The 57,048-nt window shown below is 69.9% G+C and carries 49 protein-coding genes and 1 riboswitch; of the genes, 23 read left to right on the forward strand and 26 right to left on the reverse strand.

All coding sequences use genetic code 11. The features are described from left to right. Positions 1-47 precede the first annotated feature (47 nt). Together DEW08_RS32260 and DEW08_RS10720 are read left to right on the forward strand one after the other, a co-directional pair. Positions 48-701 (forward strand): transglycosylase domain-containing protein, encoded by a 654-nt coding sequence (locus DEW08_RS32260; protein WP_245986568.1) that lies wholly within the window; start codon positions 48-50, stop codon positions 699-701. Continuing rightward, positions 671-3,046 carry a transglycosylase domain-containing protein gene (locus tag DEW08_RS10720; protein ID WP_245986569.1) on the forward strand — a complete coding sequence of 792 codons (2,376 nt, stop codon included), beginning with the start codon at positions 671-673 and terminating at the stop codon, positions 3,044-3,046. Before DEW08_RS32260 ends, DEW08_RS10720 begins: the two co-directional genes overlap by 31 nt. 4 nt (positions 3,047-3,050) lie before the next feature. Here the strand turns inward: DEW08_RS10720 and DEW08_RS10725 are convergent, their stop codons facing one another. The 4 genes from DEW08_RS10725 to mepK all read right to left on the reverse strand — a co-directional run bounded on the left by DEW08_RS10725 (position 3,051) and on the right by mepK (position 5,737). After that, complete coding sequence (locus DEW08_RS10725) at positions 3,051-3,983, reverse strand: GGDEF domain-containing response regulator (RefSeq protein ID WP_109326993.1); 933 nt, start codon at positions 3,981-3,983, stop codon at positions 3,051-3,053. Positions 3,984-4,151: 168 nt separating this feature from the next. Then, positions 4,152-4,481: a hypothetical protein gene (locus tag DEW08_RS10730; protein ID WP_109327000.1), complete on the reverse strand. Its 330-nt coding sequence runs from the start codon at positions 4,479-4,481 to the stop codon at positions 4,152-4,154. 35 nt (positions 4,482-4,516) lie between these two features. Continuing rightward, complete coding sequence (locus tag DEW08_RS10735) at positions 4,517-4,780, reverse strand: hypothetical protein (RefSeq protein ID WP_109327001.1); 264 nt, start codon at positions 4,778-4,780, stop codon at positions 4,517-4,519. A gap of 366 nt (positions 4,781-5,146) precedes the next feature. Beyond that, entirely contained in the window at positions 5,147-5,737 is a 591-nt protein-coding gene (gene mepK / locus DEW08_RS10740) for a peptidoglycan L,D-endopeptidase MepK (RefSeq protein ID WP_109327002.1), read from the reverse strand. A gap of 561 nt (positions 5,738-6,298) precedes the next feature. Here mepK and DEW08_RS10745 point away from each other — a divergent pair. Further along, positions 6,299-7,546 (forward strand): pentapeptide repeat-containing protein, encoded by a 1,248-nt coding sequence (locus DEW08_RS10745; RefSeq protein WP_109327003.1) that lies wholly within the window; start codon positions 6,299-6,301, stop codon positions 7,544-7,546. Here the strand turns inward: DEW08_RS10745 and DEW08_RS10750 are convergent. Further along, entirely contained in the window at positions 7,543-7,974 is a 432-nt protein-coding gene (locus tag DEW08_RS10750) for a response regulator (protein WP_168220340.1), read from the reverse strand. The two genes, DEW08_RS10745 and DEW08_RS10750, sit on opposite strands and share 4 nt — an antisense overlap. A 165-nt stretch (positions 7,975-8,139) precedes the next feature. On the opposite strand from DEW08_RS10750, the gene DEW08_RS10755 reads away from it, so the two are divergent. Further along, on the forward strand, positions 8,140-9,186 hold the full coding sequence (locus tag DEW08_RS10755; protein ID WP_109327010.1) for a sensor histidine kinase: 1,047 nt from the start codon (positions 8,140-8,142) through the stop codon (positions 9,184-9,186). Between the two features lie 33 nt (positions 9,187-9,219). Here DEW08_RS10755 and DEW08_RS10760 read toward each other — a convergent pair whose 3' ends face one another. Then, positions 9,220-10,092: a LysR substrate-binding domain-containing protein gene (locus DEW08_RS10760; RefSeq protein WP_109327011.1), complete on the reverse strand. Its 873-nt coding sequence runs from the start codon at positions 10,090-10,092 to the stop codon at positions 9,220-9,222. Between the two features lie 124 nt (positions 10,093-10,216). Between DEW08_RS10760 and DEW08_RS10765 the strand changes: the two genes are divergently transcribed. Beyond that, complete coding sequence (locus DEW08_RS10765; RefSeq protein WP_181449444.1) at positions 10,217-11,128, forward strand: DMT family transporter; 912 nt, start codon at positions 10,217-10,219, stop codon at positions 11,126-11,128. Positions 11,129-11,142: 14 nt separating this feature from the next. On the opposite strand, the gene hisS is transcribed toward DEW08_RS10765, so the two are convergent. Next, complete coding sequence (gene hisS / locus DEW08_RS10770) at positions 11,143-12,492, reverse strand: histidine--tRNA ligase (RefSeq protein WP_109327012.1); 1,350 nt, start codon at positions 12,490-12,492, stop codon at positions 11,143-11,145. Positions 12,493-12,683: 191 nt separating this feature from the next. Between hisS and DEW08_RS31140 the strand changes: the two genes are divergently transcribed. After that, complete coding sequence (locus tag DEW08_RS31140) at positions 12,684-13,241, forward strand: hypothetical protein (protein WP_168220341.1); 558 nt, start codon at positions 12,684-12,686, stop codon at positions 13,239-13,241. A 157-nt stretch (positions 13,242-13,398) separates the two neighbouring features. After that, on the forward strand, positions 13,399-14,457 hold the full coding sequence (gene pyrC, locus DEW08_RS10780) for a dihydroorotase (protein WP_109327014.1): 1,059 nt from the start codon (positions 13,399-13,401) through the stop codon (positions 14,455-14,457). Positions 14,458-14,476: 19 nt separating this feature from the next. On the opposite strand, the gene DEW08_RS10785 is transcribed toward pyrC, so the two are convergent. After that, positions 14,477-15,475, reverse strand: coding sequence for an alpha/beta hydrolase (locus tag DEW08_RS10785; RefSeq protein ID WP_211107204.1), 999 nt, complete (start codon positions 15,473-15,475; stop codon positions 14,477-14,479). 353 nt (positions 15,476-15,828) lie between these two features. Here DEW08_RS10785 and DEW08_RS10790 point away from each other — a divergent pair, with 353 nt between their 5' ends. Further along, positions 15,829-16,635, forward strand: a complete 807-nt coding sequence (locus DEW08_RS10790; RefSeq protein ID WP_109329733.1) for a class I SAM-dependent methyltransferase — start codon at positions 15,829-15,831, stop codon at positions 16,633-16,635. 36 nt (positions 16,636-16,671) lie between these two features. On the opposite strand, the gene xseA is transcribed toward DEW08_RS10790, so the two are convergent. After that, positions 16,672-18,321, reverse strand: a complete 1,650-nt coding sequence (gene xseA / locus DEW08_RS10795; protein WP_109329735.1) for an exodeoxyribonuclease VII large subunit — start codon at positions 18,319-18,321, stop codon at positions 16,672-16,674. 57 nt (positions 18,322-18,378) lie between these two features. Here xseA and purD point away from each other — a divergent pair, with 57 nt between their 5' ends. Beyond that, complete coding sequence (purD, locus tag DEW08_RS10800) at positions 18,379-19,668, forward strand: phosphoribosylamine--glycine ligase (RefSeq protein ID WP_109327015.1); 1,290 nt, start codon at positions 18,379-18,381, stop codon at positions 19,666-19,668. Between the two features lie 58 nt (positions 19,669-19,726). Here the strand turns inward: purD and DEW08_RS10805 are convergent, their stop codons facing one another. Beyond that, positions 19,727-22,039 (reverse strand): pentapeptide repeat-containing protein, encoded by a 2,313-nt coding sequence (locus DEW08_RS10805; protein ID WP_109327016.1) that lies wholly within the window; start codon positions 22,037-22,039, stop codon positions 19,727-19,729. Between the two features lie 306 nt (positions 22,040-22,345). Then, positions 22,346-22,804 carry a nucleoside deaminase gene (locus tag DEW08_RS10810; protein ID WP_109329737.1) on the reverse strand — a complete coding sequence of 153 codons (459 nt, stop codon included), beginning with the start codon at positions 22,802-22,804 and terminating at the stop codon, positions 22,346-22,348. Positions 22,805-23,188: 384 nt separating this feature from the next. Here DEW08_RS10810 and DEW08_RS10815 point away from each other — a divergent pair, with 384 nt between their 5' ends. From DEW08_RS10815 to ribB, 4 genes are all read left to right on the forward strand, one after another. Beyond that, positions 23,189-24,490 (forward strand): pseudouridine synthase, encoded by a 1,302-nt coding sequence (locus tag DEW08_RS10815; RefSeq protein ID WP_109327017.1) that lies wholly within the window; start codon positions 23,189-23,191, stop codon positions 24,488-24,490. After that, on the forward strand, positions 24,471-25,028 hold the full coding sequence (rsmD, locus tag DEW08_RS10820; RefSeq protein WP_245986570.1) for a 16S rRNA (guanine(966)-N(2))-methyltransferase RsmD: 558 nt from the start codon (positions 24,471-24,473) through the stop codon (positions 25,026-25,028). Before DEW08_RS10815 ends, rsmD begins: the two co-directional genes overlap by 20 nt. 44 nt (positions 25,029-25,072) lie before the next feature. Continuing rightward, complete coding sequence (locus DEW08_RS10825; RefSeq protein WP_109327018.1) at positions 25,073-26,734, forward strand: alpha-amylase family protein; 1,662 nt, start codon at positions 25,073-25,075, stop codon at positions 26,732-26,734. A 71-nt stretch (positions 26,735-26,805) separates the two neighbouring features. Next, a riboswitch (FMN riboswitch) is annotated at positions 26,806-26,967 on the forward strand. A 145-nt stretch (positions 26,968-27,112) separates the two neighbouring features. Further along, the gene (gene ribB, locus DEW08_RS10830; RefSeq protein ID WP_146214682.1) at positions 27,113-27,781 is read left to right on the forward strand and encodes a 3,4-dihydroxy-2-butanone-4-phosphate synthase; all 669 of its coding nucleotides are present in this window, start codon (positions 27,113-27,115) and stop codon (positions 27,779-27,781) included. Positions 27,782-27,805: 24 nt separating this feature from the next. Here ribB and mutL read toward each other — a convergent pair whose 3' ends face one another. Next, the gene (gene mutL / locus DEW08_RS10835; protein WP_109327020.1) at positions 27,806-29,707 is read right to left on the reverse strand and encodes a DNA mismatch repair endonuclease MutL; all 1,902 of its coding nucleotides are present in this window, start codon (positions 29,705-29,707) and stop codon (positions 27,806-27,808) included. A 316-nt stretch (positions 29,708-30,023) separates the two neighbouring features. Here mutL and DEW08_RS10840 point away from each other — a divergent pair, with 316 nt between their 5' ends. Beyond that, on the forward strand, positions 30,024-30,371 hold the full coding sequence (locus tag DEW08_RS10840) for a hypothetical protein (RefSeq protein WP_146214683.1): 348 nt from the start codon (positions 30,024-30,026) through the stop codon (positions 30,369-30,371). Next, positions 30,368-31,213 (forward strand): hypothetical protein, encoded by an 846-nt coding sequence (locus DEW08_RS10845; protein WP_109327023.1) that lies wholly within the window; start codon positions 30,368-30,370, stop codon positions 31,211-31,213. The genes DEW08_RS10840 and DEW08_RS10845 overlap by 4 nt, the downstream gene beginning before the upstream one ends. A gap of 67 nt (positions 31,214-31,280) precedes the next feature. Here the strand turns inward: DEW08_RS10845 and pgi are convergent, their stop codons facing one another. The 6 genes from pgi to ileS all read right to left on the reverse strand — a co-directional run bounded on the left by pgi (position 31,281) and on the right by ileS (position 40,033). Then, positions 31,281-32,921, reverse strand: coding sequence for a glucose-6-phosphate isomerase (pgi, locus tag DEW08_RS10850; protein WP_109327025.1), 1,641 nt, complete (start codon positions 32,919-32,921; stop codon positions 31,281-31,283). A gap of 182 nt (positions 32,922-33,103) precedes the next feature. Further along, on the reverse strand, positions 33,104-34,450 hold the full coding sequence (locus DEW08_RS10855; protein ID WP_109329741.1) for a M16 family metallopeptidase: 1,347 nt from the start codon (positions 34,448-34,450) through the stop codon (positions 33,104-33,106). Between the two features lie 17 nt (positions 34,451-34,467). Beyond that, entirely contained in the window at positions 34,468-35,847 is a 1,380-nt protein-coding gene (locus tag DEW08_RS10860; protein WP_109327034.1) for a M16 family metallopeptidase, read from the reverse strand. Positions 35,848-35,965: 118 nt separating this feature from the next. Then, complete coding sequence (locus DEW08_RS10865) at positions 35,966-36,571, reverse strand: DUF3035 domain-containing protein (RefSeq protein ID WP_245986571.1); 606 nt, start codon at positions 36,569-36,571, stop codon at positions 35,966-35,968. A 38-nt stretch (positions 36,572-36,609) separates the two neighbouring features. Further along, on the reverse strand, positions 36,610-37,113 hold the full coding sequence (gene lspA, locus DEW08_RS10870; RefSeq protein ID WP_109327036.1) for a signal peptidase II: 504 nt from the start codon (positions 37,111-37,113) through the stop codon (positions 36,610-36,612). A 79-nt stretch (positions 37,114-37,192) separates the two neighbouring features. Next, positions 37,193-40,033, reverse strand: coding sequence for an isoleucine--tRNA ligase (ileS, locus tag DEW08_RS10875; protein ID WP_109327040.1), 2,841 nt, complete (start codon positions 40,031-40,033; stop codon positions 37,193-37,195). A gap of 346 nt (positions 40,034-40,379) precedes the next feature. Here ileS and DEW08_RS10885 point away from each other — a divergent pair, with 346 nt between their 5' ends. Then, complete coding sequence (locus tag DEW08_RS10885; RefSeq protein ID WP_109327042.1) at positions 40,380-41,564, forward strand: cytochrome-c peroxidase; 1,185 nt, start codon at positions 40,380-40,382, stop codon at positions 41,562-41,564. A 52-nt stretch (positions 41,565-41,616) separates the two neighbouring features. Here DEW08_RS10885 and DEW08_RS10890 read toward each other — a convergent pair whose 3' ends face one another. Next, entirely contained in the window at positions 41,617-42,306 is a 690-nt protein-coding gene (locus tag DEW08_RS10890; RefSeq protein WP_109327050.1) for an orotate phosphoribosyltransferase, read from the reverse strand. 84 nt (positions 42,307-42,390) lie between these two features. Then, on the reverse strand, positions 42,391-43,443 hold the full coding sequence (locus DEW08_RS10895) for an ABC transporter ATP-binding protein (protein ID WP_109327054.1): 1,053 nt from the start codon (positions 43,441-43,443) through the stop codon (positions 42,391-42,393). A 243-nt stretch (positions 43,444-43,686) separates the two neighbouring features. Here DEW08_RS10895 and DEW08_RS10900 point away from each other — a divergent pair, with 243 nt between their 5' ends. The 3 genes from DEW08_RS10900 to DEW08_RS10910 all read left to right on the forward strand — a co-directional run bounded on the left by DEW08_RS10900 (position 43,687) and on the right by DEW08_RS10910 (position 47,458). After that, positions 43,687-45,225 (forward strand): S10 family peptidase, encoded by a 1,539-nt coding sequence (locus DEW08_RS10900; protein ID WP_109327055.1) that lies wholly within the window; start codon positions 43,687-43,689, stop codon positions 45,223-45,225. A gap of 451 nt (positions 45,226-45,676) precedes the next feature. Then, entirely contained in the window at positions 45,677-46,039 is a 363-nt protein-coding gene (locus tag DEW08_RS10905; RefSeq protein ID WP_245986572.1) for a hypothetical protein, read from the forward strand. 252 nt (positions 46,040-46,291) lie between these two features. Next, positions 46,292-47,458, forward strand: a complete 1,167-nt coding sequence (locus tag DEW08_RS10910; RefSeq protein WP_109327058.1) for a glutathionylspermidine synthase family protein — start codon at positions 46,292-46,294, stop codon at positions 47,456-47,458. Between the two features lie 31 nt (positions 47,459-47,489). Here DEW08_RS10910 and DEW08_RS10915 read toward each other — a convergent pair whose 3' ends face one another. Both DEW08_RS10915 and phaR read right to left on the reverse strand, forming a co-directional pair. Further along, complete coding sequence (locus DEW08_RS10915; RefSeq protein ID WP_109327059.1) at positions 47,490-47,711, reverse strand: hypothetical protein; 222 nt, start codon at positions 47,709-47,711, stop codon at positions 47,490-47,492. 119 nt (positions 47,712-47,830) lie between these two features. Beyond that, positions 47,831-48,454 carry a polyhydroxyalkanoate synthesis repressor PhaR gene (gene phaR, locus DEW08_RS10920; RefSeq protein ID WP_109327060.1) on the reverse strand — a complete coding sequence of 208 codons (624 nt, stop codon included), beginning with the start codon at positions 48,452-48,454 and terminating at the stop codon, positions 47,831-47,833. A gap of 592 nt (positions 48,455-49,046) precedes the next feature. Between phaR and DEW08_RS10925 the strand changes: the two genes are divergently transcribed. The 3 genes from DEW08_RS10925 to phbB all read left to right on the forward strand — a co-directional run bounded on the left by DEW08_RS10925 (position 49,047) and on the right by phbB (position 52,540). Then, positions 49,047-50,330, forward strand: a complete 1,284-nt coding sequence (locus DEW08_RS10925) for an alpha/beta fold hydrolase (protein ID WP_109327061.1) — start codon at positions 49,047-49,049, stop codon at positions 50,328-50,330. 113 nt (positions 50,331-50,443) lie between these two features. Further along, positions 50,444-51,619: an acetyl-CoA C-acetyltransferase gene (locus DEW08_RS10930; protein WP_109327062.1), complete on the forward strand. Its 1,176-nt coding sequence runs from the start codon at positions 50,444-50,446 to the stop codon at positions 51,617-51,619. 198 nt (positions 51,620-51,817) lie between these two features. Beyond that, positions 51,818-52,540 (forward strand): acetoacetyl-CoA reductase, encoded by a 723-nt coding sequence (gene phbB, locus DEW08_RS10935; RefSeq protein WP_109327063.1) that lies wholly within the window; start codon positions 51,818-51,820, stop codon positions 52,538-52,540. Between the two features lie 142 nt (positions 52,541-52,682). Here the strand turns inward: phbB and DEW08_RS10940 are convergent, their stop codons facing one another. The 3 genes from DEW08_RS10940 to DEW08_RS10950 all read right to left on the reverse strand — a co-directional run bounded on the left by DEW08_RS10940 (position 52,683) and on the right by DEW08_RS10950 (position 55,430). Then, on the reverse strand, positions 52,683-53,126 hold the full coding sequence (locus DEW08_RS10940) for a hypothetical protein (RefSeq protein WP_245986573.1): 444 nt from the start codon (positions 53,124-53,126) through the stop codon (positions 52,683-52,685). A gap of 8 nt (positions 53,127-53,134) precedes the next feature. Continuing rightward, entirely contained in the window at positions 53,135-54,385 is a 1,251-nt protein-coding gene (locus tag DEW08_RS10945; RefSeq protein ID WP_109327072.1) for an MFS transporter, read from the reverse strand. A 100-nt stretch (positions 54,386-54,485) separates the two neighbouring features. Further along, on the reverse strand, positions 54,486-55,430 hold the full coding sequence (locus DEW08_RS10950; RefSeq protein WP_109327073.1) for a LysR family transcriptional regulator: 945 nt from the start codon (positions 55,428-55,430) through the stop codon (positions 54,486-54,488). A gap of 115 nt (positions 55,431-55,545) precedes the next feature. Here DEW08_RS10950 and DEW08_RS10955 point away from each other — a divergent pair, with 115 nt between their 5' ends. Beyond that, positions 55,546-56,070 carry an NUDIX hydrolase gene (locus DEW08_RS10955; protein WP_109327074.1) on the forward strand — a complete coding sequence of 175 codons (525 nt, stop codon included), beginning with the start codon at positions 55,546-55,548 and terminating at the stop codon, positions 56,068-56,070. Here DEW08_RS10955 and DEW08_RS10960 read toward each other — a convergent pair. Next, positions 55,991-56,866 carry a putative bifunctional diguanylate cyclase/phosphodiesterase gene (locus tag DEW08_RS10960; RefSeq protein ID WP_109327076.1) on the reverse strand — a complete coding sequence of 292 codons (876 nt, stop codon included), beginning with the start codon at positions 56,864-56,866 and terminating at the stop codon, positions 55,991-55,993. The genes DEW08_RS10955 and DEW08_RS10960 overlap by 80 nt on opposite strands. Positions 56,867-57,048: the final 182 nt, after the last annotated feature.

Raw genomic sequence — 57,048 nt, forward strand, 5'->3', positions numbered from 1 at the left:
GCGGGTCTGGAGCCGATATGGCGCGGGTGTGGTTGCGACGTGCGGTCGTGGGTGTTGCGCTGGCGGCGGCGATGGCCGGGCTGGGCGTCGCCGCACAGGAGGAGATGCGGAGCTCCCGTCTGCAGGCGCGTCTGCTCTCCACCTACGCCCAGGGGATGAGCTTCACGCTGGGCGAGGGGCCGAACCCGGCCGCGCGCTATCCGACCCAGGGTCCCTATAACGAAAGGTTCGGCTACGTCGGCTTGCCGGGCTATCTGCGGTCGCTGACCGACGACATCTACGCGATCGAACAGCAGGCCCAGCTTTCCCCGCGGCTCGACGGCTTCATGGCGGCGGGCGGCTTCCCGATCTACCACGAGAAGACCCGCGCCGGGCTCACCATGCTCGACCGCAGCGGGACCACCATGTTTTCCGCCCGCTATCCGGAGCGGGTCTTCACCAGGTTCGAGGACGTGCCGCCGCTGGTCGCGGACACGCTGCTGTTCATCGAGAACCGCGAGCTTCTGCGCGAGGACGAGCCGCGCCGCAACCCGGCGGTGGAGTGGGACCGCTTCGCCGGCGCGGTGCTGATGCTGCCGGTACAGTGGGTGAAGCCGGGCACCCGCTCGCCCGGCGGCTCGACGCTGGCGACGCAGATCGAGAAGTACCGCCATTCCCGGACGGCCAGACGGTGGGCGCGACGGAGAAGCTGCGCCAGATGATCTCGGCCAGCGTGCGCGCCTATCTCGACGGCGAGGACACCGGCGGCCAGCGCCGGCGCATCCTGGTCGACTACCTGAACTCCACCCCGCTGACCGCGCGGGCCGGCTTCGGCGAGGTCAACGGGCTGGGCGACGGGCTGTGGGCCTGGTTCGGCACCGACCTCGGCATTGCCCAGCAGCTCCTGCGCGACCCGGCGCCGGACGAGCGGACGCTGCAGGTCAAGGCGCTGGCCTACAAGCAGGTGCTGAGCCTGCTGCTGGCGCAGCGCCGCCCCTCCCACTACCTGATCCAGGACCGTGCGGCGCTGGAGCGGCTGGCCAACAGCCACCTGCGGGTGCTGGCGCAGGCCGGCGTGATCGACGAGCGGCTGCGCGACGCCGCCCTGTCGCTGACCCTGAAGTTCCGCGAGGAGGCGCCGCAGCCGCAGGCCGCCTCCTTCGTCGAGCAGAAGGCGACCAACGCCATCCGCGCCCGCCTGCTGTCGATGCTCGGCGTTCCCAGCCTCTACCAGCTCGACCGCACCGACCTGACGGTGCAGACCACGCTCGACGCCGCCACCCAGCAGCGCGTGGTGGAGGTGCTGGGCAAGCTGAACGACCCGGACTTCGCCCGCCAGATGGGGCTGACCGGCGAGCGGCTGCTCGACTCCAAGAACAACGACCTGTCGAAGATCGTCTACTCCTTCACCCTCTACGAGCGGGGCAGCGACGCCAACTACCTGCGCGTCCAGGCCGACAACCTCGACCAGCCGCTCGACATCAACGAGGGGGCGAAGCTCGACCTCGGCTCGACGGCCAAGCTGCGCACGCTGACGACCTACCTGGAGATCATCGCCGAGCTGCACGCCCGCTATGCCCACCTGCCTCGGGAGTTCCTGACGGACGTGGGGGAGGAGGCGTCGGACAACCTGACGCGCTGGGCGGTGGAGTGGCTGTCGGGCACGCAGAACCGCAGCCTGCAGGCGATGCTCGACGCGGCGATGGAGCGGCGCTACTCGGCCAGCCCGGGCGAGGCCTTCTTCACCGGCGGCGGCGTCCACACCTTCGTCAACTTCAACAAGGACGACAACGGCCGCATCCTGACGCTGCAGGAATCGCTGCGCAACTCGGTGAACCTGCCCTTCATCCGGCTGATGCGCGACATCGTGCAGTTCTACATGGCCGAGGGCGGCGACGACAGCGCCGACATCCTGCAGAACCCGGATCACCCGGCCCGGCAGGCCTATCTCGCCCGCTTCGCCGACCGCGAGGGCAGCGACTTCATCAACCGCTTCTACACCAGCTACCGCAAGCGCACCCCCGACCAGGCGCTCGACCTGCTGGCCAGCCGCACCCGCCCGGTGCCGCACCGGCTGGCGGTGATCTTCCGCACCGTCCGTCCCAAGGCCGGCATGGCGGAGTTCGGCCGCTTCATGCGCGCCCGGCTGCCCGACGCCAAGCTGAGCGACGCCGACCTCGCCTCGCTCTACAGCAAGTACGGGCCGGACCGCTTCTCGCTGAACGACCTCGGCTATCTCGCCCGTGTCCATCCGCTGGAGCTGTGGCTGGTCGGCTATCTGCAGACCAATCCCGACGCCAAGCGGCAGGAGGTGCTGGACGCCAGCATCCGCGAGCGGCAGGAGAGCTACACCTGGCTGTTCAAGAAGGGGCAGGCGGCGCAGAACACCCGCATCCGCATCGGGCTGGAGGAGGAGGCCTTCCGCCGCATCACCGAGCAGTGGCGCAAGGTCGGCTACCCGTTCGAGACGCTGATCCCGTCCTTCGCCACGGCCATCGGCAGCTCGGCCGACCGGCCGGCGGCACTGGCCGAGCTGGTCGGCATCATCCTGAACGACGGCGTCCGCCAGCCGATGGTGCGCGTCAAGTCGCTCCACTTCGCCGAGGGCACGCCCTACGAGGCGAAGGTCGGGCTCGGCCCGCTGGAGGGCCGCCGGGTCCTGCGCCCGGAGGTCTGCGCCACCCTGCGCCGCGCCCTGATGGACGTGGCGCAGAACGGCACGGCCAAGCGCGTCTGGGGCAGCTTCAAGGACGGTTCCGGCCAGATCCTGCCGGTCGGCGGCAAGACCGGCACCGGCGACCACCGGCTCGACCGTTACGGTCCCGGCGGCGTGCTGATCGAATCGCGGGCGGTCAACCGCACGGCGACCTTCGTCTTCTACGTCGGCGACCGCTTCTTCGGCACCATGACCGCCTTCGTCCATGGGCCGGAGGCCGACCACTACCGCTTCACCAGCGCGCTTCCCGCCCAGCTCCTGAAGAGCCTCGCCCCCGCGCTGCAGCCCCTGATCGACCCGCCCGGCAACACCCGCACCGCCGAAACCGGCAAGGTGCCGACCGGGCTGTAGGGCGTCAGGGCAGGGTGGGGCAGGTTGATCCCCGCAGCGACGACAGCGGGAGCTGCGGTTCGATCTCCACCCGGTTGCGGCCGGCCTTCTTGGCACGGTAGAGCGCGGCATCGGCGCGGGCCATCAGCGCCTCCAGGCTCGTGTCGGCGCGGGTCAGCCAGGCCAGCCCGATGCTGATGGTCAGGGCGAGCGCGCCGCCGCCCTCCAGCGGCAGGGAGGCGGCGGCCAGCCGCTCGCGCAGGCGCTGGCCCGCCGCATAGGCGTTGACCGGGCTGGTCTCCGGCAGCAGGACGGCGAACTCCTCGCCGCCCAGCCGCCCGATCAGGTCCGGGCCGCGCAGCACCGACTTGCAGACCCGCACCGTCATGCGGATCGCCTCGTCGCCGGTGGCGTGCCCGTGGGTATCGTTGACCCGCTTGAAATGGTCGATGTCCAGCATCAGCAGCGACAGCGGCCGCTCGTAGCGGCTGGAGCGGGTCATCTCCTCCGCGCCGCGCTCCAGGAAGCGGCGGCGGTTCAGCGCGCCGGTCAGCGGGTCGGTGGTGGCGAGCCGTTCCAGCTCGCGCTGCATGGCGACGACGCGCGACGCCGCAAGCAGCCGGGCGGAGGCCCATTTCCAGTCCAGCGGCTTGCGCAGGAACTCGTCGGCTCCGGCCTCGACCAGCTCGTGGTACTGGTCGGTCATGCTGCCGGGGATCATGATGATCAGGTAGAGATGGCGCAGCCCCTGGCGGGTGCGCAGGTGCCAGCACAGCTCCAGCCCGGTCATGTCCGCCAGCCTGATGTCGGCCATGACCACGTCGAAGCGCTCGTGCGCCGTCGCCTCGATCGCCTCGGCCCCGTTGCCGGCGGTGACCGTGCTGCAGCCGAGCTTGTTCAGCTCGTACACCATCATGTTCCGATGGTGGGGGGAATCATCCACGATCAGGATGCGCAAGACGACGGCTCCGCCAGTCGATGTCCCTGCGTTTATGGATCAAGCGCAGGCTCAACGTAAATGGGCGGCTTGTCGGATCGGCTCCCGGATCGGGGGAATATGTCCTCCGGCCGATGACGCGACGTCATCCCCGCCGGACGTCCTGCCCAGCGCGGTTGTACGACCCGGTCAGCTTGCGCGGTGATTGCGGCGCTTGCGCCGGCGGTCCAGCCGGTGGATCCGGTCGATCAGGTCGCCGATGGTCGAGGCCTCCTCCACCTCGCCCAGATGCAGCAGCACCCGCACGTAGGTGTCGAGCAGGCCAAGCACCGCCTCCTCGTCCGTCGCCCCCTGGGCCGGCCGGCCGAAGGCGTCCAGCACCAGGGCGCCGCTGTCGGCGAGCGCCTCCGCCACCTCGTTGATCGCCGACTCGAGCGCGGCGTCATCATCGTCCGGCGCCGTCAGCACCGGGTCGAGCATGGTGGGGAAGGCAAGTCGTTCGTCGAGATGTCCAGCCATCGGTCGTCCTCGGGGTGTCTTCCTTGAAAATGGCGTCAGCAGACGGTGTCGGCCAGGGATGTGGGGGCCAGGGATGTGGGGAGCAGGGATGCGGGGGTCAGGGAGTTGGCGGCCAGCACCAGCGCGCTGTCCTGCGCGCTGGTCAGGTCGGGGCAGCGCGCGGCGGTCTGGCCGTCGATCAGCACGAGCCAGCCGCTGTCGAAGCCGGCGGCCTCGTAGCGCAGTTCGATGGAGCGGCCGGCGCCGTCCAGCGCGAGCCGATGGGGGGATTTGAAGGACCAGGTGAGATGCAGGGCCATGATCCTCCTCCTTCGAGGATCCGGGCCTCTGCCGTCCTGGCTGGTCCGGTTGCGTCGGGGCCGGCGGCAGAGGCGTGCTGGACAGGGAAACGGGACGGCCACCGGAAAACGCCCGGGCCGGCCCCGGCCGCCGTCACGCGATGACGGCAGCCACGGCAGGACGGGGCGTAGTCGGTGGTGGAGAGGGCGGGGCCGGGTTTTCCGCCGCGCCATCCGGCTCCGGTCTTCCGACCGGGCAGCATTCGCTTCTGCTAAATGGGATCTTCCGCCCGGGGAGCAAGGGGGAAGCTGCGGGCGGGAGCGGGCAGCCGGCCCGTTCCGCGGCAGGACAGGGGCGGGCAGGGCGGACCCGCCCGCCGGACGGGACTACCAGTGGCGCAGCGGGCCGACGTCGACGTGGACGAAATTGCTGTCGGGGTAATAGCCGACTCCGCCGCCGCGCAGGCTCAGCGCGGCCTTGCGCAGGTGGCCCAGCGGCAGGCCGGGGATGCGCAGGTCGATCGCCTTGCCCTGCATGTGGAAGCTGTTCTGGGCGACGCCGCTGCCGTCCGCCTCGCGCAGCATCGCGTTCGTCTCGGGCGAGCGGTAGGCGGAGATGACGTGGACCGGATTCCGGCTGCCGATCTTGCGGGTCAGTGCATAGACCAGATCCAGCAGCCTCGGGTCCATCGGATGGACGGAGCCGGTCCGGTGGTCGCGCAGCAGCCGGTTGATCTCGCGCATGCCGTCGCGCAGGTAGCGGCCCTTGGCCCAGTATTCGGCCTGGATGCGCTCGCCGGTGTGCAGGTTCATCAAGGAAAGATGCCGTGGCGGGGCGCGCAGGCCGGCTTCGGATTCGCCCGGAACCAGGACCGATGCGGCGGCTGCCATGCCCAGCCCGGCCCGCAGAAGGTCGCGGCGGCCAAGACGGCTGCCGGCCCCGCCGGCGGCCGCCGGCGGCAGTTTGGTCTCTTCCATGTATCCCCCATTCCCCTGGGCGTTCCGGGCCGGGCAGCAGGGCCTTCACCGGAACGTCCGGTTCTTTAGCGGATTGGGACCAGTTTCTGTCAAGAAACCAATGATTAAAGAATCGCCGGTCGGGGCTTTCCGGGACTTCCGGCCCGGCCCCGGTCAAGCTGGCCCGCTTCGGTGCGCCCGTCTGTTCATGTTACATTCTTGAAACCGGCTGTAACCGCTCCGCTCGAGTCGCGGGGGCGGCATCCGGAGGTCTCGCGATGAAGCAGCGGATGTGTCCAGTGAACTCGTACCGGCCTATGATAAGAATCGGCGCATAGTTAAGGGAAAATTGCTGAAAATTATCGACAACACTGGATGTTTCGACACTCGACATCTGCGAAATAGCAGAGGACTATACCGAAAGATCGAGCGCAAAAGGGGCAACCGTTCAGGCTTCGGTAAGGAATTGCAGGGCATGATCCAGGTAGCGAAAACATCGCACCGTGTTGTTTTTCCGTGTCCACAGCAAACGCCCTCTCTCCGCAGACCACCCCTTCGTTTCGGTCCGATCAACTGACGGACATGCTCGACAGGCATGCCCGCTGGATCAAGGGCCAGCCGGGTGGTGCGCGCGCAAACCTGGCGATGGCCGACCTGGAAGGTGTCGACCTGTCGCACCGGGACCTGCGCGGCGCGCATCTCGTCGGCGCAAGGATGGCTCGCGGCCGGCTGAACGGCACCAACCTCGCCGGGGCCGACCTGTTCGGCGCCGACCTGCGCGATGCCGACGTCAGCCGCGCCAACCTGATGCAGACCGATCTGCGCGGGGCCCGGCTGCGCGACGCCGATTTCTCCAACTCCAACCTGCGCGGCGCCGACATGCGTTCCGGCTCGCTGGAGCCCGGCGGCAGCGCCCGGCGCGGCAATCCCTCCGATGCCGAGCTGCTGGAGGCCGACGCCGCCCGCCAGATGCACAAGCTCGCCCTGCTGCGCCTGCAGAACGGCATGACCGCCGGCGGCGGCATCCCGACCGACCTGACCGGGGCGGTGCTGCGCGGCGCCAACCTGTCGGACGCCGACCTCACCGGCTCGATCCTGCAGAATGCCGACCTGAGCGGGGCGGTGCTGGCGCGCACCAACCTCAGCGACAGCCGGCTGAACGGCGCCAACCTGTCCGGCGCCGTGCTGGATGGGGCTGTGTTCGACAATGCCGATCTGGTGGGCACGCGGCTGACCGACTGCGACCTGTCCCGCACGATGCTGACCACCGCCCAGTTCACCCGGCCGATCGACAGCATCGGATCGGAGATCCAGCGCATCATCCATGACCATGAACGCTGGATCGACAGCTTCGGCCAGCGCGGCGAGCGGGCGGAGCTGGACGGCGCCGACCTCAGCCGCGCCGACCTGCGCAGCGTCAACCTGTCCGCCGCCTGCCTGCGCGGGGCCAACCTTTCGGCGGCGGCGCTGACCGGCGCGCGCCTGATCATGGCCGACCTGTCCGGGGCGAACCTGGAGGGGGCGAACCTGATGGGCGCCGACCTCAGCGGCGCCAACCTCAGCTATGCCCAGCTCACCGGGGCCGACCTGACGCGGGTCCGGCTCGGCCCGGCGGAGATCAAGGATCCGTCGGGACGGCCGACCGGCCGCTCCTGGGCGGCGAACCTGATGGGGGCCGACCTGCGCGGCGCCTTCCTCGTCGGCACGACGCTGGCGCAGGCCAACCTGACCGACGCCAACCTCGCGCGGGCCGACCTGGACGGCGCCGACCTCAGCGGGGCCAAGCTGCAGCGGGCGAATCTTCCGGGCCGGCTGCCCCGCCGCCGCTAACCCTTCCTGCCGAGCGCCTCGCACACGCCGTCGAGCAGAACCGCGAGCTGGCTCGTCGAGAAAGGCTTGACGGCGAATCCGAGCGGCAGCGCTGCTGCGGCGCGCTCGCGGGTCAGCGTATCCGAATGGGCGCTGAGAAAGACGGAGCGGATGCCGAGCGCCCGGTAGACCTCCGTCGCCGCCGCGATGCCGTCGCTGTCGCGGGCCAGCCGGATGTCCATCAGCATCAGGTCGGGGCGCAGCCGTCCGGCGGCCGCCACCGCGTCCGGGCCGTTGTCCACCGTGCCCACCACCTCGTGCCCGAGCTCGAGAAGGATGTCCTCGATGTGCATCGCGGTGATCGCCTCATCCTCGGCGACCAGGACGCGCAGGACCGGGCGGCCCCCCGCCCCGCCGCCGGCGCCGTCCCGCCCGGCTGGAGCCAGCACGGCGCCCCGGATCGATAGGGGCGGGCGACCCGATGCGAACTTTTCTCCTACTGGACCGAACATGCCGTCCGTGCCACCGATTGCATGTGACGAAGTGTCGCATTCCTGCCATAGAATGATGACGCCGTCACGGGACAAGCGGGTGGCGGAGTGGAGCGAACGGGGATGACGGAGCACGATCCGGGGGAGGGCGGCCTCGACGGGGCCGTGGGGAACCAGACGGGCGAGCAGCAGTTCCGCCTGCTGGCCGACAATGCGCCGGTGATGATCTGGCGGGCCGACACGACCAAGGCCTGCGATTTCTTCAACAAGCCCTGGCTGGACTTTACCGGGCGCGGCATGGACCAGGAACTGGGCTTCGGCTGGGCCGAGGGCGTGCATCCCGAGGATTTCGATCGCTGCCTCGCCATCTTCACCGGCGCCTTCGACCGGCGCGAGTCCTTCTCCATGACCTACCGGCTGCGGCGCCATGACGGGGTCTATCGCTGGCTGCTCGACAATGGCCGGCCCTACCAGGATGCCGCCGGGCGGTTCGCCGGCTATTTCGGTTCCTGCGTCGACGTCACGGAGATGAAGCGGGCGCTCGATGACAAGGACGTGCTGCTGCGCGAGGTGCATCACCGCGTGCGCAACAACATGCAGCTCATCACCGCGCTGCTGGACATGCAGGCCCAGGGCGCGGCCGAGCAGGAGACCCGCGACCGGTTGAGCGAGGCGGCCGGCCGCATCCGCTCCATCGCGCTGGTCCAGGAGCAGCTTCACGGCGCCGACACCGTGTCCGGCGTCGACCTCGGCGACTATCTGCGCTCGCTCGTCACCGCCGTCGCCGGGCTGCGGGGGCGTCTTGCGGTGGAGGTCGACGCCGATCCGCTCCCCCTCCCGCTCGACCGCGCCGTGCCCATCGGGCTGATCGTCAACGAACTGCTGACCAACGCCCTGAAGCACGCCTTTCCCGATGGCCGCCCCGGAACCATCCGGGTCGAGGCGCGCCGGGACGCCCAGGGGGCCGTCGCCATCCTCGTCGCCGACGACGGCATCGGCCTCGCCGATGCAATGCTGGAGGAGCGCCCGCGCTCGCTCGGTTACCGGCTGATCCGCCGTCTGGCCGTGCAGGCCGCCGCCACCGTCGACCTGGATCCCGGCAGCGGTCGCGGCACCCGGCATCGCATCCGCCTGTCGCCGGTGAACGCTCCGGATGCCTGCGGGGTTTAACCGGCGGCGCAGACCATCCCTTCGACGATGGCGTTACGCCATCTCTTCCGCCAGCGGCGGGGTCAGCGACTGGCACAGCATGTCGGCGACCAGCCGGACGCCGTCGCCCGCCCGATCGCCGGCCAGCAGGGCGAGCTCGGTGTCCGGCAGGCGCGGCAGCCCGTCCTGCGGTCCCAGCACCCGCGCCCCTGGCGGCACGGCGGAGCGGGCAAGCACGCTCACCCCCAGCCCGGCGGTCACCGCCGCCTGGATGCCGGACAGGTTCGGGCTGCAATAGGCCATCCGCCAGCGCCGCCCCGCCGCGTCCAGCTCGTGGACCGCCCGGTTGCGGTAGACGCAGCCCAGCGGGAACAGCACCAGCGGCAGCGGGTCCTCGCGGTGGACCGGCTCGTCCGCCGGCCCGGCCCAGCACAGCGGTTCTCGCCACACCGAGACCGCACCGGGCCGCCCCGGCTCCTGCTTCAGCAGGGCGAGGTCCAACTCCCCCGTCTCGAAGCCGGCGCGCAGCCGGACGCTGATGTCGCAGCGCACGTCCAGCCGGATCCGCCGGTTGCGCCGGGCGAATTCGGACAGCAGCCGGGGCAGCCGGTCGACCGCGTAATCCTCCGGCACGCCCAGCCGCACGGTCTCCACCGCATCCCGCTCGCCGGACAGCATGGACCGGGCCTCGTCGTTCAGCGTCAGCATCCGCCGGGCATAGGCCAGCAGCCGCTCCCCCTCGTCGGTCAGCGCCACCGAGCGGGTATCGCGCGACAGCAGCGCCACGCCGACCGACTCCTCCAGCCGGCGGATCTGCTGGCTGATGGTGGACTGGGTGCGGTGGATGCGCTCCCCCGCGCGGGTGAAGCCTCCGGCCTCCACCACCGACACGAAGGTGCGCAGCAACGTCAGGTCCAGCTCCGCCATGATCCGCTCCGGCCGTTATTCATCCATTCTCTGAATGAAATTCATCACACCATTTCGTTTCTCAATGACCACCCCCGTCGATAGCCTTTTCCCGGGAACGGGCGCTTCTGGATGGAGGACGGTCATGAGCACGATGTCGGAGTGTGTGCCGGCCCGGCGGGCGGAGGGCGCCCCCCTCGGCCTGCTGGTTCCTTTCTGCCTCGGCTGGAGTTCGGCCTTCGCCGTGGGGAAGATCGGGCTGGCGGATGCGCCGCCGCTGCTGTTCCTGGCGGTGCGCTTCCTTCTGGCCGGCGTGATCCTGACGGTTGCGGCCGGCGGGCTGGGCCATCTCCGGCGGCTCGACCGCCGCGGCTGGCTTCTGCTGGCCGGGCTGGGGGTGGTCAACACCGCGCTCTATCTCGGCCTCAGCTTCTCCGCGATGAAGTCCGCCTCGTCGGGCATGGTCGCCATCATCGTCAGCGCCGCCCCCGTCCTGACCGCCGTGGCCTCCGCCTTCTTCCTGGGGGAGACGCTGACCTTGCGCAAGGCCGCCGGGCTGGGGCTGGGGGTGCTGGGGGTCGGGCTGATCGTGCGCGGCCGGCTGGGCGGCGGCGTGGACGATCCGCTGGGGATCCTGCTGGCCCTGGGGTCCGTGGCGGCGCTCAGCGCCGGGGCGCTGCTCTACAAGCGCTTCGCGCCGGCGGCGGGGCTGGTGGTGAACGGCGGGGTGCAGACGCTGGCCGGCGGGCTGGCCCTGCTGCCGGTCGCCCTGCTGCTGGAGGACCCGGTCTCGGTCACCCCCACCGTCTCGCTGGCGCTGTCCATGGCCTACATGGTGCTGGCGGTGTCGATCGGCTCGCACCTGCTGTGGTTCGCGCTCCTCGCCCGCACCTCGGCGACGGTGGCCAGCGCCTATCACTTCCTGATGCCGCCGCTCGGGCTCGCCTTCGGCTGGCTCCTGCTGGGGGAGACGGTGCAGCCCTGGGACCTGATCGGCATCCTGCCGGTGGCGGCCGGCATCTGGCTGGTCACCCGCCCCGCCGGCGGGGCGGGGTGACCGCTTGCCGGCCGTCAGCCGAGCAGGGCGCGGGCGCGGGCCGGCAGGTCGGCCAGCGGCACCTCGACCTGCTCGCCGGTGGTCAGGTTCTTCAGCGTCGCCGTGCCGCGGGCCTTCTCGTCGCTGCCCATCAGCAGCACGACCGGGATGCCGGCACGGTCGGCATACTTCATCTGCTTGGCGATCTTGCCGCCGTCGAGCTGGATTTCGGTGTTGATCCCCGCCGCCCGCAGCTCGCTCGCCAGGCGGAAGTAATCGGCCGACAGCGCCGGGTCCATCTGCGTCACCAGCACCTGCGCGGTGGCGCCGCCGTCCTTGATCAGCCCGGCTTCCATGAGTTGGTAGAACAGCCGGGTGGCGCCGATCGAGATGCCGACGCCCGGCAGCTTCGACTTGGTGTAGTGGCTCGCCAGATTCTCGTAACGGCCGCCGGAGCAGACCGAGCCGATGCCGGGATGGTCGTTCAGGAAGGTCTCGTAGACTGTCCCGGTGTAATAGTCGAGGCCGCGGGCGATGGCGAGGTTGATGCGCACCGCCTCCTCCGGCACCTGGAAGGCGCGCAGTCCCTCGATCACCGTGGTCAGCTCGGCCAGGCCCTGGCGGAAGGTCCCGTTGTCGATGCCGAGGCCGTTCAGCGCCTCCAGCGTTTCGGCGTTGGAGCCGCGGCGTTCGATCAGCGACAGGATGGTGTCGGCGGCCCGTTCGGTGACGCCGAGCGTGCCGGTCAGGCTCTCGCGCACCTTGTCGACGCCGATCTTGTCCAGCTTGTCGATCTCGCGCAGCACCAGCACGCGCTTGTCGGCGTCGTCCACCCCCAGCCCGTCGAGCAGGCCGAGCAGGACCTTGCGGTTGTTCACGTTGATCGTGAAGCCGCCGACCTTCAGCTCGGTGAAGACATGGTGGATGACCGCCGGGATCTCCGCGTCGTACTGCGGCGACAGCGCGTCCTTGCCGATCACGTCGATATCGCACTGGTAGAACTCGCGGAACCGGCCGCGCTGCGCCCGCTCGCCGCGGTAGACCCGCTGGATCTGGTAGCGGCGGAAGGGGAAGGCGAGGTCGCGCTCATGCTCCGCCACATAGCGGGCGAGCGGCACCGTCAGGTCGAAGCGCAGCGCCAGCTCCGGCTTGTGGCCCTGCTGGATGGCGCCGGTCGACTGTACGAAATAGACCTGCTTCTCCGTCTCGCCGCCCGACTTGGTCAGCAGCGTCTCGACCGTCTCGAACACCGGCGTCTCGACCGGCACGAAGCCGAACCGCTCGTACCCGTGTCGGATGGTGTCCAGCATGCGCTGGAAGGCCACCTGCTGGCGCGGCAGCAGTTCCATCGTTCCGGGCGGGGTGCGGGGGGTGATCAGGCTCATCGGATCGGTCCGGGCTTGCGGTGGTCCCCGGCCGGCTGCCGGGGGAAAAGCGCGCTTTTTCTAGCGGCTTTCGCGCCGGGCGTCACGCCGGGAAAATTTTTCGGGACGGCCATGGAATGCTCCGTCGGGGCGCTGCGTTCATTCAGATGCGATCCGATGATGCGGGTCGCTCATCCAACAGGAGACAGTCCATGTCCGGTTTCGTGTGCGGGTCGCGTTTCCGTACCTCCATTTCGACCTTTGCGGTCGCGGCGATGCTCGCCGCCGCCCCCGCCCTGGCGGCCGGAAACGCCTCCACCGCATCCGGTGACAGCTCCACCCCGGTGACCAAGGCCGCCCCCGCCGCGCCGGCGGCCCAGGCGCCCGCCACCCAGGCGCCCGCTCCGCAGGCTTCCGGCTCCAGCGCTGCCGCGGCGGTGAGCACGGCGCCGAAGGCCCTGCCGACCCAGGTCGCCACCACGCCCAAGGCCGACCACCACAAGACCGAGGTGACCAAGACCCAGGCCGACGCCGTCGCCAAGGAGCTGGGGGCCAAGCCCTCGGACACGCTGGCGGTGCAGCTCGGCAAATATGCCGAACAGATGCATGCCGCCGCGGCGCTGAAGGACACCGCCCAGCGCGGCAAGGCGGTGACCGAGGCGCGCCGGCAGCTCTCCTCCATCGCCGGCAAGCCGGTCACGCCGGAGCAGGCCGCCAAGGTGGACGGCCTGCTGGGCCTGCCCGCCGCCCAGCCCGCGACCGTGCAGTAACGCCTTGCCTTGCGCCGCTCCCCCGCCGCCCGTGCCGGCCGGGCGGGGAGGGGGCGGCGCCTCTCCGGACGGGGCCGGTCAGTCCCGGCGTTGAAGCGGGGGCGGCATTGGGGATAGAACCAGCGCATCCGCCACAGCCGCCGCATCCGGAGCCGCCATGACCGCCCCCGACCGCCTCGTCCTCCGTCGCCCCGACGACTGGCACGTCCATCTGCGGGACGGCGCCATGCTGAAGGCGGTCCTGCCCTTCACCGCCCGCCAGTTCGGCCGCGCCATCGTCATGCCGAACCTGAAGCCTCCGGTCGCCGCCACGGCCGACGCGGTGGCCTACCGCGACCGCATCCTCGCAGCACTGCCGGACGGCACGTCCTTCACGCCGCTGATGACCGCCTACCTGACCGACGGCACCGATCCCGCGGATCTGGCGCGCGGTTTCGCCGAGGGGGTCTTCACCGCGGCCAAGCTCTATCCCGCCAACGCCACGACCAACAGCGCCCATGGCGTGACCGACATCGCCCGCATCGCCCCGGTGCTGGAGCGCATGGCGGAGATCGGCATGCCGCTGCTGATCCACGGCGAGGTGACGGACGGCGCGGTGGACATCTTCGACCGCGAGGCGGTCTTCATCGACACCATCCTCGGCCCGCTGCTGGAGCGCCACCCGACGCTCCGCGTGGTGTTCGAGCACGCGACGACCGCCGAGGCGGTGGCGTTCGTGAAGACGCACGCCGCCTCCGGCCGGATCGGCGCCACCATCACGGCGCATCACCTGCTGATCAACCGCAGCCACATCTTCCAGGGCGGCATCCGGCCGCACCTCTACTGCCTGCCGATCGCCAAGCGCGAGAAGCACCGCGTGGCGCTGGTGGAGGCCGCGACCTCGGGCGAGGGACCCTTCTTCCTCGGCACCGACACCGCCCCCCACACGGTCGCCGCCAAGGAGACCGCCTGCGGCTGCGCCGGCTGCTTCACCGCCGCCAACGCGCTGGAGCTCTATGCCGAGGCGTTCGAGGAGGCCGGCGCGCTCGACCGGCTGGAGGCCTTCGCCAGCCTGAACGGCCCCCGCTTCTACCGCCTGCCGGTCGCGGAGGAGCGCGTGGTGCTGGAGCGCCGCCCCTCCGTCACGCCCGACCTCGTCCTGGTCAGCGAGGGCGACGCCGTGCTGCCCTTCCGCAGCGGCGAGACCCTGCGCTGGAGCTTCGCCGGCCCGGCCTGACCGCCCTCTGCCCGTCCGCTCAGGGCAGCATCCTGATCGACTTCATCCAGGCCAGCAGCAGGTCCGGCCACTGCGCCGCCGGCAGCCCGACCGCGAAGCGCAGCGAGAAGCCGTGGCCGCCCTGGCGGAAGATGTGCATCTCCGCCGGCACCCCGGCGCGGCGCAGCGCGTCGTGGAAGAGCAGCGAGTTGGTGACCGGGACGTCCGGATCGTCGTTGGCGTGGAAAAGGAAGGCCTGCGGCGTCGCCGGCGTCACCCGCAGCTCGGTCGAATAGGCGGCGACGGTCTCCGGCGACGGGCTGTCGCCGATCAGCTCCTGCCGGGAGACGGCGTGCGTGAAGCGTTCGTCCATCGTGACGACCGGATATCCCAGGGCGAGGAAGTCCGGCCTGGCCGAAACCGCGTCCGCGGCGTCGACCGGCTCATAGACCTTGCGCTCGAAGCCCGTGGCGAGCTGGGAGGCGAGATGCCCGCCGGCCGAGAAGCCCAGCACGCCGATCCGCGCCGGGTCCAGCCCCCACTCCGCCGCGTTGGCGCGGATCAGGCGCAGCGCCCGCTGCGCGTCCATCAGCGGCGCGTCGGTCGCCTGCGCCTTGCCCGGCAGCCGGTAGACCAGCCGGAACATGGTGACGCCGGCGTCGGTGAATCGCGAGGCGATCTCGTCCGCCTCCTTGTCGATCACCACCCGCTGATAGGCGCCGCCGGGGGTGACCAGCAGCGCCGTGCCGTTCGGGTGGGCCGGCTTGTAGACGAGCAGCGACGGGGTGGTGATCGCCAGCACCGCGCGGTCCCTGACCGCCGGATCCTTGCTGCGTTCGAGGACCTGCTGCGGAGCCGGGAACTGCGCCGAGCCCGGCGGCCCCTTCGGCCACATGACGATCTCCTGCTGGTCGGCGAGCGGCGCCGCCGCGGCGGTGGACGACACGGCCGGCAGGGCGGCGAGGATCGCGGTGCCGCCGACGACCGCGACCGTCGCGGTCCGGCCGAACCGCCGGAAGAGCGCTTTCAGACACATCATCCCTGGTCACTCCCTTCGCGGTCCGTCCGGCCGCAAGGCCCGGCGGAGCCGCCTGGATTCACTCCGACATACCAAATCATATTAGTATATCAGAACAGGGGGCGCCGCCCGGCGCAAGGGGCGGTAGGCCGGCGATCACGGCGGCCGCGGTGCGTCACATCGACGCGAGCGGGGCGGGCGGGCAGATCCGGGCGGGGCAGCGGCGCCTGCCGTCATCCATCGCGCCATCATCCATCGTGATTTCGTCGGATGGCGCACCCAACGAGCAGGTCCGGACCCCCGAATCGCAGTCGCCATGCGTCCGTCGCAGGGAATAGGCTGGGTCCTTGCGTGCATGGCTCACGGTGAGCGTCATGACCGAAGCGGACAAAGCCTTCGCGGGATCGATCCCGGCCCTGTACGACCGCTACCTCGGCCCATTCCTGTTCGAGCCCTATGCCCTTGATCTGGCCGGGCGGCTGGCGGGCTTCGAGGGGCGCCTTCTCGAGACGGCGGCCGGAACGGGGGTCCTGACGCGTGCCCTGGCCCACGCCCTTCCGCCGGGCGTCGCCATCACCGCGACGGACCTCAACCAGCCGATGCTCGACCATGCCGCACAGCGTCTGGACGCACCACAGGTGGCATGGCGACAGGCCGACGCGCTGACTCTCCCTTTCGAGAGCGCCAGTTTCGATGCCGTCGTCTGCCAGTTCGGAGCGATGTTCTTCCCGGACAAGCCCGCCGGCTTCGCCGAAGCGCGCCGGGTGCTGCGTCCGGGCGGCCGGTTCCTGTTCAGCGTGTGGGGTCGCATCGAGGAGAACGAGATCCCGGCGGTCGTGCATGCGGCCGTCGCGGCGGCCTTCCCGCGGGACCCGCCCAGCTTCCTGGCCCGCACGCCCCATGGGTACAACGACAGGGAGCGGATCGACCGGGATCTCCGCGAGGCCGGTTTCACCCATGTGGAGATGGAAACGGTGGCGCTGCGCAGCCGGGCCGCCTCGCCCACCGATCCTGCCATGGGCTTCTGCAAGGGAACGCCGTTGCGTCACGAGATCGAGGCGAGGGACGCGACCCGTCTCGACGAGGTGACCGGCCTCGTGGCCCAGACCCTCGCGCGGCGCTTCGGGGATGGCCCGATCGACGGTGGCATCCAGGCGCACGTCATCGTCGCCACCACCTGAACGCCCTCGATTCCTCAACCGGCGCGCCGCACCCCGTCAGAACAGCGTGCCCTGCAGCGGCACCGGGCGAGGCTTCTTCGGCTCGGCCTTCTTCTCGGTCCTGTGCGGGCCCGGCTGGGCGGCGGGCGGCGGCGTGTCGGGCCTGGGCTCCCCGCCCTCCAGCACGGCGCCGGTGCGGCCGTCGGCGAAGACCAGCGTCACCGCCATGCCGGGCAGGGCGTCGGCGGCCCGGGTCAGCGGCCTGCGCTCGGCATCCTCCACCAGGGCGAAGCCGCGGGCCAGCACCCCCTTGTAGGAATAGCTCTCCAGCAGTTGCCCGGTGGCGGTCAGCTTCGCCGCCTGCGCCTCAAGCACCTTGCCGTAGCCGCGCGCCAGCCGCGGCGCCAGATCCTCCAGCCGCCGCGACCCTTCGCCCGCCTTGATCCGCACCGGGCCGAGCGACAGGCGCCCGGCCACCCGGTCATAGCGTCCGCGCGCCGTGGTCACCGCATGGCGCAGCGCCCCGTCCAGCGCGCGAGCCTCCGACGCCAGGCGCTGGCCGGCCTGCATCAGCTTCTCGCGCGGGTGGCGCAGCTTGGCGCCCAGCTCGGCGACGCGGGTGCGCCGTCGCTCGACCAGCCCGGCGGCGGCCATCGCCAGCCGCTCCGCCCGGTCGTCCAGCCGCTGGGCATGGGTCTCCAGCAGGGCGCGCGGATCGCCCAGCCCGCGGGCCAGCCCCTCGACCCGCTGGCGGCGGTCCTCCACGGCACGGCTGGCGCAGGCCAGCAGCCGGCGCTGGCAGTCGGCCACCTGCACCAGCAGCTCGCCGCGCACGGGAACCGCCATCTCCGCCGCCGCGGTCGGGGTGGGGGCGCGCAGGTCGGCGGCGAAGTCGATCAGCGTGGTGTCGGTCTCGTGTCCGACGGCGGAGATCAGCGGAATGACGCTGGCCGCCGCGGCGCGCACCACGCTCTCCTCGTTGAAGGCCATCAGGTCTTCCAGCGAGCCGCCGCCGCGCGCCACGATCAGCAGGTCGGGCCGCGGCACCGCCCCGCCGGGCGCGATGCGGTTGAAGCCCTCGATCGCCGCCGTCACCTGGGCCGCGGCGCTCTCGCCCTGGACGGCCACCGGCCACAGCAGCACGCGGCGCGGGAAGCGGTCGTTCAGCCGGTGCAGGATGTCGCGGATGACCGCCCCGGTGGGCGAGGTGATGACGCCGATCACGTCGGGCAGGAAGGGGATGCGCTTCTTGCGAGCGGGATCGAACAGCCCTTCGGCGGCCAGCCGCCGCTTGCGCTCCTCCAGCATCTTCAGCAGCGCGCCTTCGCCCGCCAGCTCCATCGACTCGATGACGAGCTGGTACTGCGAGCGGCCGGGATAGGTCGTCATCCGCCCGGTGACGATGACCTCCAGCCCCTCCTCGGGCCGCAAGGCCAGCTTCGCCACCGTGCCGCGCCAGCACACCGCCTCGATCACGGCGCTGTCGTCCTTCAGGCGCATGTAGCAGTGGCCGGAGCTGTGCTTCTTCGGCTGCGAGATCTCGCCGCGCACCCGGACGAAGCCGAACTCGTCCTCGATCGTCCGCTTCAGCCGCCGGGCGAGGTCGCCGACCGTGTATTCCGGCAGGTTGGATCCCGGCCGCGGCTCGGCCGCGATCAGCGGGGAGGAGGGCTGCGACGCGGAGGGGGCATCAAAATCTTGAGTCATGGTGCGGCCATGATACAAGGCGCCGTGTCGGCAACAAGCGCGGAAGGGGTCGCTGTCATGAAAGTCCTGGTCGTCGGTTCCGGTGGGCGCGAGCATGCCCTGTGCTGGGCCATCGCCAACTCCCCTCTGTGTGACACGCTCTACTGCGCCCCGGGCAACGCCGGCATCGCGGGCGTCGCCGAATGCGTCGCCATCGCTGCCGAGGATGTGGAGGCGCTGGTCGGCTTTGCCAGTGACAATGCGATCGACTTCGTCGTCGTCGGGCCGGAGGGGCCGCTGGTCCTCGGCCTCGTCGACCGTCTGACCGCCAAGGGCATCAAGGCCTTCGGCCCCAGCGCCGCGGCGGCGGAGCTGGAGGGCTCCAAGGGCTTCATGAAGGACATCCTGGCCAAGTACGGCGTGCCGACCGCCTTCTATGGCCGCTTCAAGGATCCCGCCGCCGCCAAGGACTATGTGCGCAAGCACGGCGCCCCCATCGTGGTGAAGGCCGACGGCCTCGCCGCCGGCAAGGGCGTCACCGTCGCCCGCACGCAGGAGGAGGCCTTCGCCGCCATCGACGACGCGCTGGTCGGCGGCCGGTTCGGCGCCGCCGGTGCCGAGGTGGTGGTCGAGGAGTTCCTCGACGGCGAGGAGGTCAGCTTCTTCGCGCTGTGCGACGGGCAGAACGCCCTGCCGCTGGCCTCCGCCCAGGACCACAAGGCGGTCGGCGACGGCGACACCGGCCCCAACACCGGCGGCATGGGCGCCTATTCCCCGGCCCCCGTCCTGACGCCGGCCCTGCAGGACCGCGTGATGCGCGAGATCATCCTGCCGACCGTCAAGGGCATGGCGGCGGAGGGCAAGCCCTTCAAGGGCGTGCTGTTCGCCGGCCTGATGATCGTCAGGGGTCCGGACGGCGAGCCGGTGCCCAAGACCCTGGAGTTCAACGTCCGCTTCGGCGACCCGGAATGCCAGACGCTGATGATGCGCCTGAAGTCCGACGCACTGGCGGCCCTGGTCGCCGCCGCCGACGGCGTGCTCGACAGCATCGACCTGCGCTGGCACGACCAGACGGCGCTGTGCGTCGTGATGGCCGCCAACGGCTATCCCGGCGACTATGTGAAGAACACGGAGATTCGCGGCCTCGACGCCGCCGGGGCGGTGGACGGCGTCACCGTCTTCCATGCCGGCACGAAGCGCGCGGAGGATGGCCGGGTGCTCTCCACCGGCGGCCGCGTGCTCGGCGTGACGGCGCTGGCTCCGACGGTGGCCGAGGCGCAGGCGCGGGCCTACCGCGCGGTGGACGCGCTCGACTGGCCGGACGGCTTCTGCCGCCGCGACATCGGCTGGCGGGCGGTGGGGCGGTAAGGGCGCCCCGCTTCGCTTTCCACAGGATGGCGCCTGAGGCCCGCCTCGCTTCAGCCGACTATCTGTTTGCCAAAGCATCAAGGAAGTCGCGGTCGGAATCGCTCAGCCCGGCGGCCGCAGGGCATCCTTTGGAATCCGCAATGCCGGCGGCCAATGGCCATGCCGTCAGGCCGCTCTCCGCGTCTGCTTGGTAATCGGATCGGACCAAGCGCAGGATTGTCGCTTTTAGAACGTAATCCCCGTCTTCGACGTTGCAGGCCAAGTCGGTCATATACACGCTGCGACCAGTGGGCGTCATTGCTTTAGATGCAATCTGTAAGTAATCGTGAAAACTAATTCCGCCAAATGAGTCATTAGCTTGTTTCATGAATTCCAAGATCCTGTATGATCTTAGGTAAAAATCGTGTGATGGATTCCTTTCTGGCGTGAGGATTTTTTTGTCCGGTGTCTGATCGATCCATTGTATTATCTGGTATCCTAGATCTTCTTCCATCCATTCGTTTTGTAATTCAGCCCCGTTGCGAAAGTGAACCGCGGTGATGTTTGCGCCGTGCGCTCGTGTTTTCCAGGTCGCGGCTCCGTCAAGACTTGCTCCCTGTAAATGAGATTCCGAGAAATCGGCGCCCTGAAGCTGAGAGCCTGAAAGATTGGCTCCTCTCAAGTCTGATCTGTACAAATAAGCTCCGTGGAGAACCGCTCTCGAAAGATTCGCCCCCATGAGGTTGGCCTTGAAAAAGTTTGCGCCTTCCAGGTGAGCACGTGATAAATCCGCCCCTGGCATTTGTGCAAAGCTGAAATCTGACAGTTGAAGGAACGCGTTAAAAATTTCTGCGCCTTGTAGTTTGGCATTGCTCAGATCTGACCCTTGCATCTGGGCATCGTAGATGCCAACCTTGCGAAGGCTGGCGTCTGAGAAGGTTGCTCCTTTTAGGTTGACCTGAACAAGGTTGCCGCCGTCGAGTGTGGCCGATGCTAAATTGGCGCCCTGTAACGTCGATTCGGTGATCTGGCATTTCTGAAGATTTGCATTAGCGATGTCCGCTTTGCTCAGGTCTGTTTCATAAATCTTAGATTTTTGAAGATTAACCCAATTCATATCTGCGCCGACCATTTGCGATCGATACACGATCACGCCATCCATATCCGCGGAGGACAGATTCGCATCATTCAGATTTGTTTCCCGAATCAATGCGCTTTGGAGTTGGGCGTCAGACAGGTCGGCTCCTTGAAGATTGGCGCCCCGAAACACCGCTCCTTTCAGGTTGGCACCTGACAACTGCGCTCTGCGCAGGCTTCGTCCGGAAAAGTCGCGGTGGCTGAGGTTCAACGGCAGCGGTCCGGGAACGATCGTGCCTGCGGTATCGCCACCGCCGGGTTGCGCCGCGACCATGTTTGTGTGGGGCGCGCGAGGCTTCAGCGTGCGGGGAAGCCCTGCCGTGGTCAGCCAATCCCCCAGCGTTGAACCCTCGATGACAACGCCGTCGGACAGAAATTCGCCTGGAGTGGTGGCAACCAGCAGGGAAACGGCGAGAATGGCCGACGCCACCATGGCGGCAAGACGACGGGAGGCCCAGTCGAGCCGACCTCCGTCCTTCCCCTTCGGCTGGGCAGCGCCACGCGGCACCAATCCGCCGAACAACCCGACCAGCATGGCGCGCAGCGCCCGCAACGTGTCCTCCCAGGTCAGTCCGGCTTCCCGCGCCGTTGCCGCCGACAGCGCCAAGCCGGCCATCAGGCAGAGGCGGTGCCACCAGGTAATGCCCTCGCTTTGGTAGGCGAGAAACCGGATCTGGAACGCGCCGTGCAGCAGCACCGGAGCCAGCACCAGCGTCACCGCGGCGGCCAACACGGTCAGCGCCTGCGGCAGCGGCGGAGTCGCCGGGCCGCTTCCGTCTCCGCAGCGCACCGCCTCGAACCGGGCCAGCAGGCGCGTGATGACGAAGCCGTCGACGCGGTGCCGCAGTGCCTCCAGCACCGCGCCGGGGTTGCCGGCGCTCTTGGCCGCCTCCCGTTCGGCAAAGGTGAGGTAATGGCGGATCGCGTCGGCGATCACCGCCACCTTGCGGACCATGTAGAGTTGGACCAGCCAGAACAGGGCCGGCGCGCCGATGAAGAATTTCACCAGCCCGACCTCCAGATCGAAGACCGGCAGCTTGATCGGCTTCTCCACCAGCAGGTCGTAGTCGGTGACCGCCGTGACGGTGAAGATCAGGTAGATCCACAGCAGCAGGTAGGTCAGCGACTGCGCCGCCGCCGCCTTGCTCAGGTCGTTTAACGCCGCTTCGAGCTTATCCAAGCCCGCGCTGTCCGCCGCCGGATGAGGCGGCGCCGGCTTGGGCGCGACATCGCTGGGCAGGTCGTACGGCGGCATGCTGGCGCTGAAAATTGCGTGAAGTCCATCATATGCAACCGGGCGCCGCGCGGCAATGGCCGGACGCGTTCTCCCTCAATTCTCTGCGCCCCCCCCTTGCACAGAAAGGTGGAAGCGCCGCTGCATCCATGATAGGAAAATAAGCACTGATTTGCCGCGCCGGAGGCCGACCGCATACCCGCTCCGCAACTCACCATGTCCGGCCCGGCGCGCCCGTGCAACATCAAGCAATCCCATGTTTCATGGTGTTGCACGGTGTTTCATCCGGGTGTCGCCGCAACCCGGAACACCGATGAACGGCCCGCATCAGCCGCGACGGCGGTCCTTGAAAAACTCCCGCAACATCGCCCCCGCCCGCGTTTCCGCGAAGCCGCTGTAGACGTCCGGTGCATGGTGGCAGGTGGGTTGGCCGAAGAAGCGCGGGCCGTGGTCCACGGCGCCGCCCTTGGGGTCGTAGGCGCCGTAATAGACCCGCCGCAGCCGGGCGAAGCTGATGGCGGCGGCGCACAGCGCGCAGGGCTCCAGCGTCACATAGAGGTCGCAGCCGGGCAGCCGCGGCTCGCCGCGTGCGGCGCAGGCCTGGCGGATCGCCAGCACCTCGGCATGGGCGGTCGGGTCGTTCAGCTCCTCGGTCCGGTTGCCGGCGCGGCCCAGCACGGCGCCGGTCGCCGGATCGACCACCACGGCGCCGACCGGCACCTCGCCGCGGGCGGCGGCGGCCTCGGCTTCCGCGAAGGCGATGTCCATGGGGGAGGGGATGCGCATGCGCCGCAGCCTGCCCAGCGCCGGCACCCGCCGTCAAGGCCGCACTCCCGGTCCGCTGCCGGCGGGCGAATGGACGGTGTTCTTGCTCCGTTTCCCTCTCTCCGCTATCCTCGTGCCATCAACGCCCGGTCCCTGCCCACACCCAAGCCTCGCTGCCGGCGTCGTGCAGGCGATGCACAATGACGGTACACCTATGATCCGCGGTAACCGCTTGATCCGGAACGGAAAAGCGGCGCCCTGGACCGTTGTGCGCCGAAAGTGTCCTGCACAGCGCGCCCAATCCGCACCGTCCGGCCCGCCGGAAAGGGCGGTGTGCCGCAGAATCCCGCGGCCCGCCGCAGAGTCGCGGTTGCGGGCGGACGGTGCAGGCCGTATGGTCCGCCAATGACTGCCCGAAAGACCGACACCTCTCCCGCCGCCGACCATGACGGTGGCGAACGTATTGCCAAGCGGCTGGCGCGCGCCGGCCTCTGCTCGCGCCGCGATGCCGAGCGCTGGATCGCCGAGGGCCGCGTCGCGGTCAACGGCCAGACGCTGGCCAGCCCCGCCTGCGTCGTCCGTCCCGGCGACCTCGTGCAGGTGGACGGCAAGCTGGTGCCGGAGCCGGAGCCGGCCCGCCTGTGGCGCTACCACAAGCCTTCGGGGCTCGTGACGACGGCGCGCGACGAGAAGGGCCGGGCGACGGTGTTCGACCGGCTGCCGCCGGAGCTGCCGCGCGTGGTGTCGGTCGGCCGGCTCGACCTGACGACCGAGGGGCTGCTGCTGCTCACCAACGACGGCGAGCTGGCGCGCTTCCTGGAGCTGCCGACCACCGGCTGGACCCGCCGCTACCGCGTGCGCGTCTTCGGCGAGGTGGACGAGGTGCGGCTGGCCGCGCTGCAGAAGGGCATCACCATCGAGGGCGTGAAGTACGGCCCGATCGAGGCGGTGCTCGACCGCATCCAGGGCCGCAACGCCTGGCTGACCGTCAGCCTGAAGGAAGGCAAGAACCGCGAGATCCGCAAGGTGATGGAGACGCTGGGCCTGCAGGTCAACCGGCTGATCCGCGTCGCCTACGGTCCCTTCCAGCTCGGCAAGCTGGAGGAAGGGGCGGTGGAGGAGGTTCCGCGCCGCGTCGTGAAGGAGCAGGTCTCCCGCTTCTTCACCGGCGAGGAGGCCGAGGAGGAGGCGACCCCGACCCAGCAGCGCGCCCGCGCCCGCGCGGCGGAGCCCGCCCGGACCGCCCGGCCGGAGCCGGTGAAGGTCGCCCCGGCGGCTCCCGAACCGGCCGGCAAGGCCGCCCGCCCGCCGCGCTCGGCCGCCAAGCGGCATGAGCTGCAGGAGCGCCGCGAGGCCGGCGACGACAAGCGCCGTGGCCCCGCTGCCCGCAAGACCGACCGGCCGGCCACCAAGCCCGCTTCCGCCAAGGCGGCCGAGGGCAGGCCGTTCCAGGGCAAGCCGGTGCACTCCAGGCCGGCCCCGGCTGGCAAGGCGCCTCCGGCCAAGCCGACCCAGGCCAAGGCGGATCAGGCCAGGATGACCGACTCCCGGCCCGCCCGCGCCAAGGCGGGACCGGACCGGAGCGGCCCGGACAAGAGCGGCCCGCGGGGGCCGAAGCCGCGCGGCGCCGGACCGAACCGGCCGGCGGGTGGCGGCGCTGCGGGCGGTGCGCGGACGGAGCGGCCCCGTGCGGATCGTCGGCGGTAGGCATCGCGGCCGGCGGCTGGTGGCGCCGGAGGGGCGGGACACCCGCCCGACCACCGACCGCACGCGCGAGGCCCTGTTCAACATCCTGTCTCATGCCGCCTGGGCGCCCGACCTCGACGGGGCGGTGGTGCTCGACGGCTTCTGCGGCACCGGCGCGCTGGGGCTGGAGGCGCTGTCGCGGGGGGCCGTCCATTGCAGCTTCCTCGACCTCGGCCGCGCGGCGCTGGAGGCGGTGCGCGCCAACGTCGCGACCCTGGGGGAGGAGGCGAACGCCACCATCCTGCGGGCCGACGTGACGAAGCCGCCGGCACCGCGGCAGCCGTGCGATCTCGTCTTCCTCGACCCGCCCTACGGCAAGGATCTGGCGCCCCGTGCGCTGGAGGCGCTGGCGCGCTCCGGCTGGCTCGCTCCCGGGGCGCTCGCCGTGGTCGAGGTGGCGGAAGGCGATCCGCTTCCCCTGCCGGCCGGCTTCTCGGCGGTGGACGAGCGGCGCTACGGCGACACCCGCGTCGCCTTCCTGACCTTCGCCCGCGACTGACGGCCGGCGCCCCTGTTGTCCGCCCTGAACAAGGAGGGGCGGATATGATCAAGGACCTCTGGTACAAGAACGCGGTCATCTACAACCTGTCGCTGGCGACCTACATGGATTCCGACGGCGACGGGATCGGCGATTTCCAGGGGCTGCAGCGGCGGCTCGACTATCTGCAGGGACTGGGCGTCACCTGCCTGTGGCTGGGGCCGTTCCAGCCCTCGCCGATGAAGGACGACGGCTACGACATCAGCGACTACTACAATGTCGATCCGCGCTACGGCACGTTGGGCGACTTCGTGGAGTTCACCCACGGCTGCAAGCAGCGCGGCATCCGGGTCATCATCGATCTGGTGATCAACCACACCTCGAACGAGCATCCCTGGTTCCAGTCGGCCCGGAAGGGTCCCGACTCCAAGTATCGCGACTGGTATGTCTGGTCGGACCGCAAGCCGGAGAACGCCGACCAGGGCATGGTCTTCCCCGGGGTCCAGAAATCGACCTGGACCTATGACCGGCAGGCGCGGGGCTGGTACTTCCACCGCTTCTACGACTTCCAGCCCGACCTCAACACCGCCAATCCGGAGGTGCAGGCCGAACTGCTGAAGATCATGGGCTTCTGGATCGAGCTCGGCGTGTCGGGCTTCCGGATGGACGCCGTGCCCTTCATCATCGCCACCAAGGGACCGGACGTCACCAGGCCGGAGGAGCAGTTCGACATGCTGCGGACCTTCCGGGAGTTCGTGCAGTGGCGCCAGGGCGACGCGATGCTGCTGGCCGAGGCCAACGTGCTGCCGGAGGACGACATGGAGTATTTCGGCCGCGACGGCGACCGCATGCACATGATGTTCAACTTCCAGGTCAACCAGCACCTGTTCTACGCGATGGCGGCCGCCGATGCCGGACCGCTCGTCAAGGCGCTGGAGGCGACCAAGCCGCGCCCGGCCTCCGCCCAGTGGGGCTGCTTCCTGCGCAACCATGACGAACTCGACCTCGGCCGGCTGACCGACGCGCAGCGGGCGACGGTCTTCGCCGCCTTCGGGCCGGAGCCGGGCATGCAGCTCTACGACCGCGGCATCCGCCGCCGGCTGGCGCCCATGCTGAACGGCGATCAGCGCCGGCTGGAGCTGGCCTACAGCCTGATGTTCACCCTGCCGGGAACCCCGGTGATCCGCTATGGCGACGAGATCGGCATGGGCGACGACCTCTCGCTGCCGGAGCGCAACTGCGCCCGCACGCCGATGCAGTGGTCGGACGAGCCGCAGGGCGGCTTCACCAAATCCGATACGCCGGTCCTGCCGGTCATCAGCGGCGGCGCCTTCGGCTATCAGCGCATCAACGCCGCCCACCAGCGCCGCGACCCGTCCTCCCTCCTGAACTGGACCGAGCGCATCATCCGCATGCGCAAGGAGTGTCCGGAGATCGGCTGGGGCGACTTCCGGATCCTCGACACCAACCGGCCGGAGGTTCTGGCGATGCGGTACGACTGGCGGAACAACTCCGTCGTCGTCATCCATAACCTGTCGGATCGGCCGCAGGATCTCTCGCTCGTCGTCCATGGCGAGGGCAAGTCGCCCCGCCTCGTCAACCTGCTGAGCGAGGACCACAGCGACCCGGACGAGGACGGGCGCCACGATCTGGTGCTGGAGGCCTACGGCTACCGCTGGTTCCGCTTCGGCGGCCTCGACTATCTGCTCCGCCGCAGCGAAGGATAACCGGATCTTGACAGGACGGCCCTGCCGGACGCAGCCTTGACGCGCCGTCCCGTCGGGGCGGCACAACAGATGCTTGTTCTCAGGGCAGGGTGGAAATCCCGACCGGCGGTATCTCCTCGGCGACGAGGGGGAGCCCGCGAGCGCCCGCCGATCCCTTCCGGGGCCGGCGGGGTCAAGCAGACCCGGTGAGAGGCCGGGGCCGACGGTTACAGTCCGGATGGAAGAGGACGAGCCGACGACGACCGCATCCCGCAACACGCTTGCGGGCATCGTGGCCGTACGTCTGCACCGGCGGTGCCGGGGACCATGGTTCCCGGTGCCGGCGTACGTCTCCTGACGCCCTGATTAAGGCTCGCCCCTTGTTTTGGAGTGAGAACCGTGAATCAGATCCATAGCAACAGCAACACCGGCCTTCTTTCCCGCTTCGGCACGCCGGAGCGGCGCGTGGCCCTGGCCGTGGAAGCCATCCGCGAGGGCCGCGGGGTCATCGTCGTCGACGACGAGGACCGCGAGAACGAAGGCGACATCATCTTCGCCGCCGAGACCCTGACCGTAGAGCAGATGGCCCTGCTGATCCGGGACTGTTCGGGCATCGTCTGCCTGATCCTGCCGGATGAGCATCTCCGCCGGCTCGACCTGCCGCCGATGGTCGGCGTCAACACCGCCCGCCACGGCACGGCCTTCACCGTCTCGATCGAGGCGAAGCGCGGCGTGACCACCGGCGTCTCGGCGGCCGACCGGGTGACCACCGTCCGCACCGCCATCGCCGACGACTGCGGGCCGGACGATCTCGCCCGGCCGGGCCACGTCTTCCCCCTGCGCGCCCACCCCGGTGGACTCGACGCCCGCCGCGGCCATACCGAGGCGACGCTGGAGCTGATGCAACTGGCCGGGCGCAAGCCGGCCGGCGTGCTGTGCGAGGTGATGAACCCCGACGGCACCATGGCCCGCCTGCCGGAGCTGGTCGCCTATGCCGAGGCCAATGCCATGGTGGTGGTCAGCATAGAGGATCTGGTACAGGCCCGCCGGCTGAGCGCGGTGGCGTAGCGGGAGGAGTGTTCGGGCGGCAGCCTACCGCCGCCCGAACAGCCGTTCGATGTCCGCGAGCTTCAGTTCCACATAGGTCGGGCGGCCGTGGTTGCATTGGCCGCTGTGGGGCGTGGCCTCCATCTGGCGGAGAAGCGCGTTCATCTCCTCCACACCGAGCGCCCGGCCGGCCCGGACGGAGCCGTGGCAGGCCATGGTGCCGCAGACATGCTCCAGCTTCTCCTTCAGCGACAGCGCGTCGCCCAGCTCGGCCAGCTCCTCCGCCAGGTCGCGGACCAGGGCCTTGACGTCCGACTGGCCGAGCAGGGCGGGAACCTCGCGAACCAGGATGCAGCCAGGGCCGAATCCCTCCACCACAAGCCCCAGCTCCGCCAGTTCGGCGGCGCGGGTCAGCAGGCGGTTGGCGGATGGTTCGTCCAGCTCCACCAGCTCCGGGATCAGCAGGGCCTGCCGCTTGACCCCACCCTCCAGCAGGGCGGCCTTCATCCGCTCATAGACCAGCCGCTCGTGGGCGGCGTGCTGATCGACGATGACGATGCCTTCCGCGGTCTGCGCCACGATGTAGGTGTTGTGGAGCTGCGCCCGCGCGGCACCCAGCGGGTGATCCTCCAGCGGCGGGCTCGCCGCCGGCTGCGGCGCATAGTCGGCCGGGCGGGCGGCGGGCGGCGGCGAGAAGCCGTGCAGCCGGCCCTGCAGCGGGGGCAGTGGGGACTGGAACGGCGCCTGGAAGGCATTCGACCGCTCCGCCAGTCCACGCGGCACAGAGGAGGACGGATAGCCGCCTGTACCGCCCCAGGACGATCCGCCACTCCCTCCGCCGCCGCGACCGTAGGGCAGGGGCGAGGGAGGGATGCCCATGCCATCCTCCGCCGGCTCCGGCCGCAGCGCGCCGAGCGTCGCCAGTCCCACCGTGGTGGAGGCGCGGTGCCCCGCCTCGGCCAGCGCATGCTTCAGCGATCCGACGATCAGGCCGCGGACGAGGCCCTGGTCGCGGAAGCGGACCTCGGCCTTGGCCGGATGCACATTGACGTCGACCTCCTGCGGATCGAGCTCCAGGAAGAGGGCGAGCATCGGGTGGCGGTCCCGCGGCAGGAAATCGGCATAGGCGGCGCGCACGGCGCCGACCATCAGCTTGTCCCGCACCGGCCGGCCGTTGACGAACAGGTGCTGGTGGCGGGAGGTCGGGCGGTGCAGCGTCGGCAACCCGATCCAGCCGGCCAGCGTCACCCCCTCGCGCGCCGCCTGGACCGGCACCGCGTTGTCCTGGAAGTCGCGGCCCATCAGGGCGCCGAGTCGGGCCAGCCGGGCGTCGAGCAGGTCGCCTTGCGCCGCCGACAGCCGGAGTCCCGACCGGCCGTCGTCCGACAGGGTGAAGGCGACGCCGGGATGGGCCATGGCGAGCCGCTCCAGGCAGTCGGCGATATGGTCGTATTCGGTGCGGGCGGCCTTCAGGAACTTCAGCCGGGCGGGCACGGCGGCGAACAGGTCGCGCACCTCGACCCGCGTCCCCTGGGCCAGGGCGGCCGGCTGCGGCGTTCCCTTGCGACCGGCATCGACGGTCAGGCTCCAGGCGCTGTCAGCCCCTTGCGGACGGCTGGTCAGGGTCAGGCGACTGACGGCGCCGATGGAGGGCAGGGCCTCTCCCCTGAAGCCCAGCGAGCGGATGTCCAGAAGATCGTCGCCCGGCAGCTTGGAGGTCGCGTGACGCTCCACGGCGAGGGCAAGCTCGTCCGGACCCATGCCGCAGCCGTCATCGGTGACGGTGATCAGCGACTTGCCGCCGTCGCGCACCACCACGTCGATGCGGGTGGCGCCGGCGTCGATGGCATTCTCCACCAGTTCCTTGACGGCGGCGGCGGGGCGTTCGACGACCTCGCCGGCGGCGATGCGGTTGACGAGCGTTTCGGGCAGCATGCGGATCGGCATGTCCCAAATATAGTGGTCGAACGGGAGGAATGCCACCAGACAAGGGCGACGCCAGCCCTTAGCGCACCGGTATGGCCCCGATGGCGGCGGCCATGCCGGCGGAAGGCACTCGCAACATCATCACTATGCCCAAATAGAACCTCACGGACGGCCTTGAATTCATTTGCATGTATTTGAGAGTTTTTATGCCCGGTTCAGGTAATGCATGCTCCTGTCTGGTAATAATATGAAGCATCTCGCTTCTTTACATTTCAACAGTGCGGTACGGATCATGCGTCACGTCCATCCTTTCAGACCATCTTTCCAGGAGGGTGTCGTGAGCGAAGTTGCCGCGCCGTCGACCTATGCGTCGCCCGTCGTCGTTCCACTGGATCGTCCGCCGTTCGATCTGCCGGGCCAGAAGAACGGCATGTACGTGACGATCGACACGCCCAGCGGCCTGCATCATCAGGTGCAGGTCGACACGGGCTCGACGGGCCTCGTGCTGCCCGTCCAGTTTCTCTGGAAGGACAGCCAGGACGAATCGCAAGGGCTGGCCGACGGGGTCGTCTGCCTGGGCGAGGCGTCGATCACCTACCACCCGCTGGGGACTCGCAGTACGGCTGCTATTACTACGTCCCCCGCATTGCCATCGGGCGCACCAGCAAGCAGGGCGATCCGGTGACCTATGCCTGCGAAGCCGGGCCGCTGATCGTCTACGGCATCCGCTGCACCACCGCCGCCACCGGCAAACCGATGGTCCCCGTCAACCTGAGCGTCGGCATGATGGGCATCGGCTTCGGCCGCACGCCGAAGGGCATGACCGGCCCGAACGGGCAGTTCTATTGGCCGAGCAATCCCTTCCTCTACGCCAGCACGGGCTCGCAGCCGCTTTACCCCGCCTATCTGCTGTCGTCCCGGGGCGGCGCGGGCGGCGGATACATCACGCTGGGCGTGACCGGCGAGCAGTTCACGGCGGCCCCGCTCAACGGGACGCTGGTCGATCTCACGTCGGCCTCGCCGACTCCGGTCGCGACGGCGCCCTTCCCGAACACGCCGGGCAGCACCTGCAGCTGCAGCTGCACGCCGCCGCAGGGCAACTGGCCGGCCCCGCCGCCGCAGCGCAGCTACTACGAGACGGCCGCGGCGACCATCGCCATCAGCACGCTGAACAATGGCCAGCCGATGCCGGCGACCATCCTGATGGACACCGGCGTCACCGGGATGATGATGAGCATCGCGGGGATCGACAAATGGGCGGAGCAGCTCGGCAACGCGACGATCACGATCGGCGTGCCGGCGGCGGGCGGAACCGCCATGAGCTACAGCTTCTCCCTCGGCCCGGTGACCGGTTCGGGCGGCTACCCCGTGGAGCAGTCCTCCTCCCCGGCGGCGCCGACCGACTTCACGCCAATCGGCGCGTCCGGCGGGAGCTTCGTCAACACCGGCATCAACGTGCTGCAGGAGTACGACTATTACTTCGACGGGCTGCAGGGGAAGATCGGCTTCGCCAGCATCCGTTCATGACGGATCCGTCCTAGCGGACCCGCCCGCCCCTCGCCGGACATCTCCGGCGAGGGGGCACGGCCGGTGGTCAGCGGTGGGACCGCAGCCAGTCGATCAGGCCGCTGGTCGAGGCGTCGTGGGCGCCGGGCTTCGGCCCGTCGGCCAGCTCGGGCAGGATGGTGTTGGCGAGCTGCTTGCCGAGCTCCACGCCCCACTGGTCGAAGCTGTTGATGTTCCAGACGATCCCCTGGACGAAGATCTTGTGCTCGTAGAGCGCGATCAAGGCACCCAGCGCGGCGGGCGTCAGGCTGTTCATCAGGATCGTGTTGGACGGCTTGTTGCCGGCGAAGACGCGGTGGGGAACCAGCGCCTCGATCTCCGCCGGGGCCTTGCCGGCCTTGCCCATCTCCGCCCGCACCTCGTCGGCGGTCTTGCCGCGCATCAGGGCTTCCGGCTGCGCCAGCACGTTGGACAGCAGGATGCGGTGATGGTCGCCGATGGGGTTGTGGCTGACCGCCGGGGCGATGAAGTCGCAGGGGATCAGTTCCGTCCCCTGGTGGATGAGCTGGTAGAAGGCATGCTGCCCGTTGGTCCCCGGCTCGCCGAACAGCACCGGGCCGGTGGCATAGTCGACCGGCTCGCCGTCGCGGGTCACCGACTTGCCGTTGCTCTCCATGTCCAGCTGCTGGAGATAGGCGGGGAAGCGGTGGAGATACTGGTCGTAGGGCAGGACCGCATAGGACTTGGCGTCCCAGAAATCGATGTACCACAGCCCGAGCATCGCCAGGATGACCGGCATGTTACGGTCGAGCGGGGCGGTTCGGAAATGCTCGTCCATCTCGTGCGCGCCGGCCAGCAGCTCGGCGAAACGGTCGGGGCCGATGGCGATGGCGATGGACAGGCCGATGGCCGACCACAGGGAGTAGCGGCCGCCGACCCAGTCCCAGAAGCCGAACATGTTGTTCGGGTCGATGCCGAACTTGCGCACCTCCGCCTCGTTGGTCGAGACGGCGACGAAATGCCTGGCGACGTGGGCCTCGTCCCCGGCGGTCTCCAGGAACCAGCGGCGGGCGGTGTGGGCGTTGGCCAGGGTCTCCTGCGTGGTGAAGGTCTTGGAGGCGACGATGAACAGGGTCGTCTCCGGATCCAGCCACTTCAGCGCCTCGGCCATATGGGTGCCGTCGACGTTGGAGACGAAATGCACGCCGATATGCGGGTGCAGGTAGGGCTTCAGCGCCTCGGTCGCCATGACCGGACCGAGGTCGGAGCCGCCGATGCCGATATTCACCACATCGGTGATCGGCTGGCCCGTATAGCCGGTCCAGATGCCGTCGCGCACGGCGGTGGCGAAGCGGCCCATGCGCTCCAGCACGCCATTGACGTCGGGCATCACGTCGCGGCCGTCCACCGGCACCGGACGGTTGGAGCGGTTGCGCAGGGCGGTGTGCAGGACGGCGCGGTTCTCGGTCGTGTTGATCCGCTCTCCCGCGAACATGCGGTCGCGCCAGCCCTCGACATCCTGCTGGCGGGCGAGGTCGAGGAGGAGGCCGAGCGTCTCGGCGGTGATGCGGTTCTTGGAGTAGTCGAGGAACAGGCCGGCCGCCTCCAGCGAGAAGGTCGCGAAGCGGCCGGGATCGGCGGCGAACAGGTCGCGCATGCGGGTGCCGTCCATGGCACGGCGGTGCGCGGCGAGGGCGGTCCAGGCGGGCGACGAGGTCAGCGCGGTCATGATGCTTTGGACTCCTTGTGGCGGTCCTTGATGTCCGCCGCGGAACGGCGACGGCGGGGAGCCTAACACTGCAACTTCCCGTGCAACATGCGCGAAAACGCCCGAACACGCCCTCCGGACGGCCTATGCGGGTGGGCGAAGGCCGCCGGCCCGGAGGGCATGTCCGGGCGTCCGGGGGGAGGTCAGCTCCCGCCGTTGATCGTCCGGCTGGGGGTGACGCCGTCCGGCCGGCCGACCAGGACGGTCAGCAGGGAGGACGGATCGAGCAGGCGCTTGGCGACGCGCTGGACGTCCTCGCGCGTCACGGCGTTGATCAGGGCATCGCGGCGGTCGAGGAAGTCGATGCCCAGACGGTCGCGGCGGACCTGCAGCAGGATGCGGGCGATCGCCTGGGTGGAACTGAACTGCAGCGGGAAGGAGCCGGTGAGGTAGGTCTTGGCGTCGGTCAGCTCCTGCTCCGTCACGCCCTCGTCGGCCATGCGCTTCCATTCCTTGCGCATGATCTCCAGGGCGTCCCCGGCCTTGGCGTTGACGGTGGAGCCGCCGGCCATCACCGTGGCGGCATGGTCCATCGGGATCAGGTAGCTGTAGACACCGTAGGACAGGCCGCGCTTCTCGCGGACCTCCTCCATCAGGCGGGAGCCGAAGCCGCCGCCGCCCAGGATGTAGTTCATCACCGACGCGGCGTACCAGTCGGGATCGCTGCGCTTCACGCCGGCCTGGCCCATCAGCATCACCGTCTGGGCGGTGGGGCGGGGGACCAGCAGGGTCTCCCCGCCGCCCTTCATGGCGACATCGCGCACTGCGGGCACGTCGCTCTTGCCCGGAAGGGCGCCGAAGATGCGGTCGAGCGCCTTGCCCAGATCGTCCGGCGTGATGGCGCCGGCAGCGGCGACCAGCAGCCGGTCGCGGCCGAACTGCTGCTTCACGAAGCCGCGCAGGTCATCGGGCGTGATCTTCGGGAGGCTGTCCAGCGTGCCGCGCAGTTCCTCGCCATAGGGGTGGTCGGGGAAGGCGGTACCGTAGAACAGGCGGCGGGCGACGTAGTTGGGATCCGCCTGCTCGCGGCGCAGTTCCGACAGGGTGGCGGCGCGCATGCGCTCCACCGCCTCGGCATCGAAGCGCGGCTCGGTCAGGGCGAGCCGGACGAGATCGAACGCCTCGTCGCGGCGGTCGGCCAGCGTGCGCAGATTGCCGCCGAAGGCGTCGCGCCCGGCGCTGAAGCCGAGGCCGATGGCGTTGTCCTGCAGCCGTGCCTGGAAGGCCTGCGAGTCGTAGGGGCCGGCCCCCTCGTCCAGCGTCCGGGCTGCGAGGTTGGCGAGCCCCTCCTTGCCCTTGGGGTCGGTGCCGCCGGCACCTTCGAAGGCCCATTCCAGCGCGATCACCGGGACCTTGTGATCCTCGATCAACCAGGCCTCGATGCCGCCGGGGCTGAGCACCCGCTTGATCTCCACCGCGCGGGCGGCGGCAGGCAGCAGCAGGACGAACGCCAGCAGGAGGACGGAAAGGGCGCGAAGCCGAACGGTCATGATGCAGGCGCCCATCCTCAGCTCTCCTTGTCCTTCAGGGGCAGCAGCAGGCCGGTGACGTGGTTCTCACGGCCGAGCACGGCGCGGGCGGCGGCGTTGACCTGCTCCGCCGTCACCGCATCGATGCGGACCGGCCATTCCTCCACCTCGTCGATGCTCTGGCCGGTGGTTACGGCCGCGCCGAGCGCCTGGGCGGGGCCGGTCAGGCTGTCGCGGGCGTAGGCGGCCTCCGCCAGCATGCGCTTCTTGGCGGTGGCGACCTCCTCCTCCGTCACGCCGGACTGCACGACCTTGCGCAGCTCCTCGGCCAGTGCCGCCTCCAGCTTGTCCATCGGGACCCCGGTGGCGGGCGTGGCGCCCGCGCCGAGCGTTGCCAGATCCCAGGCGCTGGGGCTGTAGCCGAGCCAGGCGGAGGTGGCGACCTTCTGCTCCACCACCAGGTTGCGGTAGAGGCGCGAGGTCGGGCCGCCGCTCATCACCTCCGACAGGACCTGCAGGGCGTAGGCCTGCTTGTCGGGGTCGACGCGATAGGACGGGGCGGTCCAGATGCGGCGGATGGAAGGCTGGCGCACCTCGGCGTCGCGCAGCTCGACCCGGCGGGCCGCCGCGATTGGCGGTTCGCCGACGCGCGTGCGCTCGGGCACCGCGCGCGCCGGGATGACGCCGTAATAGCGTTCGGCCAGCGGCTTCAGCTCCTCGGCCGAGACGTCGCCGGAGACGACCAGCACCGCATTGTTCGGCGCGTACCAGGTCTTGTAGAAGGCCTCCGCCTGCTCGCGGGTGAGGCGCGACATCTCCTGCGGCCAGCCGATGACCGGCGTGCCGTAGGGGTGGTGGACGAAGACGGTCGCCTGGATCTGTTCGCCGATGCGGTCGGCCGGCTCGTTTTCGATCCGCTGGCGGCGTTCCTCGATGATCACGTCGCGCTCGGGATAGACCACCGCGTCGGTCAGCTTCAGGTTGGCCATGCGGTCGGCCTCCATCCGCATGACCAGCTCCAGCCGGTCGCGGGCGACGTTCTGGTAATAGGCCGTGTAGTCCCAGGAGGTGAAGGCGTTGTCGCGCCCGCCGTTCTTGGCGACGGTGCGGCTGAAGGCGCCGGCCGGAACCGCGTCGGTGCCCTTGAACATCAGATGTTCAAGGAAGTGTGCGATGCCGGACTGGCCGCGCGGCTCGTCCGCCGCCCCCACCTTGTACCAGACCATGTGGGTCACCACGGGCACGCGGTGGTTCGGGATCACCACCACCTGCATCCCGTTCGAGAGGGTGAAGCTCTCGGGATAGAAGACGCCTTTCTCGACGGCGGAGGCGGGAGCCGTCCCGACGAGGAGGAGGGCGAAGGCGCCGACCGCGGCGCCGGTCAGGCGGGCGCGGCAGCGAGAGAAGACGGCGGGCATCGGATCTTCCCTATGATGGCCTGTTGTTGGTCTTCGGCATCGGTTCCGGGGCAGGCCGGAATCGAAAGGGGCGCCTCCCGTCCGGAAAGCGCCCCCTGAAACTGGTGTGGCCGTCGGCTCAGAACAATCCTTCCAGCGGCGCCTTGCGCTTGCGCTCGATGGTCGGGACGGCGCCGTCGTTGAGCGCCTTGCCCTGGGCCTGGGCCTCGCGCAGGCGCTGCTGCTCCTTGGCCGGGTCGACGACCGAGAAGGGCTGCTCCTGCTTCTGCCAGAACAGCAGGGTATCGACCCAGCTCTTGTCGGCGATGATGAGGGCCGTCGTTTCCTGGTCGACCTTGGCGCGGACGTCCGGGTCGATGCCCTTGGTGCCGGCCTGGGCGACCAGGGCGGATTCGCCGGCGGAGCCGCCGGCCTTGTTCACCGCGCGCGAGGCGCCGCCGAACACCGCACCCGCCGCCGCGGCGGTCGGGGTGACGTCCTGCGGGCGCGGGGCCCCGGGGCGGGGCTTCGGCAGGTTCGATATGCTTGGCGGCATGGTCAGCGGAGCGCGGGAGACGACCGTGAACTCGTCGGGGCTCTGGCGGTCGAGACCGATGGAGCGGCGCACGTCCGAGCAGCCGGCGAGCGACAGCGCCAGCAGCGCAAGCCCGATGATCGGGCGCGCGGTGCGGAGGGTGGAGGCGGTGGAGAGGCTGGTCACGTTCACAGTTCCGTCGTCAGTCACGGCCGCGTCCCTTATAGCGGCTTTCGGCGCATGATCTATTACGACTTTTCACGCCCGGCGAACAGCCCGTCAAGCACCAGAAGCGCCACGCCGACGCTGATGCCGCTGTCCGCGACGTTGAAAGCCCAGAAATGCCAGCCGCCGATGTGGAAATCGAGGAAGTCGGCGACCGCGCCGTAACGCAGCCGGTCGATCACGTTTCCGACGGCGCCGCCGATGATCAGCCCGATGGCAAGGGCCACCATCCGCTTGTCGGCCTGGCGCAGCCAGATCAGCAGGCCGGCGGTGATCGCCACGGCGACCGCGCTCAGCACATAGGGCATCAGCGCATGCGCGCTGGCGAAGGTGCCGAAGCTGACGCCGAAGTTCCACACCAGGACGAGGTTGAAGAAGGGCGTCACCTCCACGACGTGGGGGATCGGCTGCATCACGACGTCCAGCACCCACCATTTGCTGAGCTGGTCGAGCACCACCACGATGGCGGCGACGGCCAGACCGAACAGGGTGAAGGACCGGGCCTGCGGGGCGACGAAGGCGTTCATGGCGCGCTGTTCCCTCCCTCTCCCCAGGCGGGGAGAGGGGCCCGGGTGGGGGGAGGGGATGGAGAGTGGTGAACCACGGTCATTCCACCGCGTCGGCGCAGCGGTGGCAAAGCGTCGGATGCTCCTCGACGGTGCCGACTTCCGGCAGCACCTTCCAGCAGCGCTCGCACTTTTCGCCCTCGGCAAGGCCGGGGACGACGGCGATGCCGGCCACGTCGGGCAGGGTGAAGGCTCCCTCCGGCGCCGGGCCGTCCACCACCGTGATCTGCGAGGTGATGCAGACGTCGGCGAAATCGACATCCTCCAGCAGGGTCCTGGTCTCCGCCGGGACATGCACGGTCGGGGCGGCCTGCAGGGAGGAGCCGATCTTCTTGTTCGCCCGCTCCAGTTCCAGCGCGCCGGTGACGACGCGGCGGACGTCGCGGATGGCCTCCCACTTGGCGGCGAGCGTATCGTCGCGCCAGGACTCGGGAATCGCCGGGAAGAGGCGCAGATGCACGCTCTCCTCGGTCCAGCCGTCGCCGGTCAGGCCCTCCGGCCGGGCGAGCCACGCTTCCTCGGCCGTGAAGCAGAGGATGGGCGCGAGCCAGGCGGTCAGCGCGTTGAACAGGTGCTCCATCACGGTGCGGACCGAGCGGCGGCGGACCGAGTCGGGCGCATCGCAGTAGAGGCTGTCCTTGCGGACGTCGAAGTAGAAGGCCGACAGCTCGACGGCGCAGAAATTGTGCAGCGCCACGAACAGGCCGTGGAAGTCGTAGGCCTCGATCTCCTCGCGGACCAGCTTGTCGAGCATGGCGAGGCGATGGAGGACCCAGCGCTCCAGCTCCGGCATCTCCGACGCGTCGATCCGCTCCGCCGGGCTGTAGTAGTCGGCCAGCGCACCCAGCAGGTAGCGCAGCGTGTTGCGCAGGCGGCGGTAGAGGTCGGCCTGGGTCTTGATGATCTCCTTGCCGATGCGGAGGTCTTCCGAATAGTCGGAATTGACGATCCACAGGCGCAGGATATCGGCGCCGTACTGGTCGCAGACCTCCTGCGGGGCCACCACGTTGCCCAGCGACTTGGACATCTTGCGGCCCTGCTCGTCGAGCACGAAGCCGTGGGTCAGCACGCCGTCGTAGGGGGCGCGGCCACGGGTGCCGCAGCTCTCCAGCAGCGACGAATGGAACCAGCCGCGATGCTGGTCCGACCCCTCCAGATAGAGGTCGGCCGGCCACTTCAGTTCGGGGCGCTGCTCCAGCACGAAGGCATGGGACGAGCCGGACTCGAACCAGACGTCCACGATGTCCTTGACCTGCTCGTACTCGTCGGCGCGGTAGCCGTCGCCGAGGAAGTCCTGCGGATCGCGGGCGAACCAGGAGTCGGAGCCTTCCTTCTCGAAGATGCCGGCGATGCGGGCGAACACCGCGGGATCGCGCAGGATGGAACCGTCCTCCTTGCGGACGAACAGAGCGATCGGCACGCCCCAGGCGCGCTGGCGGCTGATGCACCAGTCGGGCCGGCTCTCGATCATCGAGCGGATGCGGTTCTCGCCCTGGGCGGGGAACCAGCGGGTGTTGGAGATCGCCTTCAGCGCCGTCTCGCGCAGCTCGTTCGTCTCCATCGAGATGAACCACTGCGGCGTGGTGCGGAAGATCAGCGGCGCCTTGGACCGCCAGCTATGGGGATAGCTGTGGCGGATCCTGCCGCTCGCCAGCAGGCCGCCGGTCTCCGCCAGGGCCTTCAGCAGGGCGCCGTTGGCCTCGCCCGGCTTGCCCTGGTCGGTATAGACGCGCAAGCCCGCGAAGAGCGGAACATGGGCGTAGTAGCGCCCGTCCTCGCCCACCGTCTGCGGCACCTCGATGCCGTTGGCCTGGCTCAGGTGGAAGTCGTCCTCGCCGTGGCTCGGCGCGATGTGGACGAAGCCGGTGCCGGCATCGGTGGTGACGAAGCCGCCGGCCAGCATCGGCACGCGGAAGTCGTAGCCCTTGCCATGCAGCGGGTGGCGGCAGTAGGTGCCGGCCAGGCGCGTGCCGGGGAAACGGTGGATCTGCGTCCACTCGGCGATCTTGGCTTCCCGGGCGACGGACTCGGCCAGCGTGGTGGCCAGCACCAGCCGCTCGCCCACCTTGGCGAGGCTGTCGTCGGCGACGGCGGTCACCTTGTAGACGCCGTATTCGATCTCGTCGCCATAGGCCAGCGCCCGGTTGGCGGGAAGCGTCCAGGGCGTGGTCGTCCAGATGACGATGCTCGCCTCGTCCACTTCCGGCGTGCCGGAGCCCCAGACGGGGAAGCGCGCAAAGGCGGTGGTGGAGGTGTGATCGTGGTACTCGATCTCGGCGTCGGCCAGGGCGGTCTTCTCGACCACCGACCACATCACCGGCTTGGCGCCCTTGTAGAGGCCGCCGTTCGCCGCGAACTTGTGGATCTCGCGGGCGATCTGGGCTTCCGCCGGGAAGGTCATGGTGAGGTAGGGCACCGTCCAGTTGCCCTCGACGCCCAGGCGGCGGAACTCCTCCGCCTGCACGTCGATCCAGTGCTGCGCGAACTGGCGGCACTCGGCACGGAACTGGAGGATCGGAACCTCGTCCTTGTCCTTGCCGGCCGTGCGGTACTTCTCCTCGATCTTCCACTCGATGGGCAGGCCGTGGCAGTCCCAGCCGGGCACGTAGTTCGAATCGTAGCCCTGCATCTGGCGGAAGCGGACGATCACGTCCTTCAGGATCTTGTTGACCGCATGCCCGATGTGGATGTTGCCGTTGGCGTAGGGCGGGCCGTCGTGCAGCACGAACTTCTCGCGGCCCTTCGCCGTCTCGCGCAGCTTGCCGAACAGGTCCATCCCGGCCCAGCGCTTCAGCAACTCGGGCTCCTTGGTCGGCAGGCCGCCGCGCATGGGGAAGTCGGTGCGGGGCAGGAAGACGGTCGACTTGTAATCGCGGGTCATCTGGCAGGGATTCCTGGAAGCAACGACGCCGGCGGCGGCGGTCGGGCCGCGCGGCAGAAAAAGCGGTTCTGTCCCGGCTCTCCTCAGAGAACCGGGCCGGTAATTCGCGCCTGTGGCGTCAAGACCCGCTCCACGAACGTCATGGCGCCGGATATTAGCCGTGTGTGCGGCGCGGTCAAGGACGGGCGGAACATGTCAGCCCGCAGCGACCGGGCGGCGCCAATGGTCCCGCCAGCGACGATCCGCCTCATCAGCCTGCTAATCATTCTCATTGGCACTGCGCCGCGGCACGCGCACTCTGACACCATCCCGCTGCAGCCGGGGATGAGAAGAGAGAGCCTGAACCATGTCCAGCGCCGTGCAGCGTCTTGCCCGCCTTTCCCTCCTGACCGGCTTGCTCGGGGGAGCCGCCGCCGTCGCGCCGCCGGCTTCGCTGGCCGCCGAACTCACGTCCATGGAGGCGCTGGGCGAGGCGCTCTACTTCGACCAGGATCTGTCGGCGAACCGGACGCAGTCCTGCGCCACCTGCCACAACCCCGATTTCGGCTTCGCCGACCCGCGTGACAGCGGCACCCCGGCGGGCAAGGCGGCGTCGCTGGGGGCGGACGGCAGGTCGCTGGGTGACCGCAACGCGCCGACCGCCGCCTACGCCCGCTTCAGCCCGGCCTTCCATGTCAGGGACGGCAAGGCGGTCGGCGGCCAGTTCCACGACGGGCGCGCCTCCTCGCTGAAGGAGCAGGCGGGCGGGCCGCCGATGAACCCGGTCGAGATGGGCATGACCTCGAAGGCCCAGGTGTTGGGGCGGCTGAAGGAGAAGCCGGACTATGTCCGCGCCTTCGTCGCCCTGTACGGTGCCGGCGTGCTGGACGATCCGGAGCGGGCCTATGACGCGATGACCGACAGCATCGCCCGTTTCGAGGCGACGGGCGCCTTCGCCCCCTTCGACTCCAAGTACGACCGCCATCTGCGCGGCGAGTACAAGATGACGCCGGAGGAGGATCTGGGCATGACCCTGTTCTTCTCCACCCAGTTCACCAACTGCAACAAGTGCCACCAGCTGGCGCGGATGCCGGCTTCCAGGGACGAGACCTTCACCAACTACGAGTATCACAACATCGGCGTGCCGGAGAACGCGGCGCTGCGGGCGGCCAACGGATCGAAGAAGGGCTTCGTCGACCACGGGCTGCTGGCCAACCCGGCGGTCGCGGGCAAGAAGGACAAGGCCCAGGACGGCAAGTTCAAGACGCCGACCCTGCGCAACGTCGCCGTGACGGGTCCCTACATGCACAACGGCGTGTTCCGCGACCTGGAGACGGTGATCCGCTTCTACAACAAGTACAACAGCCGGACCGACGCGGCGCAGATCAATCCGGAAACCGGCAGGCCCTGGGGCAAGCCGGAGGTCGCGGCCAACCTGTCGCTGACGGAACTGGAGTCGGGACCGGCGCTCGACAGCCGGCGGATCAAGGCGCTGGTCGCCTTCCTGAAGACGCTGACCGACGCCCGCTACGAGCATCTTCTGGAGAAGTAGAGGACTGCCGCGGCGGCGGAGGGAGGCGCGAAGGCCCCCTCCGCCCCGGCCGTCACATGCTGGACTTGCCGCCGTGGGCCGAGGACCAGCCGACCGGGTCGTGCAGGAACTTCTCGACCTCCGAGAGGGTCTTCTCGTCGAAATAGCGGTTCTCGCGCGCCACCTTCAGCACGTCCCACCAGGTGCACAGCGCGTGCAGCCGCACGCCGATGGCCTCCATGTTGGTCTTGGACTGCGGGAAGATGCCGTAGTGGAAGATCACGAAGGTGTCGGTCACCTGGGCGCCGCCGTTGCGCAGCGCGGTGACGAAGTTCTCCTTGCTCTTGCCGTCGGTCGCCAGATCCTCGACCAGCAGGACGCGCTGCCCCTCGGTCAGCACGCCCTCGATCTGGGCATTGCGGCCGAAGCCCTTCGGCTTCTTGCGGACATACTGCATCGGCAGTTCGAGCCGGTCGGCGATCCAGGCGGCGAAGGGGATGCCGGCGGTCTCGCCGCCCGCCACCGCATCGATCGCCTCGTAGCCGACCTCGCGCTCGATGGTGGCGACGGCGAAGTCCATCAGCGCCTTGCGGGCGCGCGGGAAGGAGACGATGCGGCGGCAGTCGGTGTAGACCGGGCTCGCCCAGCCCGAGGTGAAGATGAAGGGCGTCTCCGCATTGAAGTGCAGCGCCTTGATCTCCAGCAGGATCTTGGCCGCGGTGGCGGCGATGGTGGCCTGATCGGGGAGGGCGGCGGTGGTCATGGGCTGCTCCGGCAGAGACGTCGAGAATATGGCCCCCTGTGTAGCCGGGCAGGGGCCGAATCGCAATGCCGCCGCACCCCGTTTTCAGAACACCCAGAGCTGCTCCGGCGGCAGGTGGAGCCAGTGGGTTCCCGGCGCCAGCGGCCGGCCGAAGGCCCGCAGGGTGAGGTCGCCGCAGCGGAAGACATGCTCCCACTGGCTGCCGAGATAGACCGAGGTCTCCAGCTCCGCCTTCACGCGGTTGTCGCCGGCCCCGTCGGCGACGGCGACCTGCTCCAGCCGGATGACGCCGGTCGCCTCCTCCGCCACCGCCTTGCCGCCGCGGTCCCTGCCCCACAGCGGGAAGCCGGACAGGTCGATGCGGACATAGCCGTCGCGCTGCTCCTGCACCCGGCCCCGCACGAGGTTGTTGGCCCCCATGAATTCGGAGGCGAAGAGGGTCGCCGGCTCGGTATAGAGCTCTTCCGGCGTGCCGGCCTGGACGATGCGGCCGCCGTCGAGGAGGACGATGCGGTCGGCGATCGCCATCGCCTCGACCTGGTCGTGGGTGACGAAGACGGCGGTCAGGTTCATCCGCTTGATCAGCCCGCGGATCCAGATGCGCGCCTCCTCCCGCAGCTTGGCGTCGAGGTTGGACAGCGGCTCGTCCAGCAGGATGACCGGCGGGTTGTAGACCAGCGCGCGGGCGAGCGCCACGCGCTGCTGCTGGCCGCCCGACATCTGATGCGGATGGCGGTCGCCGAGATGGCCGAGCCCGACCCCCTCCAGCACCGCCGCCACCCGCTCCGCCACCTCGGCCTTCGGCACCCGGCGCAGGTGCAGCCCGTAGGCCACGTTCTCGAACACCGTCTTGTGGGGCCACAGCGCGTAGCTCTGGAAGACCAGACCCAGGCCGCGCCGCTCCGACGGCACGTTCACCCCCGCCGCCCGGTCGAAGACCGGCGCATCGCCGATGACGATGCGGCCCTGCGACGGCTCCTCCAGCCCGGCGATGGCGCGCAGCAGCGTGGTCTTGCCGCTGCCCGACCGGCCGAGCAGGGCGACGATCTCCCCCTGCCCGAATCGGGCGGAGATCCCCGTCAGGATGTCGGTGCCGCCGAGGCGGACATGCAGGTCGTCGATCGTCAGGTTTGCCATGGCAGCAGGGTTCCGGGGCGGGACGCCCGGCGGTCGGCCGGGCGGGGAAGGCGAAGAGGGCGGATCATGGCGCAAGACCATGACAAAGATAAGAAGGCGGCGTGAAATCAGGCACGCCCCGCGGCGTGCTTCCGATCGGGCCGCCCGATCGGGCCGCCCGGTCCGGCCATCCGTCGAGGGTTGCCGCCGGGCGCAAGCGCCGCAATATGCGGTCGGTCCGTTTTTCCCGGCCGAGGAGCCATCATGCCACAGCACCGTCTTCTTCCCCTGGCCTTCGCGCTGCCGCTGCTCCTCGCCCCGCCGGCGGTCGTCTCGGCGCAGGAGCACGGCCGCGGCGAGGCGAAGCCGGAGGCCCGGCCGGAGCGGGCGGAGGGGCAGGAGCCGGCCTTCGACCCGCAGCGCAGCGTCACCCGCCACACGCTGGCCCTGCCGGCCGGGCCGCTCGCCTACACCGCGACGGCGGAGTTCCTGCCGCTGCGCCAGGGCCCCAAGGAGGAGCTGGCGGCCCGCATCTTCACGGTGACCTACACCGTCGACGCCGCGGAGAAGGGGAAGCGGCCGGTCACCTTCGTCTTCAACGGCGGGCCGGGCGCCGCCTCGGCCTACATGCATCTCGGCGCGGCCGGGCCGCGGGTCGTCGGCTTCGGCCCCGACGGCGCGCTCGCCCCGCCGCCGGCCCCGCTGCTCGACAACCCGGACAGCTGGCTGGCCTTCACCGATCTCGTCTTCGTCGACCCGGTGGGCACCGGCTTCAGCCGCGCGGTCAAGACCGACGGGGACGCCGAGAAGCGCTTCTGGTCGGTCGAGGGCGACACCCGCGCCATGGCCGAGGTGGTCCGCCTCTGGCTGGTGCGCAACGGCCGCTGGTCCTCGCCCAAGTTCCTGGCGGGCGAGAGCTATGGCGGCTTCCGCGTCGCCAGGATGGCGGAGGAGCTGATCGGCCGCACCGGGGTGGCGGTCAACGGCCTGATCATGGTCTCCCCCGTGGTCGACTTCGCCACCATCGACGAGGACGGCGTGCTGGGACCGGCACTGAAGCTGCCGAGCATGGCGGCGACCGCGGCGGCCCACGGCCTCGCCCCCGGCAAGCCGGAGGAGGCCGCGGCGGCGGCGGAGCGCTATGCGCTGGGCGGCTACCTCACCGGGCTGGCCGGGCTCGACTACCGGCGGCTGGAGCCGGCCAGGGACTTCTTCGCCGAGGTGGCGCGGGTCACCGGCCTGCCGGCCGATCTCGTCACCCGCCACCGCGGGCGGGTTCCCGCCTCGGTCTATGTCCGCGAGCTGCTGCGCGAGCGCGGCCGGGTCGCCAGCATCTATGACGGCACCTTCACCGGCCCCGATCCCGATCCCGGCGCGGCGCGCCTGCCCTTCGACGTCTTCCTGAAGGGGACCATCCCCACCTACACCACCGCCTTCGCCGCCTATGCCGGGGAGGAGCTGGGCGTGCGGTCGGAGGCCGCCTACCAGCTTCTCAGCGACCGGGTGAACCGCGCCTGGGAATGGCCGCGCATGTCGGTGCCCAACGCCCAGGACGCGCTGCAGACCGCGATGACGCTGCAGCCGTCGATGCGCGTGGTCATCGCCCACGGACGCACCGACCTGATCACCCCCTACATGGCCTCGCGCTGGATCGCCAACCGCCTGGAGCTGCCGGAGGGGCAGGGCGACCGCATCCGGGTGACCGTCCATGAGGGCGGCCACATGATGTACACCCGCCCCGAAGGCCGTGCCGGCCTCGCCGCCGATGCCCGCGCCCTGGTGGAGTCCGCCAGCCCGCGGTGACCGGACGGTCCGGGCCGCGCTGTGCCCGTCGTGCAGAGCATTCCGGGCGCACAATGCACAATCCGGCCGATTTCCGTTTCGGATCAGAGGCTTGCTAAGATCGTTCGCAGGCGTGGCTTGTGCAAGGGCTGCACAATCCGGGTACGGCACAGGCCGCACCGCGGCAGGAGCGCGCGGACTGCAAGGTCATGGATCGGGCGGTGGCGGAACCGAGAGTAGCCGCCACCGCCGGGGGGAACAAGGGCAGGCTGAAACGCCCGTGGCCGCGCGGCGGAACGGCAGCTTGGGCGCGACGCCAGGGACATTTTTCAAACATCAGCCGAAAGTCATGTGGCATTGCGGCACCACGCGCCGCGGCGCAAGGTGGTACCACCTTGGGAGCCATGGTTCGGCGTCGGTTGCGCACGGATAATCGCTTCTACACACACAACGAATCTCCGGAGCGCGTGCCATGTCCATTCGGATGGAGGCCGGGTTGAGGACGCTTGTCCTCGCTCTTTATGAAGAAGCTGCGCTCACGGCAAAGGCCAAGCGGCTGACCGGGGCGACGGGCCGGCTCGCGGCACTGCGGGAAACGGCGGATCTCGCCTCCCGCGGCGCCGGCCGGCGGATTTCGGAGGAGGAGGTCCTGCGCGTCGTCCTGTCGGCGCAGCGCCTGCGGCGCATCGAGGCGGCGACCCCGATCCTCTACGCGCCGCCGTCGTCGGGGGTACTCCGGCGGGCGGGCGGGAAGGGGCTGCGCATGCGCCGCGGCCGGCTGGCGGCGCTCGCCATGCGGTCGCTCGGGCGTCACCCCTCGGTGCCCCTGAGCTGAGGGGGCCGATCCGGTCCGGCTGGGACATCCGGCGTATTCGACGGTTGCCATATGGCGCCCCGTGCCCGTGCGGAGTAAACAACCGCCTCCGCGGTTGCTTTCCCACGACTGCGTGGTGATCATCCGCCGCCGACCCGATTCCCCACTGGAGAAGCCCGTGACCAGCCCGCAGCTCTTCGCCATTCCCCGCGTTCCGCGCGCCGCCGGCGGCGTCGCCTCGTCCGTGGCGTAACGTCGGGCGAAGGGTTCGGCATGCTGCGCGTGACCACGACCCCGCGCGCCGACTGGCGTCCGGGACTGCGCAAATATCCCTTCGGCGTGCGGGCCATGCCGGCGGGGGCGCTGTGGCGGGAGGATGTGCGCTACGAGTTCACGGCGACGCAGATCGACCTGATCGAGAGCGTCGCCGACGAACTGCACGCCATGATCAACGAGGCCGTGCGGTCCGTCGTCGACGGCAAGCTGTTCGCGATGCTGGGCATCCGCGGCGAGGCGGCCCGGCTGCTCGACGCCTCCTGGTCCGACTACTGGTCGGCCGGGCGGCTGAACCAGCGCGCCGGCAGCCTGGTCGGGCGGCTGACGCTGGCCTATGACGGGCGCGACAGCCTGAAGCTGGTCGGCTGCAACTACGACACGCCGGAAGGGCTGTTCGGCGCCGCGATCATCCAGCGCAACTGGCGCGAGGCGCAGGCGTCGGACGCCAACCAGTTCAACGGCCTGCACGAGGCGCTGGTCGAGCGCTGGGAGGAGCTGGCCGGCGGCCTGCCGGCGCGCGCCCGCGTCCACCTGACCTGCGCCACCCCCGACCCCCAGCGGGAGGGGGAGCTGGTCTACCTCGCCGGCACGGCGGCGGAGGCGGGCATCGACACGCACCTGCTGCCGCTGCAGAGCATCGGCTGGGACGGCCGCCGCTTCCTCGACGACGAGGGGCAGCCGATCTCCTGGCTGGCCAAGGTCTATCCGTGGGACGGGCTGGCGGAGGACGGCTTCCTGCAGCGGCTGCGCGCCGGCGGCATGAGCATGCTGGCCCCGCTGTGGTGCTGGCTGTGGTCCAACCACGCGCTGCTGTCCGTCCTGTGGCAGCTCTATCCGCGCCACCCGAACCTCTGCCGCGCCGGGCTCGACCCCTCGGCGGTGGAGGGGTGCGACGCGGTGACGACGCGGGCGCTGTTCGGCCTCGACCTCGCGCCGCAGCGCATGACGGAGCGCGGCGTCCTCCTGTCGGACAGCGCCGTACCGCTGCCGAACGCCGGCAGCCTGTGGATGGAGACGCCGCAGGGCTTCGTGCAGGACGACGTCCATGCCGTCCTGCACGCCTGGATCGTCGGCGACAAGTGCCTGGGGATGGCGGTGCGGGAATCGGCCGATCCGCGCGTCGGCCCGGAGTCGGCGATGGTCCCGCACCTGTTCCGCGGCTGACGCCCGCCGCGGGGCGGATCCCGGCGCGGCGTCAGCGCAGCGGCGAGAAGGGATGCTTCAGCGCCGGGCCGAAGGCCTGCTTGCGCGCCGCGCGCCAGACGCTGGTGTTGCAGCCTTCCGTCGCCGCCCGGGTGGTGACGGCCTGCACGCCGGGCTGCTGGCGCAGCCAGTTGCGCAGGGACTCCTCGAGCCGGGCGGTGTCCTTGGTGTCGGCGACGTCCAGCGCGACGGAGACGGTCAGTTCGCATTTCATGGGTCGGTCCTCCCGTGGCCGTTCTGCTGCGACAACAGCCGGGCGGGAGAATCGGCACCCTGCGGGGCGCTCCCCGGTGGCGGACCGGCCCGTCCGGTGAGGGGGCCGGCCGGGCTGCGTCACTTGGTCTCGGGCTTGCCCGATTTGGCGATCGTGGCGATCTGCTTCTGCAGCTCGTCGATCTGCTTCTGCAGCTCGTCATAGGTGTGGGAGGCGCCGGCCGGCGTCGCGGTGCCGGCGGCGGGAGCCGGACGGGCGGCCTCACCCTCCTCGCCGGCGGCGCCGAACGGGGTGAACATGCGCATCGCCCGCTCGAACATCGCCATGTTCTGCTTGCCGACCTCCTCCAGCCGGCCGAAGGGGAACATCCCGCCCAGCGTGTTCTGGAAGTAATCGCGCATCTGCTCCTGATTGCGGGCGAAGGACTGCATCGAATATTCGAGGTAGCGGGGCACCACCCACTGCATGTTGTCGCCGTAGAAGCTGATCAGTTGCCGCAGGAAGCTGATCGGCAGCAGGTTCTGACCTTTGCTTTCCTCCTCGACGATGATCTGGGTCAGGACCGACCGGGTGATGTCCTCGCCGGTCTTGGCGTCATAGACGACGAAGTCCAGCCCGTCCTTCACCATCTGGCAAAGGTGGTCGAGCGTGACATAACTGCTGGTCGCGGTGTTGTAGAGCCGCCGGTTGGCGTACTTCTTGATCGTGATCGGAGCGGACTTCTGATCTTCCTTGTCGGCCATCGCTGATTCTTTCAAGAAGGGTCATACGGCGGAAATGTTTGCGCTATAAGCACTACTCGAACCAGCGGCGGCTTGTCCAGTGCCGCGCCGCGAAAGGACCGGGGGTCCGTTGGAATCCAACGGGTTTTCGGCCGGCGACGCGGCTCTGGTCAAGCCCGGCCGCAGCCCCCTATATTGAGAGCCATGGCCGAACCGTCCGACTCCGAGATCCCCTCCCTGGAAGCGCTCGCCCGCCGTTATCTCGACCTCTGGCAGGAACAGTGGACGGCGACCTGCGCCGATCCCGAGACGGCGGACATGATGGCGCGCGCCTTCCGGATGATGGGGCAGGGCGCCGCCGGCCTCGCCCCCTTCCTGCTCGGTCCCGGCGGCTTCGCCATGATGGGGACGCCCGGCACGGGATGGGACGCGCGCCCCGGCCCGTCCGGCCCGTTCCAGGAACCGCCCCCGAACCGGCCCCCGAGCCAGCCGCAATCCCCGCCGCCCCGGACCGCCCCATGGCCGAGCCCACCCAGGCCCCAGCAGACCGACCAGACCCCGCCGCCGCCGCCGCCGCCGCCGCCACCGCCGCCGCCCGGCGAAGGGGGCGGCCATGACAGGCCCGGCGGCCGGTCCGGTCTTGCCGCGCCTGGGGCCGCGGCCGCTGGCGCAGCACCTGACGATGGCGGTGGGGAGCTTGCTCGGCTCCTTGGCCGTATTGCCGCTCTGGAGGAACGGCTCGCTTCCCTGGAAGGCGGAGCTGGCGCAGCGGGCGGAGGAGATGCGGCGCCTCGCCCGGCAGGCCGACGAGGCCGGCCTGCAAAGGGCGGTTGACCGGGAGGTCCGCCGCCGGCTCGACGCCGTGCTGACGGGGATCGAACGCTATCGCCACCATCCCTACCGGCGCGCCCTGGCCGATCCGCCCGTCGTCTGGCAGGAGGGCGGGACGCGGCTGCTGGATTACGGGCTGCTGGATTACGGGCAGCTCGACAGCGGGCTGCCGCAGGGCGGGGCCGCAGCCGGCCGCGACGCGGTGCCGGTGCTGTTCGTGCCGTCGCTGGTCAACCGGCACTACATCCTCGACCTGTCGGCCGACAAGAGCCTGATGCGCTGGATGGCCGGGCAGGGCCTGCGCCCCTTCCTGATCGACTGGGGGACGCCGGGCCCGCTGGAGCGCCGCTATACCCTGACGGACTATATCGCCGGGCGGCTGGAACGGGCGCTGGACGCGCTGGTTCAGTCGGTCGGCCGCCCGGTTCCGGTGGTCGGCTACTGCATGGGCGGGCTGCTGGCGCTGGCGCTGGCGCAGCGCCGGCCCGACGCGGTGTCGCGGCTGGGGCTGCTGGCGACGCCCTGGGACTTCCATGCCGAGGACGCCGCCATGGCGCGGCGGGTCGCCGCCTTCCTCCAGCCCTTCGGCCCGGCGGTCGAGGCCTGGGGGGAGCTGCCGGTGGATGCGCTGCAGGCGCTGTTCGCCCAGCTCGATCCGCTGCTGGCGCTGAAGAAGTTCACGCAGTTCTCGCGCATGGCGCCGGACAGCCGCGCGGCTCTCGCCTTCGTGGCGCTGGAGGACTGGTTGAACGACGGGGTGCCGCTGGTCGCCGGGGTGGCGCGCGACGCGCTGGCCGGCTGGTACGGGCGCAACGACACGGTCCGGCGCAACTGGCTGGTGGCCGGCCTGCCGGTGGAGCCGGCGGCGGTCCGCGTCCCGTCGCTGGTGATGGTGCCGGAGCGCGACCGCATCGTCCCGCCGGCCTCGGCCGCGGCGCTGGCAGAGGAGTTACTTCATTCGCAAATGATCGTGCCTCCTTTGGGGCATATTGGGATGGTGGTCAGCGCCGGCGCCGAAACTGCCGTCTGGCTTCCCCTAGCCAAATGGCTGGCTGCGACAGGTTAGCCGCTCCCCTCAGGGTGCCTTGCATTGGTCCCGGTGCAGGCCTTAAGGTGAGGAACTTTCCAGCGCCACCCCCGACACGATAATAAAACTGTCGCATACGAGGAGCGTTACCCATGACCGAGGTTGTTATTGCCAGTGCGGCGCGTACGCCCATCGGCAGCTTTAACGGGGCGTTCGGCTCCGTTCCGGCCCATGTGCTGGGCGAGGTCGCCATCCGGGAGGCGCTGAACCGCGCGAAGACCGACGCGGCCGAGGTCACCGAGGTCATCATGGGCCAGATCCTGACCGCCGGTCAGGGGCAGAACCCGGCCCGCCAGGCGGCGGTGAACGCCGGCATCCCGGTCGAGAAGACCGCCTTCGGCATCAACCAGCTCTGCGGCTCGGGCCTGCGCGCGGTGGCGCTCGGCTACCAGGCGATCCGCAACGGCGACGCCGAGGTGATGGTCGTCGGCGGCCAGGAGAGCATGAGCATGGCGCCGCACGTCATGTATCTGCGCGGCGGCGTCAAGATGGGCGCTGCGGAGATGCTCGACAGCATGCTGAAGGACGGCCTGTGGGACGCCTTCCAGGGCTATCACATGGGCACGACCGCCGAGAACGTCGCCCAGAAGTGGCAGCTGACCCGCGACGAGCAGGATGCCTTCGCCGCGGCCTCGCAGCAGAAGGCCGAGGCCGCCCAGAAGGCCGGCCGCTTCAAGGACGAGATCGTCCCGGTCACCATCAAGGGCCGCAAGGGCGACACCGTCGTCGACACCGACGAGTACCCCAAGCACGGCACCACGCCGGAGACGCTGGCGAAGCTGCGCCCGGCCTTCTCGAAGGACGGCACGGTGACCGCCGGCAACGCGTCCGGCATCAACGACGGTGCCGCCGCCCTGGTGCTGATGACGGCGGAGAACGCGGCCAAGCGCGGCATCACCCCGCTGGCGCGCATCGTGTCCTGGGCCACGGCCGGCGTCGATCCGGCGGTCATGGGCACCGGCCCGATTCCGGCCTCCCGCCTCGCGCTGGAGAAGGCGGGCTGGAGCGTGGACGATCTCGACCTGATCGAGGCGAACGAGGCCTTCGCCGCCCAGGCGCTGGCCGTCAACAAGGACCTGGGCTGGGATACCAGCAAGGTGAACGTGAATGGCGGCGCCATCGCGCTCGGCCACCCGGTCGGTGCGTCGGGCGCCCGCGTCCTGACCACGCTGCTGTACGAGATGGGCCGCCGCGACGCCAAGAAGGGCCTCGCCACGCTCTGCATCGGCGGCGGCATGGGCATCGCCCTCTGCGTGGAGCGCGGCTGACCAACCGGCGGGCCGCCAGCCTTCGGGCGACGCGGCCCCTTTGTCCCGGGGGCGGGGTGACCGGTCGGTGCGGCCGGCTCCCGCCGCGGGGTGGCCTTACAGGCCCGACGGCCGCAAGCCCGATGGCTTACAGGCCCAATAAAGTGCGTCGATAAAAAGCGAACAGCGCATAACAGCAATCAACCTGGGGAGAAAAACATGGCACGAGTTGCAGTCGTCACCGGTGGTACCCGCGGCATCGGTGAGGCTATCTGCGTCGCCCTGAAGAATGCCGGTTACAAGGTGGCCGCCAACTATGGCGGGAATGACGACGCCGCGCGCGAGTTCTCGGAGCGGACCGGCATTCCGGCCTACAAGTTCGACGTCTCCGACTTCGACGCCTGCAAGGAGGGCATCGCGAAGATCGAGGCCGACCTGGGTCCGGTCGAGGTGCTGATCAACAACGCGGGCATCACCCGTGACGGCGTCATGCACCGCATGAGCTACGAGCAGTGGGAGAAGGTGATCCACACCAACCTGTCCTCCTGCTTCAACATGTGCCGCAACGTCATCGAGGGGATGCGCGAGCGCGGGTTCGGCCGCATCGTCAACATCGGTTCGGTGAACGGCCAGGCCGGCCAGTACGGCCAGGTCAACTATGCCGCGGCGAAGTCGGGCATCCACGGCTTCACCAAGGCGCTGGCGCAGGAGAGCGCCGCCAAGGGCATCACGGTCAACGCCATCGCCCCCGGCTACATCGACACCGACATGGTGCGCGCGGTGCCGGCCAACGTGCTGGAGAAGATCGTCGCCCGCATCCCGGTCGGCCGCCTGGGCCGCGCCGAGGAGATCGCCAAGGCGGTGCTGTACCTCGTCGACGACGACAACGGCTTCATGACCGGCTCGACCCTGTCGGTCAACGGCGGCCAGCACATGTACTGATCCCGGAAGGGGCGGCCCGGCCGCCCGTTCGCCGAGACCGGCCCCTCTCCCGGTACCGGGGGAGGGGCTTTTTCGTGGAGGCCGGCCCGCTATTGCGGCTGGAGCCGTCCCCCCATTACTGCGGCTGGAGCCGCGCTCCCCATTATTGCGGCTGGAGCCGCACCGAGGCCATCTTGCTGCTGTCCACCGGCTCGGCCGAGCAGCCGCCGAGCGTCGGGCCGAGGGGGATTTCGCCGAGCGCGCCGAGCGCACCTTCGGACTTCAGCCGGCCGACGAAGCCGGCCTCGCGTCCGCGGGCGACCCAGGCGAAGCCGAGCCAGGTCGCGCGGACCGGCTCGCCGCCGGCGCGGACCATGGCGCCGAAGGCCTCGTCGTCCGGGGTGCCGGGGCGGAAGACGGCGAGCACCAGACCCTCCGTGTCGTCGGGCAGCGCCGCCTGCCGGACCGAGACCGTCATCATCGCCGCCCACACCGCCAGCACCACCGCGCCCAGCGCCAGGGCGAAGCCGTGGCCGATCCCGCCGCCGGTGGAGGGGGCCGGCGGCGGCATGTCGGACATGGGGGAGGGCGGCGGACGGTCGTTCATGGGACAGCTTACGCCTTCGCTTCGGCCGCGGCCAGGGACGGGGCCGGCTTCTCGGCGATCGGCCAGTGGACGATGGTCGCGAACATGGCGAGCGCCACGCCCAGCCACCACACCACGTCGTAGGAGCCGGTCTTCTCGTAGAGCACGCCGCCCAGCCAGACGCCGAGGAAGCCGCCGACCTGATGGCTGAAGAAGGCGAAGCCGTAGAGCATGCCCATGTAGCGCGTGCCGAACATCAGGGCGACGAGGCCGGAGGTCGGCGGCACGGTGGACAGCCACAGGATGCCCATGACCGCGGCGTAGAGCAGCACCGAGACGGGCGTGATCGGCACCAGGATGAAGATGGCGGTGGACAGGCCGCGCAGGAAGTAGTTGGCGCACAGCAGGTAGCGCTTGCTGTACTTGCCCGACAGCACGCCCGACGCGTAGGAGCCGACGATGTTGAACAGGCCGATCAGCGCCAGCGCCCAGGCGGCGAGCGACGGGCTGATGCCGGCTTCCGTCAGGTAGGGCGGCAGGTGCGTGGTGATGAAGGCGAGCTGGAAGCCGCAGACGAAGAAGCCGGAGACCAGCAGGACATAGCTGCGGTGCTGGAAGGCCTGACGGATCGCGGCGAGGAAGCCGATGTTGGCGCCGGTCACCGGCGGGGCGTTGTGATGGCCGCGGGCGCCGCCGAGGCCGGCCGCCAGCACGGGAACCATCAGCATGGTGCCGCCGAGGATCAGCAGGGCGCTCTGCCAGCCGAAGGCGGCGAGGAAGGCCTGGCCCATCGGCGCGAAGAGGAACTGGCCCATCGACCCGGCGGCGGTGGCGATGCCCACCGACCAGGAGCGCTTCTCCGGCGGCAGCATGCGGCTGAAGGCGGCGATCACCACGCCGAAGGAGGCGCCCGACAGCCCGAGCCCGATCAGCACGCCGGCCGACAGGTGCAGCATCAGGCTGCTGTCGGCATAGGGCATGAGGACGAGGCCGAGCGCGTAGAGCAGGCCGCCCCCCGCCAGGACGGGACCGGGGCCGAAGCGGTCGGTCAGCGCGCCGGCGAAGGGACCGCCGACGCCCCACAGCAGATTCTGGATCGCCATGGCCAGGGCGAAGACGTCGCGGCCCCAGCCATGCGCCTCGGACAGCGGACCGATGAACAGACCCATGCTCGATCTCGGGCCGAAGGCGAGCATCGAGATCAGGCAACCGCAGGCGACGATGACGGCGGGCGTGCGCCAGGATGCGGCGCCGCCCGGCTGCGGGCTGGTGGTTGTCACGAGGTCCTCCCTTGGTTTGCGCCGCGGATCGTCCGTGGGCGCCCGTGTCAGACCTTAGGCCCGCAACCGCCCTTCATCAAATTCATAATGGTCAATCGTATCATTCCGCCGCGGAATGCAGGGCGAGACACTCCAGCGAGCGGGCCGGCGGCTCGGCCGGCAGCGACAGCTCGTGCCGCAGGCTGTCCTCCAGTGCGTCGAGCGCGATACCGGCGCGCCCGACATTGCGCCCGCGCACCAGCCAGACGGCGATGGTCAGGGAGAAGTCCGGCACCGCGACCGGCCGGATGCGCGCCGCGTCGGCCGTGCGGGCGATCAGCCGGAGCGGCGCCAGCCCGTATCCGACGCCGCGGGCGACCAGCGACACCAGCAGCGTCTGGTCGAACGCCTCGACGGTCACGTTGGGCGTCAGGCCGCTGCGGCCGAGCGCGTGGGCCATGGCGCTGCGGTAGCGGCATCCCTCCGGCTGCACCACCCAGCCGGTTGCGTTCATCGCGGCCAGCGTCGGCGGCAGGTCTCGCGCCCCGGCGGCGGCGATCACCCGCACCTCCTCCCGGCTGAGGCAGACGCTGTCCAGCTCGGACGGCGGCGTGTCGTCGTCATGGGTCAGCACCACAGCCCCGTCGAGCGAGCCGTTGCGCACCTGGTCGAGCAGCGGCGTGCTCCAGTCGGAATGCAGCCGCAGGGTCAGGCCGGGGAAGCGGGCGCGCAGATCGTCGAGCGGGGCATGGGCGGTGGTCTGCAGCAGGACATGCGCCACCCCCAGCCGCAGCAGCCCGCGCGGCTCCGCCGAACCGGCGAAGGCGCCGGTCAGGTCGGCGGTGGCCGCCAGGATGCGCCGGGCATGGGCCAGGGCCAGCTCGCCGTCGCGGGTCAGCACCAGCGGTTTCGACTGGCGGTCGAACAGGACCACCCCCAGCTCCGCCTCCAGCCGCTGGATCAGGCGCGACACCGCCGATTGGGTCAGCCCCAGCCGGTTGCCGGCCTCCTGCACCGATTGCGCCTCGGCGACGGTGACGAAGGTGCGGATCTCGTTCAGCTTCATATCGGGCATCCTGCCGACGGAGGAAGATGCGGGCGGCAACCGGTCTGGCCTCCCACTGTCGAGGTGGGATAGCGTCGGGTCAAGCGCAACCCGGAACCAGGAAAGGGCCGATCCCATGAGCGATCCGAACGCCGCCCCCGCCGAGCGCCCGGAGGGCGACCGCGGACGGCGCGAGTACCCCGACCGCCCCTGGGTCGGGGTGGGGGTGGTGGTGTGGCGGGACGACCGGGTGCTGCTGATCCGGCGGGGCCGGGCGCCCCGGCTCGGCCAGTGGGCGCTGCCGGGCGGCGCCCAGGCGGTGGGCGAGACGGTGTTCGAGACGGCGGTGCGCGAGGTTCGCGAGGAGACCGGCCTGACCGTCGTGCCGACCGGGGTGGTCACGGTGGTCGACGGCATCACCCGCGACGAGGCCGGCCGCGTCCGCTTCCACTACACGCTGGTGGAGGTCGCGGCCGACTGGGTGGCGGGCGATCCGGCCTGCGCCGACGATGCGCTGGAGGCCCGCTGGGCGACGCCCGACGAGGCCGCCGCGCTGACGGAGTGGGACGAGACCCGGCGGGTCATTGCCCTGTCGGCCGATCAACGCTCCGCGGCGGGACGATCCGGCTCTCCGGCGGCTGGCGCTGGAGCTGGGCGATGAAGTCCGGCACCTCCGCCGCAGCCATCGGCCGGCCGAGCAGGTAACCCTGGATGCGGTCGCAGCGGAAGGCGCGGAGATAGTGGAGCTGCTCCGTCGTCTCCACCCCCTCGGCGATCACCGTCATGCCCAGCGCATGGGCCAGCTCCACCACCGCATGGACGATCGCCGCCGCGTCGCGGTCGGTCACCATGGCCTGGACGAAGCTCTTGTCGATCTTCAGCGATTCCACCGGCACCCGGCGCAGCAGGGCCAGCGAGGAATAGCCGGTGCCGAAATCGTCCAGCACCAGCCGCACCCCGGCGCCGCGCAGCTCCGTCAGCATCTCCCGCGCGGTGACGCTGTGGGTGAACAGCGCGGTCTCCGTCAGCTCCAGCTTCAGGTTCGCGGCGGGAAGGCCGGTGTCGATGAGGATGCCCAGCACCGTGCGGGCGAAGCCGGGGTCGTCGAACTGCCGGCCGGAGACGTTGACCGCGATGGGGAGGTCGGGCAGCCCGGCCTTCAGCCAGCCGGCCGCCGTCTCGCAGGCGCGCTGCAGCAGCCAGGAGCCCAGCAGATGGATGGCGTCGCTGCTCTCGGCCATCGGGATGAAGACGTCCGGCGGGATCACCGTGCCGTCCGGCAGCCGCCAGCGGGCGAGGGATTCGAAGCCGGTGAGCTGCCCGCCGTGGGTGTCCGCCTGCGGCTGGTAGGCCAGCGAGATCTCGTCATGCACGATGGCGTCGCGGACCCGGTCGAGGAAGCTGTCCTGTCCCTCGGACGGCGCCCCATCGTCGTTGGCAATCCGGTTCGCCGCCATCCTGTCCCCCAACAACCGTCGGCCCCGGGAGCCGCCGGACCGGCATCCGCCATCTTGGCATCCGCCGCCTTGCCATCCCTTGGCCACAAGCCCCGGCTCGGGCATAAACAGCGCCGGTAAGTTTTTGTTAACCTTGTTATAAGGGGTAGTTAACCGGTTCCCGGCCCTGCGCGGAAGAGTTA

The organism is Azospirillum thermophilum, from assembly GCF_003130795.1.
GTDB lineage: Bacteria > Pseudomonadota > Alphaproteobacteria > Azospirillales > Azospirillaceae > Azospirillum > Azospirillum thermophilum.

Coding starts and splice junctions, on each gene's coding strand:
- DEW08_RS10765 (WP_181449444.1), top strand. CDS start 10,217: ATGAGCACGATGTCGGAGTGTGTGCCGGCCCGGCGGGCGGAGGGCGCC.
- lspA (WP_109327036.1), bottom strand. CDS start 37,113: ATGAACGCCTTCGTCGCCCCGCAGGCCCGGTCCTTCACCCTGTTCGGT.
- DEW08_RS10915 (WP_109327059.1), bottom strand. CDS start 47,711: ATGAAATGCGAACTGACCGTCTCCGTCGCGCTGGACGTCGCCGACACC.
- DEW08_RS10755 (WP_109327010.1), top strand. CDS start 8,140: ATGACGGAGCACGATCCGGGGGAGGGCGGCCTCGACGGGGCCGTGGGG.
- DEW08_RS10910 (WP_109327058.1), top strand. CDS start 46,292: ATGCTGCGCGTGACCACGACCCCGCGCGCCGACTGGCGTCCGGGACTG.
- phaR (WP_109327060.1), bottom strand. CDS start 48,454: ATGGCCGACAAGGAAGATCAGAAGTCCGCTCCGATCACGATCAAGAAG.
- ileS (WP_109327040.1), bottom strand. CDS start 40,033: ATGACCCGCGATTACAAGTCGACCGTCTTCCTGCCCCGCACCGACTTC.
- pyrC (WP_109327014.1), top strand. CDS start 13,399: ATGACCGCCCCCGACCGCCTCGTCCTCCGTCGCCCCGACGACTGGCAC.
- DEW08_RS10825 (WP_109327018.1), top strand. CDS start 25,073: ATGATCAAGGACCTCTGGTACAAGAACGCGGTCATCTACAACCTGTCG.
- DEW08_RS10905 (WP_245986572.1), top strand. CDS start 45,677: ATGTCCATTCGGATGGAGGCCGGGTTGAGGACGCTTGTCCTCGCTCTT.
- DEW08_RS10925 (WP_109327061.1), top strand. CDS start 49,047: ATGACAGGCCCGGCGGCCGGTCCGGTCTTGCCGCGCCTGGGGCCGCGG.
- DEW08_RS10940 (WP_245986573.1), bottom strand. CDS start 53,126: ATGAACGACCGTCCGCCGCCCTCCCCCATGTCCGACATGCCGCCGCCG.
- DEW08_RS10735 (WP_109327001.1), bottom strand. CDS start 4,780: ATGGCCCTGCATCTCACCTGGTCCTTCAAATCCCCCCATCGGCTCGCG.
- mutL (WP_109327020.1), bottom strand. CDS start 29,707: ATGCCGATCCGCATGCTGCCCGAAACGCTCGTCAACCGCATCGCCGCC.
- DEW08_RS10815 (WP_109327017.1), top strand. CDS start 23,189: ATGACTGCCCGAAAGACCGACACCTCTCCCGCCGCCGACCATGACGGT.
- phbB (WP_109327063.1), top strand. CDS start 51,818: ATGGCACGAGTTGCAGTCGTCACCGGTGGTACCCGCGGCATCGGTGAG.
- DEW08_RS10785 (WP_211107204.1), bottom strand. CDS start 15,475: ATGATGTGTCTGAAAGCGCTCTTCCGGCGGTTCGGCCGGACCGCGACG.
- DEW08_RS10955 (WP_109327074.1), top strand. CDS start 55,546: ATGAGCGATCCGAACGCCGCCCCCGCCGAGCGCCCGGAGGGCGACCGC.
- purD (WP_109327015.1), top strand. CDS start 18,379: ATGAAAGTCCTGGTCGTCGGTTCCGGTGGGCGCGAGCATGCCCTGTGC.
- DEW08_RS10960 (WP_109327076.1), bottom strand. CDS start 56,866: ATGGCGGCGAACCGGATTGCCAACGACGATGGGGCGCCGTCCGAGGGA.
- DEW08_RS10855 (WP_109329741.1), bottom strand. CDS start 34,450: ATGACCGTTCGGCTTCGCGCCCTTTCCGTCCTCCTGCTGGCGTTCGTC.
- mepK (WP_109327002.1), bottom strand. CDS start 5,737: ATGGAAGAGACCAAACTGCCGCCGGCGGCCGCCGGCGGGGCCGGCAGC.
- pgi (WP_109327025.1), bottom strand. CDS start 32,921: ATGACCGCGCTGACCTCGTCGCCCGCCTGGACCGCCCTCGCCGCGCAC.
- DEW08_RS10895 (WP_109327054.1), bottom strand. CDS start 43,443: ATGGCAAACCTGACGATCGACGACCTGCATGTCCGCCTCGGCGGCACC.
- DEW08_RS10760 (WP_109327011.1), bottom strand. CDS start 10,092: ATGGCGGAGCTGGACCTGACGTTGCTGCGCACCTTCGTGTCGGTGGTG.
- DEW08_RS10950 (WP_109327073.1), bottom strand. CDS start 55,430: ATGAAGCTGAACGAGATCCGCACCTTCGTCACCGTCGCCGAGGCGCAA.
- hisS (WP_109327012.1), bottom strand. CDS start 12,492: ATGAGCCTGATCACCCCCCGCACCCCGCCCGGAACGATGGAACTGCTG.
- DEW08_RS10745 (WP_109327003.1), top strand. CDS start 6,299: ATGCTCGACAGGCATGCCCGCTGGATCAAGGGCCAGCCGGGTGGTGCG.
- DEW08_RS10805 (WP_109327016.1), bottom strand. CDS start 22,039: ATGCCGCCGTACGACCTGCCCAGCGATGTCGCGCCCAAGCCGGCGCCG.
- DEW08_RS10730 (WP_109327000.1), bottom strand. CDS start 4,481: ATGGCTGGACATCTCGACGAACGACTTGCCTTCCCCACCATGCTCGAC.
- DEW08_RS10860 (WP_109327034.1), bottom strand. CDS start 35,847: ATGCCCGCCGTCTTCTCTCGCTGCCGCGCCCGCCTGACCGGCGCCGCG.
- DEW08_RS10885 (WP_109327042.1), top strand. CDS start 40,380: ATGTCCAGCGCCGTGCAGCGTCTTGCCCGCCTTTCCCTCCTGACCGGC.
- DEW08_RS10810 (WP_109329737.1), bottom strand. CDS start 22,804: ATGCGCATCCCCTCCCCCATGGACATCGCCTTCGCGGAAGCCGAGGCC.
- DEW08_RS10890 (WP_109327050.1), bottom strand. CDS start 42,306: ATGACCACCGCCGCCCTCCCCGATCAGGCCACCATCGCCGCCACCGCG.
- DEW08_RS10900 (WP_109327055.1), top strand. CDS start 43,687: ATGCCACAGCACCGTCTTCTTCCCCTGGCCTTCGCGCTGCCGCTGCTC.
- DEW08_RS10790 (WP_109329733.1), top strand. CDS start 15,829: ATGACCGAAGCGGACAAAGCCTTCGCGGGATCGATCCCGGCCCTGTAC.
- DEW08_RS31140 (WP_168220341.1), top strand. CDS start 12,684: ATGTCCGGTTTCGTGTGCGGGTCGCGTTTCCGTACCTCCATTTCGACC.
- DEW08_RS10930 (WP_109327062.1), top strand. CDS start 50,444: ATGACCGAGGTTGTTATTGCCAGTGCGGCGCGTACGCCCATCGGCAGC.
- xseA (WP_109329735.1), bottom strand. CDS start 18,321: ATGACTCAAGATTTTGATGCCCCCTCCGCGTCGCAGCCCTCCTCCCCG.